This window comes from Exiguobacterium sp. KRL4 (genome assembly GCF_001870785.1).
In the GTDB taxonomy this organism is placed as follows: Bacteria; Bacillota; Bacilli; order Exiguobacteriales; family Exiguobacteriaceae; genus Exiguobacterium_A.
Genome location: NZ_MOLV01000001.1, coordinates 229911 through 270915, shown reverse-complemented (window position 1 = coordinate 270915; position 41005 = coordinate 229911). Strand labels below are relative to the sequence as shown.

The following is a 41005-nucleotide window of genomic DNA, read 5'->3' as shown; positions in this document are numbered from 1 at the left end:
AAGTTGACATCTATGGGCTTACCTTCCGCCCATGGAAAGTGAGGATGTCGAACCGTCCGTCACAAGGATTGATTTTGGCCTGACTTATGAGTCAGTCCCGTTTGCTGTTGGATCAGTTCGGTTTCGGACGATGAAAACGATGGGTCCACCATTTTTGAAGTATTTTCGGAATCGACGTATAGCGGTACACATACCGAAGCGTGACAGCTGCTGTCACCATGACCATATAACCGCTCGAGAGTACTAACAACCAGGCGACAATCGATAAAAAGAGGTCGGTTTCAAAAAACAGATGTCCAACCAGTCCTCCTTCGACCGATGTGATGAGCATCGCTGCCGGAAAGATCGCGGCTGCGATCAGGTAAAACCCCGCATAGCGACCCCGAATCGTTTGTTTCAGCAACAGAACACTTCCAAATAACAGACCGAAACCCGCAATAAGTAACAACAACACGAGATAAGTGATGGACAGCGCCGAACCGATCATCACGCTTCACTCCGATCTAATGGGATTACTTATTATGTACCCTGATTTCCGTCAAACGAGTGCAAAATCCGTAAAAAAATCGGATGTAACAGCCAAATGAAAACCAGATTCGAGATACCATGCATCAGATCAAACACCCCACCTGACAGCAGTAACGTCCAAAACGCTTCTCGTGAAAAATCCGTAAAAATTAAAAAACCTAAATTACTGATCCACCCATAAAAAAAACCGGCGACAAGACCATATAGCGACAAAATCCACCTGAGTTGCATGCCCGGCAAGAGACAGACAAGACAGATCGCTGCGTAGGCCATGATTTGAAACAGCACAAACGGACCGCTCCCTAAAAACAGACTCGTCAACACGACCAGAAGCAGTCCGACGATCGTTCCGACTACCGGACTGACACAAGCCGCTACTAAGAGGACCAGTGCCGTTGCCGGTTGCACGTTCGGGATACTGGAAAACACGAGCCGCCCTGCGATTGCAGCCGCCGTGACGAGCGCTACGAAACGAAGCATCGGTTCGGAAACCGGGCGGGACTCAAAACGAAGGACAAGCAAAATGATGACGACGACTGCTGATAGGATCAATTCCATTCGTATAACCTGCTCTGCTCGATGAACACCGACGTCGGACCGTCAAATGCAATCTCACCTTGTACAAGATAGACGATTCGAGTGGCATGGACGATCAGGTCGGGATCATGTGTCGCCAAGACGATTAATGTATGGGGATGCTCGAGCATTTTTTGAATAAAGGCCGTCCGTTGCTGATCCGTTAAACCAGCTGTCGGTTCATCAAAGTAGTAGGCTGCTTCCGTCCAAGTAATTTGTTCCAACAACCGGTGTTTCTGTTCGGAGAACGAACGTGTCTGTTCACTCACGGCAGGTGCAAGTGCCGGGTGTGCAGGTAGGTATCGTTTGTCCCCGGTCCGCTTCACTTTACCGTAAAGCGGACGATCGACCCCTAGCAGCAGACGCAGCAGCGTCGATTTCCCGCTTCCGTTGGCACCAATCAAGGCGACCCGCTCGCCTGAGCGGAAGGATAGCCGTTCGATTGATAACGCATATTTGCTCTGTAACGGATACCGGTGTTGAATCCGAAACATCTCGTCGATGACCGGACCGATGACCGGTTCCGGCACAGGATTCCGGATCAACGGTTGCTGACGTGTCACCGAGTAGGTGACGTGACACGAAAATCGTCGTTCGATGTCTTCGAATAACACCATCAATCGGGCTTTGCGGATCTGGTCTAAAAATAGAAAGGGTTCTGCTAAAAAGATTGTTTCCGGTAATGAAGACAAGCTATGTCCAAGGGACACCAGTTGCTGTTCCCCGGAAGACAGTTCACTTGTTTCCCGATCAAAAAAAGCTTCTAACCCAAGTAACGTCGCCAGTTCTCCCGCTACAAACAAACTATTCGTCGCCAGCACGTCCCGGACGCGACCATGTAACAAACGGTCAGGATAGAAGACCTCTGCCCCAGCAGCATCGGCTAATTGTTCAAGTAACTCAAGCGAACCGCTTTCGTTTGTAATGATAGTAGGCATCACGCATCCCTCCTTTTGAGAAAATCAGCAGTACGGGCAAGAAAGCAGCGGCTCCGGGTGCAAGGGGCGTCCTCATCAATAAAAACAGACTCCCGATGAGTAGCCCGATGAAAAAATCAGCCCGATTAAAGTGTCGTAATCGACTCGGGACCGCTTCAACCGGTAAAAGATGATAGAGTGCGACCCGTTCCATCTTGACTGCTAACGACTGATGCGGATGGCTCATCTTCACTTCCGGCCAAGTCCGTAGTAATGACGGTAAGATGGCTAAAACCATCCCGGTCAAACGGGTCAGACGCGGCAGAATCCGAAACAAAGGACCCATCTGTTCCAATCGAACCAACGTAAAGGTGAGCTGACTCGATGTCACGAACACGGCAACCGTCAAACCGGTCAGCCAGATTCCGTATGCGTCAACTGCACCCCCACCGAGAAGTGGGAAGTACATCATTCCGATATAAATCAGCGGCAACCACAAATAACGAAAGATTCCCCACTGACGAAGCCAGATGAAAAATAACACATGTCCTACTAGTAGCAATGACATACTGAGATGTGTGTGTAGAAAGAACGGGACCGATAACATCGCCACTACAAAAAGAGCGACATTCAGCGGATGAAGTCGCTCCCGTTCTGCCTTACTGAAAATAAGCCATTGCATCTTTTTCAAATCGCCATTCCAGCCGGTCGCCGTCTTTTAGCTCATACGCGCCTGCACCGACTTGCCCCGGTTTTTTGTTGACACCAAATACCCAGCCACTGCCCGCTCCGGCAGATTTTTCCCGAATGCCGTCGACTGCCGTCACATAAGCCATCTCACCCTTACCGGTTTTGACGACCGGAAGATCCGTTTCTTCTAACGCATCAAGCGCTGTCTCGGATGCATTGAGACACATGTCTTTTTCATATAATGTCTTATCATTCGCATGATCGACGACCGATACCTCTACCTCCCGTTCACACGTCTTTGGTTCAGCTGTTTGATCTGCTGATTGGTCCGCACACCCTGCAAGCAGGACGATACCGCTGATAAGGATCCACTTTTTCATCGTACAACTCCCTTTCGTCTGGATGTCTCAAAACTGTAATTGTATAAAAGAATTTTTTTATCTTGTAACGATTGCCCGTCAGAACGTAAATAGGTCAAACGAATGGCATTCGCAAGGACATCGTCTCCTGTATTGACATAAGGAGTCAATTCTCCTTTGTCATTAATCAATAACACCGTCGCATCCTGTAAGCTAAACGTTTCGTACAGACCATCGAGATCCATTTCGACGTAGGGCGTTTTTGATTCGTGTAGAATCTGTTTGATCGACAACGTCTGTAACGTTTGAAACGAGGTCGACGCATCGATTAATTTTTGATAATACGATTCCAAGGAGCGTGTCAGGACTTCTTCCCGTGGGCGATACGTTAAGGTCCCCGTGACTTCTTGATACGACACCTCGTACCGAATAAATCGTTTTGGACTTTTCGCGACCAATTCAAACGTTGCATTTCGCAGATTACCGCCTTGATCAAACAACAACTGACTTTGCTCCAGTCGTAACGAATCATCCCCGATCCGCCGATCGATGTGATCCATCAAAGTATCAAACGACTCGTCCGTGATCGTGACCTGACCCATTTGCTGGGTTTCTTCTCGAAGTGTAAATGTATCGAACGGTCCTAAAATTAATTGGAGCAGAAAAAAAAGAAATCCGAATAAGGCCATATACCGTTTATAGCGTGAATTTTTCTTCGGATGCAGGACAATCAAAAAGAGGATGATGCCAAGCGGAAGCTGGATGTCGTATACCGGAAACGAAACGGCTCCTAAACAGGCATAAAAAACAAATTTCAAATACAGGTATTGTTCTTTTTCCGTTCGTTTTTCTAAAAAGAAACCAAGAATGATGCTTGCCAACAAAAAGAGTGACCATTGGATGAGAAAGTCCATGTTGTTTACCCCTTAATCACGACAGACTGGTGATCCATCATGAGGTATGACTCTTGAAATACTTCCCGTGCCTCCGCTTCCAATCGTTGTTCCTGATCGACGTATCGAGCAGAAATATGCGTCAACAGTAATCTTTTTGCTTGTGCCTGTCTTGCAATTTCTGCTGCTTGCCGCGCCGTCGAATGGCCGAACCGTCCGGCGTGATCCTCTTCCGAATCGGCAAACGTCGCCTCATGCACGAGGACATCGACCTCTTGCGCCAAGCAGATACTTCCGGCACAAGGTACTGTATCTCCTAAAACGGCCAATTTAACACCCGGTTTGGGTGCGCCTAAAAAGTCCGCTGATTGATATTCGATCCCGTCAAAGACAAACGTCGCGTCTTGCTTGATCCGTCGATAGAGCGGACCGGACGGAATTCCTAACTCTTGTAACGCCTCGACAAGCAACGCTCCTTTTTCTTCCTCCCCTTCAATGCGATAGCCATACGCCAAAAAACGATGTTCCAGTGCTTCGACTGTCACTCGAAATCCTTCTTGTTGATACGTTTGCCCTGCTTCGACTTCAATGATGTCGAGCGGATAACGTAAGTACGTTCCTGTCACGCGTAAAGTCGCTTCCAACCACTCTCGCAACCCTTTTGGACCATAGATCGTCAATAGTGTCGTTCCCTCAAGTGCTGCTCGTGTACTGATAAAACCAGGCAGGCCAAAAATATGATCTCCATGCAGATGGGTGATAAAAATCGTACTGACCTTCCGCGGCTTGATCGGGCTATGCAGCATCTGATGTTGTGTCGCTTCCCCACAATCAAACAACCATGTCATTTTCGGATGCAGGAGTGCGATTGATGAGACATTCCGTTGTTTTGACGGCATCCCTGCACCCGTCCCTAAAAAATAAAATTCCATCTTTTTCCCCTTTTCACAAAATTAGCATTTTTTATACACAAAATACACCTTTCTCAGACGAAAGCATGCTAAAATGAACCCATACTGATTCGAAAGGTGGTTTTTCCATGACCAAAATCGAACGGACTTATGCACGTGTCGTACAGGCTGCTCGCGTATTGAACGAGAACTATCGGCAACAATATGGAAAATCGATTCAACTTCAAGAAATCGCAACGACCTTACTATGTACGGAAGAGCTAATTCTTGAGTCAATGGAATATTTCGAACGTCCTCAATTAACTTAATCGTAAACGAACAAAGAGTGTACCGCAATGTCGCGGTACACTCTTTTTAGTGTTCCATCATTTATTTGTGATGTAATCGACCAATGTCACACATAGTTCTGCCGTTTTGACGAGTTCTTCAATCGGCATTTTTTCGTTCGTCGTGTGGATGTCTTCATAACCAACTGCCAGGTTAACCGTCGGGATACCGAATCCTGCGATGACGTTCGCATCTGATCCGCCACCAGACTGTAAGAGACGTGGAGTTCGTCCAAGTTGTGTGATGGCCGCCTTCGCGACTTCGACGACTTGATCCCCTGCTTCGAATTTAAAGCCGGGATACATGACTTTCACTTCGACTTCCGCGCGTCCACCAAATTCAGCTGCCACGTCTTCAAACGCCGCTTTCATCTTCGCTGTCTGCGCTTCCATTTTCGGAGCGACAAGCGAACGCGCCTCCGCGAAGATTTCGACATAATCACAGACGATGTTTGTTGATGGTCCCCCACCGCTGAAACGTCCAATGTTGGCTGTCGTATCTTCATCGATTCGACCAAGCGGCATTTTAGCGATTGCCTTTGCTGCAATCGTAATCGCTGAAATCCCTTTCTCTGGAGCAACACCGGCATGCGCTGTTTTACCATAGATCTTGGCATTCACTTTAGCTTGTGTTGGGGCAGCCGTGATGATATCTCCCACTTTCCCATCTGAATCTAAGGCGAACCCATAATCAGCATCAATTTTAGACGGGTCCAAGACCATCGCACCGACTAACCCAGACTCTTCGCCGACCGTGATGACGAATTGAACCTTTCCGTGCGGTTGTTTCGTTTCGTTCAAGACATGAACCAATTCGATTAATGAAGCCAGTCCGGCTTTATCATCGGCTCCAAGAATCGTTGACCCGTCCGTCTTGACGTATCCGTCCTCGATGATTGGTTTGATTCCCTGACCTGGAAAAACCGTATCCATATGGGAAGTGAAATAAATTTTATCGACACCTTCTTTTGTTGCCGGAAGCGTGACGATCAAGTTATTTCCTTTATGTTCAGTTTTTGTTGAGGCATCATCCTCAAACACATCACATCCAAGTGCCGTGAATGTGTCTTTTAAGTGAGCACAGATGCGGGCCTCTTCTTTTGATTCCGAATCAATCTGGACCAATTCTAAAAATGTGTCGAGCACACGTTGCTCATTGACCATGTTGCATTCCTCCTCGATTTTTCAGTTCGTCTAGCGCTTTGTTAGTATACCATTTTAAGGTCGATTTGCACTTCAGAAGCGTTGTTTGTACAATAGCTATAATCACATTTCATTCGAAAGGAGTGGTTTTTGTATGTCAAAACCATCAAAACAACAACGGGTCATCAAATGGACGACGATTACGATTTTAGCGATTTTCCTGATTGGAACATTTGCATCGACGATGTTTTATCTCTTCTGATCGACAAATCGTTGTTTCAATTGTAAGTATTGTTCTGTTTCCTGCAACATGTGGAGCAGGGCGGATCGGACTTCGAACTCGTCCCGCGTCGTCGGTAAAGGCGATGCCCGGAATTCTTCGAGTAATCGTTCTAACTCTGTCAAAAATAACGTTGCGTCGGCATCGGGTCGGACATTGTCACCAATCGTCCGAAACAGGTCGGCGACTTTTTTTCCTTCTTCGACGACAAGGACAAGGTCATCGACGTTCCGGACAATCCCGTTCAACAGTTCAAACTGTTGTTCCCGCATCCGGAAGTAGGAATAGTCTTCGTCGTCATTTCGTCTGCCGATCGCATTGCCCATCCGTTTTAAGGATGCCTCTTTCCCTTCTTTCAATAACCGTTCCGTTTCGTGTAACGTCAACGAATGTTGATTGATCCGTCCCGTCTCGATTGCGGCCGCCACTTCGAAAAACAAGGCGGCAATCCGTTGGTCGATTTGGCGACGGCGGTCTGAGATCGTCCGGTCGAGACTCGGCATATACATGTTGACGAGCAATCCGACTCCGACTCCAATCAACAAAAGATAAATCTCGTTTAAAAAGATGTCGAGATTCAATTGCCGCGCTGTGTAGAGATGGGTCAGGATGACGACACTCGTAATAAAACCGTCCTGCAGACGGAGGCGTTGGGTGAGCGGAAGAAATAAAATGAAATAAAGTGCAAGCGCAATCGGTCGGTAGCCGATGACTTCAAAGATGATAAAACCAAGCCCAATCGCAAGCAGCGAGGCCATGATCCGTTCATAGGATGCCCGGAATGATTTTTTCCGCGTCGCTTGAATGCTCAGGATGGCGATGATGGCGGCAAAGACATGATAATCCAGCTGCATCCTCTCCGCAATCCACATGGCGAGTGCCGCTGCGACGGCGGTCTTTAATGTTCGATATCCAATAACCACAGATTCCCCTCCATTCTTTGTTAGATTACCTATTCTTTACCCAGATTGTCGATTGATTTTTTTGAAGGACGTGATTTTTTGACTAAACGCACCATCCGCCCGACTCGTCCTGTCCGTCGAACAGGCTCTCTGAAGGGACTGCTCTTTTTCTTTTTGCTCGGCATCTTGTTATTTGTGCTGCTGCGGGACAAACCCCAGACGATTCTTCCTCCGGCCTCCCCTTATATCGCTGAACTCTACCGTGACGGAAAGGTCGTCGAAGAAAAAGAATTTGATTCCTTTGACGAAGCGAAAACATTCCTCAACGAACGACGTGGTGCGGTCAAACGAACATCTGATGACCGTTACCTCTACTTGACCGGAAGCGGGATCGGAATCGTCGATGCACCGGAGACACTCAACATCTATGCCGATCGCACCCTCAACAAGCGACTGACGTATGTCGCACCGGGCAGTCGATTATCTCTCTTGACCTATGACGATCAGGCAAGCCGAATTGAAATCGCTGGTCTGACGGGATACGTCGACTCCGATCGACTGACACTGTATCCGCTCGAGCGATCGAGTAAGCGCTCCTACTACGAAACAAGGGGCAATCGTTTATTACATTACATCGTCGCGGATGCGGGACTCGGCGGACTGATCACAGCCGGTCAGGCACCTGCCTCGTTACCGGAACGAACGACGAAGTATGTGGAATCAAAAACACTAACAAAGGATTTACGTCAGGCTACTGAACTGACCGCTAAACAACTTGATGCGTACATTCGGAAAAATGCACCGGACAGCCCGCTGATTGGTACCGGCAAGACGTTTAAACAGGTAGAACGCGATCATCAAATCAATGCCGCCTATCTGCTGGCCCATGCGATTCATGAATCCAATTATGGACGTTCCGAAATTGCGCAGGATAAATTTAATCTGTTTGGCGTCAATGCGACAGATATTGCTCCAGGCAAAAATGCGACTGCCTATACGTCTTTTGAAGATTCGATCCGGAAAACCGGCAAGTTCATCGCCCGGGATTATTTGGCTGAAGACGGGAAGTATTACCGAGGTGCTTTTCTTGGGAACAAGGCACGTGGGATGAACGTCTTTTATGCGTCTGATCCCTATTGGAGCGAAAAAATCGCTGGGATCCTCGTCAAAATGGACGCCGTCTAAATCGGACTTATGGTACACTAATGGGCGAGACATCAATCATTTAGGAGTGAATACACATGGAAAAAGTTTTAGTATTTGGTCATAAAAATCCGGACACGGATACGATTGCATCGGCGATTGCCTATGCCGAATTGAAAAAAGAACTCGGTGTTCACGCGGAAGCGATTCGCCTTGGTGACATCAACGGTGAAACACAATTCGCGCTTGATTATTTTAAGGTGGCGATTCCCCGTCTCGTCACACAGGTGTCGACGGAAGCCCAACATGTCATTCTCGTCGATCACAACGAACGTCAACAAAGTGCCGACGACATCGATGCCGTCAAAGTGACAGAAGTCATCGACCATCACCGGATCGCCAATTTCGAGACGTCTGATCCGATCTATTACCGCGCTGAACCTGTCGGCTGTACGACAACGATCTTAAACAAGATGTATAAAGAACACGGTGTGGCGATCAAACCTGAAATTGCCGGTTTAATGTTGTCTGCCATCGTCTCGGACTCCTTATTATTTAAATCACCGACATGCACGGAACAAGACGTCATCGCAGCACGTGAACTCGCAATGATTGCAGGTGTCGATGCCAACGTCTATGGTCTCGATATGCTCAAGGCCGGTGCGGACTTGTCGAAAAAAACAATCGATGAATTGATTGCGCTTGATGCAAAAGAATTTACGATGGGACCTTTTAAAGTCGAGATCGCTCAGGCAAATACCGTTGATACGGCAGAAGTCTTATTGCGTCAAGAAGAACTCGAAGCACGGATCGAATCATTGATCGCTGAAAAAGACCTTGATTTGTACATGTTACTCGTGACGGACATCTTGACGAACAACTCCGTTGCTCTTGTCCTCGGACCGGAAGCTTCACTCGTCGAACGGGCCTTCGGAATCGATGCGACAAATCACCTTCTCTATCTAGAAGGTGTCGTTTCCCGTAAGAAACAAGTGGTTCCTGTCTTGACGAACACGGCATTAGCAGTAGAATAATTCACGAAAAAAGAAGGAGTTTGCTCCTTCTTTTTTGAATACATAAATTGAATGGCTATTCATTCAGTTTATAAGGGGGTTTTATGTATGACAAAAACAGTACTCGTAACAGGTGGCACGAGCGGAATGGGCAAAGCGATGGCCCTTACTTTAAAAAAAGCCGGTTGGAATGTCGTCGTGACCGGTCGGGATGCAGACCGATTACACCAAACGGACGTCGCGTTGCAGGAAATCCAAGGAGACCATGCCGTCATCCAAATGGATGTGCGTGATCCGGAAGCATGCATGGCAGCCGTCAATCAAACACGGCAACGATTTGGTCGACTCGAAGCCCTAATTAACAACGCTGCGGGCAATTTCATCTGCCCGACGGATGAATTATCGCCCAACGGCTGGAAAACGGTCATCGATATCGTCCTGAACGGGACGTTTAACTGTTCCCATGCCCTCGTCAAAGGCTGGCAAGAAGATGGGGTCTCGGGTGGACAGATTCTGAACATCGTCGCCTCGTACGCATGGCAGGCAGGTCCTGGGGTCGCCCCCAGCGCAGCAGCAAAAGCAGGCGTCTTGAATCTCACCCGGACCTTGGCTGTCGAGTGGGGATACAAGTATCAAGCGCGTATCAATGCGATCAGCCCGGGACCGATCGAACGGACTGGCGGTGCCGATAAACTCGCCATGTCCCCGGAACATGCGGAACGGATCCGCCGGAACGTCCCCCTCGGACGCTTCGGGACACCCGAAGAAATTGCCGACCTTGCGACGTGGATGCTGTCCGATCAAGCACGTTACTTAAACGGGGAATGTATCGCTCTCGATGGTGGACATTGGTTAAATAAACAACCGTTTTAAGGAGCCAGCCAGTCTCTCATCTCGTCGACGGGAGACTTTTTTGGTTTCTGGTTCGTTTATCCGTTATTTTCTCAACTAGCTATGTTTATCAATCATTTTTTCAGGAAAATAGTAATACAGGTAATCGATTGGACAAGGAGATGGATTGGATGGGAATAGCATTCATGTGGGGGGCGATTGCCGGTGGTGCCGTCGTCATTGGTGCCTTGATTGGTTTATTCGTCCCGCTGAAACAACGGATCATCGGTTATGTCATGTCGTTTGGAACGGGCATCCTGATCGGAGCCGCAACGTTTGAATTGCTCGATGAGGCTTTAAATAAGTCGACGACGATGGTCGTCGGGATCTCCTTCATCGTCGGCTCTCTTGTCTTTACGGCGTTTGATATGTTCGTTTCTTCGCGTGGAGCGAGTAAACGAAAACGGTCGTCCGGAGGGAATGAAGGCACCGGAACGGCAATCTTCTTCGGGACGATTCTTGACGCGATTCCGGAGTCGATCATGATCGGGGCAAGTCTACTGTCCGGAAACGTCAGTGCGGCTCTTGTCGCCGCAATTTTCGTCAGCAATATCCCGGAAGGACTATCGAGTACGACCGGCTTACAAAAAGATGGTTTTTCCAAGAAAAAAATACTGTTGATGTGGGGACTTGTCTGGTTGATTTCCGCTCTTGCTTCGCTTGCCGGTTACTCGATCCTAGCTGAGTTGCCTGACATGCAATTTGCGATGATCGGCGCTTTTGCGAGTGGGGGCATCATTGCGATGCTTGCCTCAACGATGATGCCGGAAGCTCACGAGGAAGGCGGCGCCATTGTCGGTCTGTTCGCTTCACTCGGTTTGATTACCGCCGTCATCTTAAGTTAAGTAACAGAGCTCCGTTCCAACAATGGAATGGAGCTCTGTTTTGTTGCTGTCAATCGCCGCTCCACTCCTCTTTAAAACGTTCCACAAACTCCACCATATATTGGTGGCGGTCTTCGGCCATCATTTTTGCCTTTTCCGTGTTCATCAAATCTTTTAGCCGTAACAACTTCTCCTCAAAATGATGTAAGGCACTTGTCGGACTCGTCCGGTCTCCCAGTTGTCGAGCGGTTAATTCAGGTCTATACATCGGTTCCTTGAATTGTCCGGCAAACTGAAACGTCCGGGCGATACCAATCGCCCCGATCGCATCCAAACGATCCGCATCCTGGACGATTTTCCCTTCGAGTGTCTGCATCGGCGGCCGGTCTCCGCCTTTAAAGGACATGCTGTTGATGATGTCAAGGATATGGTGACGGTCGTTCGTTGACACACGGGGTGTCAGGTACGAATCGACTCGTGAACTTGTTCCCCCGATTTTACTGTCTGCTACATCATGCAACAACGCCGCGAGTTCGATGATTCGGACGTCTCCCCCTTCATGCGTTGCAATCCGTAACGCCATCTTCCGGACACGCTCGATATGGGCATAATCATGCCCTGAAAAATCATTTGCATGAAATGTTTTGACAAACTGTTCTGTTTCCTTGATCAACATACTTCCTCCTCTTTTAAAAAACGCTAACTCATTCATATGAGTTAGCGTTTTGCATCATAATACTTTTTCTAAGAATTTTTTTGCCCGATCGGTCTTCGGATGATCAAACAATTCGATCGGACTGCCTTCTTCCATCAAAATCCCTTCATCGAGGAACAAAACACGATCGGCGACTTCTTTTGCAAAGCCCATTTCGTGCGTGACGATGACCATCGTCATCCCGCTTTCCGCCAACTTTTTCATGACGTCAAGCACTTCATTAACCATTTCCGGGTCAAGCGCTGACGTTGGTTCGTCAAACAGCATGACGTTTGGTTCCATCGCGAGGGCACGGGCAATCGCGACCCGTTGCTTTTGACCGCCGGACAGCTGATTCGGAAAATTATCCCGTTTTTCTGACAAACCGACGCGTTCGAGTAACACTTCTGCCCGTTTGACGGCATCTTCCTTCGATAACCCAAGCACGTTAATCGGTGCATAAATCAAGTTATCGAGAACCGATTTATGCGGGAAGAGATTAAACTGTTGAAACACCATCCCGATATTTTGACGGGCTTTCGCGATATTCGCCTTTGGTTTCGTCAGTTCAAAACCAGCGACGTTCACCGTACCTCCGGTTGGTTTCTCTAACAGATTGATGCATCGTAAAAAGGTTGATTTTCCGGATCCGGACGGTCCGATGACGGCAACGACTTCTCCCCGTCCGACCGTTGTCGTAATGCCTTTTAATACTTCTAATTTTCCGAACTGCTTATACAGATCAGTCACTTGAATCATAGGTTCCATCTGATTACCCACTCTTTCTCATAGCTTTTTCGACTTGTTGACCAATCAAGGACAATCCCATGACAAGTACGAAATAGACGAATCCTGCAAATAATAACGGTTCAAAATACAAGGCTTTTTCTCCCCCGACGACTTGCGCCCGGCGCATGACGTCAAGTACACCCACCGTCGAGATCAAAGCTGATTCTTTTGTTAATGTGATCAATTCATTCATGATAGCCGGTAAGATATTTTTAAAGGCTTGCGGCAGGATGATGGACCGTAACTGTTTCATGTAAGGAATACCAAGGGCGTCCGCTGCTTCCCATTGTCCCCGGTCGACGGCTTGAATCCCGGCCCGGATAATTTCCGAGATATAGGCACCCGAGTTTAAGGAAAAAGCGATGATGGCGGATTGATAGCCGGTCGTCACATATCCGGTCAACTGCGGTAATCCAAAATGAATGATCGCCAGTTGCAAAATTAATGGTGTTCCGCGGAAGACTGCTGTGTAGGCATGACCTAGGAATCGAAGGAACTTACTCTTTGTAATCTTCAGCGCTGCGACCACGATTCCGATCAGCATACCAGCAATCGCGGCGACGATGACGACTTTAAATAGAACTGGAATTCCTTGCAGAATATATGGGATTGAATCTTGAATCTTTGTAAAGTCTATCATAACCAATCTCCTAACGTCGCACAAAAGGGATGAGGTTACCCCCACCCCTATGCACTACTCTTATTTTGCTTCTTTTTGGAACCATTTTTCCGCGAGTTTATCGATGTCTCCATTGTCGATCATCTTTTTCAACTCTTTATTGAAATCGTCACGCATCTTGTCTCCTTTTTTGAAGGCGACGGCAGAACCGGTTGGTCCGTCTTCTTTGATTTCATACGTTTTTAACGCCTTATCTTGATTCATGTATTTAACAGCGACGGCATCTTCGATAATCAGGGCGTCAATCCGGCCCGTATTTAATTCTTGAATGATTTCCGGAATCTTGTTTAACGAGACCGCTTCACTGTCTTTGTAACGGTCTTTCGCTAATGCTTCCTGGATTGAACCGAGCTGGACACCAAGTTTCTTGCCTTTTAATTCGTCATCCGAAGCGATTGCTTTATCCTTTGTCATGACAAGATTTTTAGATTGGAAATAAATATCCGTAAAGTCCGCATTCTTTTTCCGTTCGTCGGTCGGCGTCATACCGGCCATGACGAAATCGACACGCCCTGCACTGAGTGCTCCGAGAAGACTACCGAACTCCATGTCCTCGATTTTTAGGTCATAGCCGAGATTTTTAGTGACTTCCTTTGCAATCGCAACATCAAAACCAACGATGTCATCACCTTTTGCTGTATCGATGTATTCAAACGGGAAGTAATCTGCCGACGTTCCCATCGTCAATACTTTGTCACTCGTCTTTGTCGTACCGCCTGTTGATTCCTCTGATGCGCCACATGCTGCCATCGTGACGGCGAGAATGCCTGCCATTGCCGTTGCTGCTAATTTTTTCATCAATAAATTCCCCTTCCAACGCTCAATTGTCAGAACTTTAACAATAGTATGACTTATGTTTTTTTCTAATTCAATACTAAAAAGTTCGACCTGATTTATTGCTTTTAGAATATACGAATATTTATTCATTGTAAAGCATAAATATATATAAATAATGCATAAAATATGTATTTTCTTTGTTATCTTCCGGTAAATGTTTTTTGATAACGCTTTCAATTATTTTTGTTTGATGTCTTTTTGAATGAGTGGGATAGCGACTTCATACAAAAAAGCGCTGTTTCCAGATGCAGAAACAGCGCTTTTAATGGATTACGCGTAAATTTCAATCAATGATTCTAACTTCTCGACAACTTCTTCTGCCGTAAAGGATTCAATATCAAACCGTTCGACCATTGAAAGAATATTTCCATCTTGCATCAAGGCAAACGATGGTGACGATGGTGGATATCCTTCGAAGTATTCACGTGCCCGGTCCGTTGCTTCCCGGTCTTGTCCTGCAAACACGGTCACGAAATGATCCGGTTTCACACCTTCCATCCGGTTGATGTAGGCTGCCGCAGGGCGAGCGATCCCACCTGCACATCCACAAACCGAATTGACGAGGACTAGTGTCAATCCTTCACGTTTCATTGCCTCATCGACGCTTTCAGCAGTCGTCAGTTCTTCAAAACCTGCAGCTGCTGCTTCTTTACGTGCCGTCTGAACGACATCTTCAAAATACATTTGAAAATCCATTGTATTATTTCCCCCTTATTTCGTTGTCTACTTTATTGTACGAGTTTCGATGAAATCTGTCCAAGTCTGTCGCTTAATTCACGTTCGAGGTAAGGTTGTGCTTGAAGCAGGTTCCGAAAAGCCAGATACCGATCGATTTTTTCTTCTGATGGCCGTTTCTGATTTTTATAGGCGCGGATTAAGATGTTTTTCGGCGTATGCTCAAGGTCGATGAACTCCAACAGTTGTGTCTCATAACCAACGAGCGTCAACAATTCCGCTCGAATTGAATCGGTCGCAAGCGATGCAAATTTTTCTTTAATTAATCCGTGTTGAAGCATCACATCAAGCGGTGAACACTCCAGTTGCCGATTCAGTTCCTTTTGACAACACGGTACGCTGAGAATGACGGAGGCGTTCCAATCGACGGCACGGGCCAAGGCAACGTCCGTCGCGACGTCACACGCGTGTAACGTCACCATCAGATCCACTTCCGTTTCTTGATCGTAGTCGTGGACGTCACCGACACGGAACGTCAAATCATCGTATCCAAGATCGCGTGCGATTTCTGTACATTCTTCGATGACTTCTTTTTTGAGATCCAGACCCGTGATGTTCAAATCAAATCCTTTGACGACTTTCAAATAATGATACAAAGCAAACGTCAGATACGACTTCCCACACCCAAAGTCTAAAATCCGAATTGTTCGGCCTGTCGGTAATGCCGTGATGCTGTCTTCGACGAATTCAAGGAACCGGTTGATCTGTTTGAACTTATCGTATTTTTGTCGTTTGACTTGTCCATTTTCCGTCATGACTCCTAAACGAATCAAAAAGGGTACCGGTATTCCGTCTTCTAACAAGTGGCTTTTCTTCCGATTATGCGATAGTTCGGCTTGCAGACGGTCTTTGACCGTCGTCTTAAGCGATACTTTCATTTTCTTCGACAGTTGGAATTGTAGTTCTTCTGTCTCGAATCGAAATAAAAATTGACGAAATTCATCAAAATATTCATCCATTCGTAAAATAAAGTCTTCTATACTTAAATTCTCATGCTTAATGATCCGTTCATGTTGAAACTCTAACTGGATCGCATACGTATCTCTTAATAGAATCGGTTTTAACTTGATTCGACGTAGATCATTTGATTTGAGACGCGGTCCGCTAATCGTCGCGTGTATGAGGGATGTGGCTTGCAGTTTTTCGGTAAGCAAATCTTTTAGTTGGTGTAATTCCACGTATCGTCCCGTCCTTTTTTGTTTGTTCTTTCGAAACTGTAGCAAATTCACTCCCGTTCGACAAGCAAGTCAGCTTTATTTCAAAAACGATTACTTCATTCCTGAAGGAGGAAAACAACATGTTCAAAAAAATTCTTTCCCAAATCGGTATTGGTGCCGCGACGGTCGATACACGACTTGAACAAGACCAGTGTGAACCCGGTGGAACGATTCAAGGTGTCGTTCACATCAAAGGTGGCAGCGTCGATCAGGAAATCGACCGGATTTACCTCGCCTTTAACACTCAATATAAAGAAGAAGTCGGTGACAACACGGCCTTTACGACGTTCACACTCGATCGGTTCGCTTTAAACGAAGCGGCCTTTACGATTGAAGCTGGCGTCGAACGGGAAATTCCGTTTACGCTTCAAGTCCCTTTTAATACCCCCTTATCTGTCAGCCAGTCCAAATCCTGGATCGAGACAGGTCTCGATATCGCACAAGCCGTCGATCCGTCCGACCATGATGCCGTCGTCGTCAAAGCCAACGATCACCAATCGGTCATCCTCGAAGCGATGGAAGATCTCGGATTCCGCTTAAAAAAAGCTGATACAGAAAAACTTCCGGGGCGCTTCCGGAAAGATCTGCCGATTGCCCAAGAACTCGAATATTCAGCGCGTGGAACACACTATGCGCATAAGCTCGATGAAATCGAAGTCATCATGCTGCAAGACCGGTCCGGTATTGATATTGTCTTACAAATCGATCGCCGTGCCCATAGCTTAGGCTCACTGTTCAGTGAGATGGCGGGAGCTGACGAAACGATGACGACGCTGTCGCTATCGAATCAGGAGTTACGTAACGCTGCTACCGTCAAACAGCGCCTTGCTGATTTGATCGAACGTCATAGCTAAAAATAATTTACCGACCGACCAGACAAAAAACTGAACGAATCCTCCCTTTCCAGGGTGGGATCGTTCAGTTTTTTAATGTTTTTCTTTAGTTTAGCTCCCTATTCCTTCCTGTCGACGAAGGGGTCTCGATCGCCTGACGATACGTCTGCTCAAACGTCTCTTCCGTCCAGCCCATCTGCCAAAACATCAATTCGTAATAACAACTTTTGACGAAATGTTGTTTCATCCGTTCCCGTTCTTCGGCACTCGCCCGCTCCGCCAAATCATTCAGACGATCGATTTGTTCAAAGACAACCCGCTCGAACCATTCCGAACTGTATGTCGCAATCCATTGTTGATAAATCGGTGAAGCCGGTGTCGCTGCTTGTAATTGTTGTCCGATCTCATAGTAGAGCCAGTAACACGGTAAAATAGCAGCGATGGTCTCCCCGAGCGTTCCTTCACTTGCATGGTGCATATGCGAAATATACGCATATGCTGTCGGTGCCGGTTCGAACTCAGCCAACGTATCGTTCGAGATCTCAAGCGGTTCAAAAAACGATTGGTGCAGACTCAGTTCTGCCGCGTAAGTCGATGTCGCATGCTCGGCCAGTTCAGCGATCGTCGCGAAGTCCTCTGCCTTCGACGCGGCCCGTGCCTGAATTTTCGCAAAATGTTTTAAGTAATAGGCGTCTTGCAGGACGTAATGGCGAAACTTCGCTACCGGCAAGGTGCCGTCTCCGATTCCTGTCACGAACGGATGGGTAAAGCTACTGTCCCAATACTGTTGTGCCGCTTGTCGGATTTCTTCACTGAATGTCATGTCGTTTCCCCCTTTATTCATCAAAAAACGCCACACCCGATGTCAGGCATGACGTGAAAAGACCATGAAAAGAGGATCATCCACGCCACTTCCCTCCGTAAGTCCAAACTTAATCAGGTTCAAAGGGTCCGAACGTCTTCGTCGTCTCAGTCAGCCTACTGACTCCCCTAGTGGTCGCTATTTGATTTGTTTTGATTTTAGCATGATTTAACGTTTAATTGACCCTTTCTCGTCATTTCCGTCCTTTTTTTTGTACAATGGACATGGCGGAAGGTGGACGTCCGCTCGTCCTTTAGACCGATTCTCTTCTGAAGACGGTCGATTAGACTGAACTTAGTACCTGATACTTAACTTACGGAGGAATTTATGATGATGAATAAAACAATGACATGGACGGCATCTGCATTGCTTGCTACGACTTTACTGCTTCCGACGGCTGCGTCGGCTGAGCAAATCGTCGACAAAACGATTATCACACTGGGTGAGTCGCTCGGAGCTAAGGATAAAGCATGGGTCCTGTCGCGCCTGAATGCACCGGAAGGCATCACGCCGATCATTGCAACATCGGCGGACGAAGAAAAATACCTTGGCAAAAACATTCCCCAGTCGCAACGTGGTGGCGGAATGTATTCCTCGGCCAAAATTGAACTGGCTGAAAAAGGTGATGGATTATCGGTCGCTACAGAGAATATCACCTGGGTGACAAAAGATATGTACTTGAACGCCCTCGTCACGGCCGGTGTGACGGATGCCGACATTACCATCACGTCTCCTTATAAAGTAACCGGAACGTCCGCTTTGACCGGGATCATGAAAGCGTACGATCAAACATCTGCCGAGACCGGCATCAAACTGACGGATGAACGAAAAGACCTTGCCCAGCAAGAACTTTCCGTGACTTCAGACGTCGGAAAGACGGTCGGGACGGATAAAGTCGCCGACTTGATGAACGAAATCAAAGCCGAAATCGCAAAACAAAAACCGGAAACAAAAGTCGAGATTGAAAACGTCATCGTTCAAGTCATCCAAAACAATAACATCAATCTGTCAGATGCGCAGATGGATCGCCTGACCGGGTTATTCAATCAAATGGAGCAAGCCGACCTGAACTGGGGTCAAATCGAGAGTGGTCTGAAAGATGCGGGGCAGGACATTCAGGCATTCGCCACTTCGGAAGAAACAAAAGGTTTTTTTGCTAAATTATTCGATGCACTCAGCAGTTTTTTTAACTCGATTTCAGGTTGGTTCAAATAAAAATATCTCTTTCTTCTGCTCGCTCACACATGGTAAAATGAACGTATCGAAAACGAAAAGGTGGTGTGGAGGAATGGGTTTTGCTGCGTGTACGCATTGGTTGATGGAACAACTGTATCTGTTACGCGCGATTTTTCATGAAATGGCGTTCTAAGGGACACGTCTGCCCTTTTTAAAGGAACTCCATAGTTGAAAAATAAAGCAAAGCGTATCTTCCACCGTTTGTAGGAGAGTGCTGTTTGCGCTCTCCTTTTTTGATGCGCTAGAGAGGAATTTTCTAGATGATGATTTGCGACCTACAACACCTTACTAAACAATTCGGAGGTGACGACATCTTAACGGATGTGTCTCTCTTTATCGAACAACACGACCGTATCGGATTGATCGGTCGAAACGGAAGTGGAAAAACGACACTTTTACGTTTGATCGCCCGACTTGATTCAGAAGATGGTGGAACGATTTACAGAAAAAGTGGTCTATCCATCGGATATTTGGAACAAATCCCTGTCTTTGACAGGTCGATGACAGGACTTGACGTCCTTTGGACTGCATTTGCTCCGCTTGTTGATTTACGTCGTTCCCTGCAACGTATTGAACAGGATATGGCGTCGGAAACGAATCAAATCGAACGGTTGCTTGAACGCTATACGCAGGAGACGGAAGCTTTCGAGCGCCAAGGCGGATATTTACTGGATTCTAAAATTGAACGGATGATTAACGGTTTGCAGCTTCACGCTCTCTTGGACCGTCCGTTCGAGCAACTCAGTGGCGGTGAACAGACAAAAATCTGTCTCGGAAGGATGTTGTTGACCGAGCCGGAATTGTTGATTCTCGATGAACCAACTAATCATTTGGATTTAGAAGCCGTTGAATGGCTTGAATCCTTTTTATCAAGTTATCCCGGCGCCGTCCTCCTCGTCTCGCACGACCGGGTGTTCCTTGATCGTGTCGTGACGCGAATCGTTGAACTGGAGGACGGACAACTTCATTTGTACCGAGGAAACTATACCCACTATGTAGCAGAAAAAGAACGACTTCTTTTAGAACAATTTCATGCTTATCAGGAACAACAAAAAAAGATCAAGCAAATGAAGGATGCGATCCGCCGCCTGCGGCAATGGGCGAACGAAGCGTCTCCGCCAAGTGAAAAACTGTTTCGAAAAGCAAAGTCTATGGAACGGGCACTTGAACGGATTGAACGGATCAAACGTCCACAGCTCGAAGCCGAAACTCCGGATCTCGTTTTTTCGGCACACGGCAAGACAAGTCAAACCGTCTATCGGTTAGAGGACGTCGGGGTTTCCTTTTCCGAACGTACATTGTTCCAGTCCGTCACGTTTGAAGTGATGGCAAAAGATCGATTGGCCATCGTCGGTGCAAACGGAAGTGGTAAATCGACTCTCCTGCACCTGCTACTCGGAAAGATCGAGCCGACGACAGGTCTGATCTTACGTGGCCCTTCTGTCAAAATCGGTTATTTGTCCCAGCATATTACGTTTCCTGATGCGGATCGTTTGATTGATGTGTTCCGCTCACAGATTCACGTTGATGAAGGAACGGCTCGCCAACGACTCGCCCAGTTTCTCTTTTTTGGTCCTCGTGTCTTCTTGCCTGTCACGGCATTAAGCGGTGGTGAACGCATGCGTCTGATGCTGGCCATTTTAGTCCATTCCGATCTGAATGTACTCATCTTGGATGAACCGACGAATCATTTGGACATCGATTCGCGGGACGCCTTAGAAGAAGCTCTGGAATCCTTTGACGGAACGTTGATCGCCGTTTCCCACGATCGTTATTTTTTAAATCGCCTGTTTTCAAAAACCTTGTGGCTCGATCAGACGATCGACGTGTTCCATGGTGCTTATGAATACGCTGCTTCTAAACGGCAGGAACGTTCTGCTGTCACGGTGACGGCTAACATGCATAAACCACTGTCCACGAATCGTCAGCAGAAAAATCCGATCCAGTCTCCGTCGACGACTTCACAACTCGAAGAGACTATTCAACGGTCAGAAGCAGAAGTCGCCCTACTCGATCAACAATTAGAAGCGACACAAGACTATAGTAAAGTTTCAGAACTATATACGTTACGCGAGTAACTGACTCGACAAATCAATCACCTATACGAACAACTGCTTACGTTGGAATAACCTAAACACGTTTTAGAAAGCCATTTTCGACCTGTCGCAAACAATGCGGCAGGTTTTTTATTCGCCCCAGTAAAAACCACGTCTTCCACATTCTAAATAATTAATCAAATTAAGTTACGAAAAAAAGTTTTAAAATTTCACTTGCTAATTATCTGAAAATTTGTATAATTCAACGTATAGCTATTTTATCTTCACAAAAAAACCTTAGGAGGAATTTTTCAAATGGATGCCTTTCAACAAGCAATACAATCAGGAGTCGATTTTGCGAACAACTTGTTATGGTCTTATATCTTAATCGCGGCACTGATCGGAGTCGGCATCTACTTTACGATTCGGACAAAATTCATTCAGTTCCGGTACTTAAAAGAAATGTTCCGTGTGACACTCGATAAAAATGAAAAAACGACAGATGACGAAGGAGAAAGCATCACATCACTCCAATCGTTCTTCATTGGGGCCGCAACACGAATCGGTACGGGTAACCTGGCCGGTGTCACGATTGCCATCACGCTTGGTGGACCGGGTGCCGTGTTCTGGATGTGGATGGTCGCTTTACTCGGTGGAGCAACCGCACTGATTGAAAGTACTCTTGCGCAAGTCTATAAAGTCCGCGATACAAAAACAAATGCTTACCGCGGCGGACCGGCTTACTACATCGAAAAAGGTCTGAAAAACCGGGCGCTTGGAATCGTCTTTGCGATTTTGATTGCCGTCACATTTGGTCTGATCTTCAACTCGGTTCAATCGAATACAATTGCAGCAGCATTTGATAATGCATTTGGCATCAACAAAGCAGTTGTCGGCGGCGTACTCGTTGTCTTGACAGGACTCGTCATCTTCGGAGGCGTCCACCGTGTCGCGAAGTTCTCTGCCATCGTTGTTCCGGTCATGGCAGGACTTTACCTCATTGCCGCTATCTTCGTCGTCGTCACAAACCTGACAGAAATTCCAGGCGTCTTCGCGATGATCTTCAAGAGTGCCTTCGGGATCGAACAGGCTTTCGGCGGATCGGTCGGAGCTGCGATCTCACTTGGTGTCAAACGTGGTCTCTTCTCAAACGAAGCCGGTATGGGATCAGCACCGAACGCAGCTGCTGCTGCTGAAGTTTCACACCCTGCGAAACAAGGATTCCTCCAGACACTTGGTGTTTTCCTCGATACGTTGATCGTCTGTACAGCAACTGCTGCCATCGTCTTACTCAGCGATAGTTATGCGTCTGGTAACGGCGAAGGCATCGAGATGCTACAAAATGCGTTAGGCGAACAGCTTGGTGCGGTCGCTCCAGCCTTTATTGCCATTTGTGTCTTCTTGTTTGCTTTCAGTTCAATCGTCGGCAGCTACTACTACGGCGAAACGAACATCGAATTCATCAAAAATAGTCCGGCTGCTGTTTTCGGCTTCCGGATTGCTACGATGGCATTCGTCTTCATCGGTTCAGTCCTCAGCCTCGGGATGGTTTGGAGCTTTGCCGATCTCTTCATGGCGGGTATGACATTGATCAACTTGACAGCTATCTCGCTTCTAGGTGGAGTCGCTCTTAAAGTCATCAATGATTACCAAGAACAACGGAAAAAAGGACTTGATCCTGTCTTCTCTGCGAAAGCACTGGGCATTGAAAATACAGAGTGTTGGGACGATGAAGAAGTCATCCGTCCTGCAGCAGGTGAAGCTTCACCACCGCCAATCGCACGTCGCTAATTTGAACTTCCCCTTGCATATCACGATTCCAGTGGTGTGCAAGGTTTTTTTCTGTCTAGGATTATGTTTATGTCATGTTGGGAAAATAGAAAGAGTTAGATTCAAAGGAGGAACTGAACTTGTCAAAAGTCATGCTCATCATCAATCCATCATCTGGTAAAGAACTCGGAAAGAAACATGCGGAACTCGCGGAAGGAACATTAGCGCAACGATTTACGGAAGTCGATGTCCGCTTTACAGAAAAAGAATTAGATGCAACAGAATTTGCAAAACAAGCCGCAACCGGACACTATGACGCTGTTGTCGCCATGGGCGGAGACGGAACGGTCAATGAAGTCGTCACGGGCATCGCGGAACAAGACTACCGCCCGACGCTCGGTATCGTCCCACTCGGAACGGTCAATGACTTAGCGCGTGCCTTGAATATCCCAACCGATCCACAAGAGGCAATCCGTGTTTTAGAAGATGCCCCTTCTCGCCTGCTCGATATCGGAAAATATGATGATCATTATTTCATGAATGTCATCGCTGTCGGATTGATTGCTGAAGCCGTCGAAGAAGTCAGCGTCGAGCAAAAAACGTCACTCGGTTCGGTCGCTTACTTCATTGAAGGATTAAAAGCGTTTAAAGATCATAGTCCCTATCCGATTCAATTGACAGCAGCCGAAAAATCATTTGATGGTGAAACACCGCTTTTAATCATTTCCCTGACAAATTCAGTTGGCGGTTTCGAATCGTTTGCTAAGGAAGCGCGTGTCGATGATGGTCTGTTACATGTCTTCATCGTCAAGCAGCTTGGCTTCTTTGATGCCCTTCAAGCGTTACCGAAATTATTGACCGGAAAAATCTCAGATGCCGATCAAGTCGATTATTTTACGACAAAAGAAGTCCGTATCGATTCGAAAGAACGTCTCCCGATCAACGCGGATGGCGATACGGCAGGGCACCTTCCTGTAACAGTCCAAGTCTTAAGTCAACATTTGACCGTTTTTGCACCTGTTTCCAACTAAGTCTTTTTTCCTATATACGTGAGGATGTGTACTTCGCATCGTCACGTTTTTTGACGTTTATTCAAAAAACAGCTTATTTATTCTATTTTATTAAAATTAAATTCACCTACTAAATGAAATATTATCCATTACAATATATGTTATACAACTATAATCTTGCAATGAAACTGAAATATTTTTGTGTTATTTGCGATGCTATAATCATTCTATCAAGAAAATATTTATACATATTAAATACATAATGCTCTGTATCTTACAACTTTGAAAGGGCTTGTTCCCTTACATAATCGTCCGTCGCCTTTCACACTTCTAGGAGGAACTTCTACATGAAACGCATGATTACAACTATGACAATGACAGCACTGATGGTTTCTGGTTTCGCTACAACGACTACCCAAAAAGTTGACGCAGCGACAACGTACAAAGTAAAAGTAACAGCAGATGGTTTACGCGTCCGGACGGGCCCTTCGACCGCTTACAAGGTCGTCGGTAGTGTCAATTCAGGACAAACTTTCAATTATCTAGGTGTTTCCGGCTCATGGACAAAAATTTCTTACGGTGGTACATCACGTTACATCTCTTCTACATACGCTAAAAAATACAGTGTCACAACTGCGTCAAAAGCATCAAGCGGCTTTTCCCGCCCCGCTAGCGGACGAATCGCACAAGGATACGGTGCCGCTAGCGGTACGTACGGTTACACGTTCCATAATGGAATCGATATCGCTGCTCCGACGGGTACCCCTGTTTATGCGTCCGCTGCCGGTACGGTCATCACATCACGGTATTATGGTGCTTACGGCAACCACATCATGATGAAACATACAGTCAACGGATTATCTTATACGACTGTTTATGCTCACTTGAGTAGCCGAGCTGTTTCCGTTGGACAAAAGATCGCCAAGGGTTCGAGAATCGGGAATATCGGCAATACCGGAAATTCTTTTGGATCACACCTTCACTTTGAAATGCACCGGGGAAACTATGTTTACAGCGCTTCTTCTGCTGCAAACAGTGTCAATCCACTCAACTACTTTAACTGATCGTTTTGTTGCTCTCACGCGAATGTCCTCATTCGCGTGAGTTTTTTGTGTTTCGTTCGAGATGAAATCCCGGGAAAAGAATGGTACGGTGGTAACAAATACTATGTTGTTCAAAGGAGGAATCATCTTGAAGCAGACAATCCCGCTCCTACTTTCGACTACGCTCGGTCTCGTTGTTCTGACCGGTTGCCAGGATGCACCGACAGCGGAGGAACGATTAGATGCCTACATCAAGTTATGGGAAAAACAAGATTACGACAAGATGTATGCGGAGTATGCCAGTGAACAGACTAAAAGCACCTATGGTAAAAAAGAATTCATTGAACGGACCAAAAAGTTAGCCGCTTCATTAGACATCGAGGAGCTTTCTGTAAAACGGTTGAAATCGACGGAAAATGAAGATTCCAAAAGAGCAAGCTTACCCGTCAAGATTTCGTTTGAGACGTTAGCAGGAGCTGTTTCCTATGACAAACAAGTTCCATTGACGTTCGAAAAACAGGGTGAATCGGAAAACTGGTATATCGATTGGGATTCATCCTTTGTCCTGAAGGATTTTAAGAAAGACGATCGTGTGCAGTTAACGACTCTTGAGGCGAAACGAGGTGACCTCCTCGACTCCGAAAAAAGACCACTCGCGACGACGGATACAGGGGCTCAAGTCGGGGCGATCGCAGGACAACTCAAAGATGTTTCGACACTTGCGAAATTACTCGATCGACCCGTTTCCTCGATCGAAGATGCACTCGGTGCAAGCTGGGTCAAAGACGGACAATTCGTTCCGCTGAAGACCTATGTTGCTGATGCCAAATCACAACTGACACGACTCGAGCAAGTCGATGGTGTCAGTATCAAGGAAACTGAAGTCCGGACGTATCCATTCGGCACGGCGACTTCACATCTGATCGGATATACCGGTTCCGCGACAGCAGATGAGATCAAACAATCAAAACAAACGATTCAGGTCGGGGAACAAGTTGGAAAACGGGGACTCGAACAAGTGCTTGATGAGACATTACGCGGCACGGCCGGTGCCCGGATCGAGATCATTAAACCAGATGACACAACCATTGATGTAGCAGAAACTGAAGCAAAGGATGGACAGGACATCCAGCTGACGATTGACGGCACATTACAACAGCAGACGTACAAAACGATGAAAGACGATCCAGGAACGGCCGCTGCAATCGATCCACGGACCGGTGAGACCCGTGTGCTCCTCAGCTCACCCGGGTTTGATCCGTCCGAGTTCACGACCGGGATTTCGCAATCACGCCTTGATGCGTTGACAAAAAATCCGGATCAACCCTTGCTTAACCGATTTACGAGTGCGTTCGCACCCGGATCGACCCAAAAACCATTGACGGCAGCAGTCGGTCTCAAGAGTAAAACGCTTGATCCCGAAAAAGCCTACACGATTGACGGGTTGAAAACAAAGATTGATGGTTTTAACGTCACTCGGATCCACGAGACACCGGACCCTGTCAATCTGCATAATGCACTGGTCTACTCGGACAATATCTATTTTGCGAAATCAACGTTGGAACAGATTGGAACAAAAGCCTTTACGTCCGGTCTTGAAGCGTTAGGATACGGAGAAAAGATTCCCTTCACGTATCCGATGCGTGCTTCACAAATCTCAAACGATGGTTCGATTGCGTCTGATGGTCAATTGATGGATACGTCTTACGGACAGGGGCAGATGTTGACGAACATCCTCCATCTGGCTTCGATGTACGAAATTTTCCTGACAGACGGTATCATTTACCGACCGACATTATTGACGGAAGAAAAAACCAAGCAGGTTTGGAAAAAAGACCTTCTCGACGCAAAAGATGCCGCGATGATCCGGGACGATCTTTATGACGTCGTCCATGCCGGATATCCGCTTCCGGCAGACATTCCAGAAGTCAAGGTCGTCGGAAAGACCGGGACGGCCGAATTGAAAAAGGCAGGCGAAGAAAACGGACAAGAGAACGGCTTTTTCGTCGGTTATGATGATGACAAAAAAAACTTACTTGTCGCCATCATGATTGAGTCCGTCGAACAAGAAGACCGTGGGAGTCCATACGTGTCTGGTCTTGTCGCAGATGTCTTGAAAAGCCATGCCAAAAAATAAAAAAGGTGCCCGGATTTGAAATCCCGGCACCTTTTTTGTTCCGACGACTGACTTGTCAGTCCGTCATTTTCAAATCAACTTACACCGTCACATCGGGTAACCGGGCGGCCATCAATTGTTCGATGGCGGCTTCATCACCTTGGTGCAGTAACTCGACGATTTTGCTCCCGACGATGACGCCGGCAACACTTGTGCTGAGTTGACGGACATGTTCCGGTGTACTAATCCCAAAACCAGCTAAGACAGGAACCGGACTCAGTTGAGCGACTTTCGCCAAGTGCTCTTCTAATGCATCACCGAAGTGCGTTTGCCCTCCTGTCGTCCCGTTGACGGTGACAGCGTAAAGGAACCCTTCACTGTGGGTTGCCAGTTTCTCAATCCGTTCAATCGGACTCGTCAAGGACACGAGTTGAACAAGGGCGATATCTTGTTTGTTGCGTCCTGCAAAAAACTGGTCGCTCTGCTCAAGTGGCAAATCCGGAATGATTAAACCATCGACTCCGACTTCACGACACGTTGCAAGGAAGCTGTCGATCCCATACCGGAAAATCGGATTTAAATACGTCATGACGACAATCGGAACGGTCGTCGACTGACGCGCAATCCGGATCGCTTCCAGCACATCTTTTAGACTGACCTGTTTTGCCAAAGCACGTAATCCTGCTTCTTGAATGACAGGACCATCCGCGACGGGATCAGAAAACGGGACACCCACTTCAATCGCCGTCGCTCCTGATTTTTCAAGAAATGCCAGGATACCGGGCAACCGCTCGATTCCTCCATCTCCTCCCATCACATAGGGAATAAACGCTTTTTCACCACGTTGATTAACGGTTCGGATTGCTTGTTCTAAACGCATCAGGCTTCCCCCTTCAAAGCATTTCTGACTGTCATGACATCTTTATCGCCGCGTCCTGACAGACAGATGACGACGACTTCTTCCGGTTGCATCCCTTTGGCAAGTTCTGTTGCATGGGCAATGGCATGAGCCGTTTCAAGCGCTGGGATGATACCTTCTTTTTGACACAGTAATTGCAGGGCATCCAGTGCCTGTTGATCCGTGACGGCCTCATACTGGACACGGCCAATATCCTTTAACAGACTATGTTCGGGGCCGACACCGGGATAATCCAGTCCGGCTGAAATCGAATGGGCTTCCGTCACTTGACCATGGTCATCTTGCAACAGATACATCATCGAACCATGTAAAACCCCGACTTCCCCTTTTGACATCGTCGCCGCGTGTTTATCAGTATCCAGTCCACTTCCGGCTGCTTCAATTCCGTACAATGCGACGTCTTCATCCTCGATGAACGGATGGAACATCCCGATTGCATTACTTCCTCCGCCGACACAAGCGACGATCGCTTCCGGTAATTTCCCCTCTTTTTCAAGGATTTGTGCCCGCGTCTCTTGACCGATGATGGCTTGGAAATCACGGACGATTTCCGGGAACGGGTGTGGTCCGAGGACGGAGCCCATCAAGTAATGCGTATCATCGACATGTTTGACCCAGTAACGTAACGCTTCATTGACGGCGTCTTTTAACGTCCGGCTTCCTTGTGTCACGGAAACGACTTTCGCGCCGAGTAACTCCATCCGGAAGACGTTGAGTTCCTGACGGCGAATATCTTCTTCTCCCATGAAAATGACACATTCTAAATCAAGCAGAGCACAGACGGTCGCTGTCGCAACACCATGTTGTCCGGCACCGGTCTCCGCGACGATTTTTCGTTTCCCCATTCGTTCAGCAAGCAAGGCTTGACCAATCGTATTGTTGATTTTATGGGCGCCTGTATGGTTCAAGTCTTCGCGTTTCAAATAGATTTTGGCGCCGCCGATGGCCCGTGTCAAATGTTCGGCATAATAGAGCGGTGTTTTTCGACCGACGTAGTTTTCGAGTAAATCATTCATCCGTTCGTGAAACGCCGGATCTTCTTTCACTTCGGCGTAGGCTTGTTCCAGTTCAAGGACGGCTTGCATCAACGTTTCCGGAATATAACGTCCTCCGTAGATTCCGTATTGCCCCAGTGCATCAGGTTGTGAATAACGTGTCATTTAAAAGTCTCCTTTACGGCATCATGAAATGCCTGCATTTTTTTCAGATCTTTTTGACCACTCGTTTCAATTCCGCTTGAGACATCGACGGCAAACGGTTCATATCGTTCGATCACTTGTCCGACGTTATCTGCCCGCAGACCACCCGCGACGAACATCGGTTGATCCGTCTGTAAATCGGTCGTCCAATCAAACGTTTGCCCGCTGCCCGCTTCCGGTGCATCAAACAAGACAAAATCCGCTTTCGGATGAATCGCATCGATTGCATCCGCCGAGAGCGCCTGAATGATCGGCACCCGTTTCTCGTAGTACAGCTCGTCTGCGACCGGTCCATGGAGCTGGATCAGATCAAGCCCAACCTGCTCAATCGCTTCCTCGACCTCTTGTTTCGTCGGTGAGACGAACACACCAACGACTTGAACCGTTTCGGGAATCTGTGCCCGGAGTGTCTCTGCTTGCGCCAGCGTGACTTGGCGTTTGCTCGGCGCAAAGACAAAGCCGATATAGTCGGCCCGGTCAACCGCGTAGCGCACGTCTTCCATTCGTTTCAGACCACAAAATTTAATGCGTGTCATGTTTGACTCCACTGACAGCTTGAATGAAATCAGCCGGATCTTCCGCTCGCATCAGGGTTTCACCGATTAAAATCCCATCCGCTCCGGCTGCATGCAACATTTTGGCTTCCTCGACTGTCTTGATCCCACTTTCGCTGATATACCGGACATCCGGTGACTTCGTCTTGAGCAACGCAAGCGACGTGTCGAGACTCACTTCGAATTTCTTCAGGTTGCGGTTGTTGATGCCGATGATCTTCGCCTGCAACTGTTCCGCTCGCTCGAGTTCCGTCGCATCATGAACTTCGACCAAGACTTCGAGCCCGCTTGCATACGCATAGTCATACAGGTCGTGTAACGTGTCATCATCGAGGGCCGCGACGATCAACAGAATCAAACTCGCTCCGTGCGCTTTCGCCAGATCAATTTGAATTCGGTCAATCATAAAATCCTTGCACAGGATGGGCACGTCGACAGCTGTGGCGACGGCTGCCAGATCTTCCATGCTCCCTTTAAAATACGTCTGATCCGTCAAGACCGAGATGACGGTCGCGCCACTGGCGGCATACCGTTTGGCTTGTGCCACAGGATCGACGTTCAACGAGATATCGCCTTTTGAAGGTGAAGCCCGTTTGATTTCCGCGATGACTGATAAATCGGTTCCACCGAGTGATTGATGGATGGATGGATTTAACGGGCGGTGCTCCGCTGAAGGGACCCCATTCATTTTCAATTGTGCGACTTCAAGTCGTTTCGTGTCGATGATACGGTCTAAGATATTCATCCGATTGCCTCCTCTTGTTTCATTCGTTGCAAGTATTGTAATTTTTCAAGTGCCCGACCGGAGTCGATGCTCTCTGCCGACCGTTCGATTCCTTCACGAATCGTTTGAACGCGACCTTCGGCGAACAAGGCGATTCCGGCATTGAGTAAAACCGTATCGCGGTACGGACCGGTTTCTCCCTGCAAGACCCGTAAGAGAATGTTCGCGTTTTCTGCTGCTGTTCCGCCGCGGATGGCTTCAATCGGCGCGACCTGCAGACCGACTTCCTCCGGATGTAAACTGAACCGGATCAATTCACCTTGGTCGAGCAGGACCAGTTGGTTCGTCCCGGCTAGTGACGCTTCATCCATCCCACAGGCGCCATGGAGAACGATAGCTCGTTTTCGTCCTAACCGATGTAACGTCAAGGCCATCGTCTCAAGCAAGTCTTCCCGATAAATGCCGAGTAACTGTGTCTTTAGCGGCACCGGATTCGTCAACGGTCCAATCAGATTAAAAATCGTTGGAATTCGTAAGTCGCGCCGCACCTTCATGATTTGTTTGACACGAGGATGCATCCGTTGTGCGAATAAGAAGGCGATTCCGTTCGTCTCAAGCAATGCCGCCAGTTCTTCCGGTGTCTCATCTAACTTCACACCGAGCGCTTCGAGCACATCGGCACTGCCGGTTTTACTGGAAACACTTCGGTTTCCGTGTTTCGCGACCTTCGCCCCGGCGCCGGCCAACACAAACGCAGCCGTCGTGCTGATGTTAAACGACTGGGAGCCGTCGCCCCCCGTGCCACAGTTATCGATGAAGTCCGTTCCCGTCACCGGAATGTCGAGTGCGACTTCACGCATGATCGAGGCAAGACCTGCTAATTCTTCTGCGGTTTCCCCTTTTGCTTTTAAGGCGACGAGAAAGGCGGCGATTTCGCTGTCCGTGACATCCGTCGCAAACAATTGGCGCGCAGCCTGTTGCATTTCTTCATAACGGAGATGGTTGGCATTCGTTAACTTCGTCAATACGTCCTTCATTCCTGTCACTCCTTCGTCAGTTCAATAAATCGTTGAATCATCCGTTGCCCGAGTGGTGTTCCGATTGATTCCGGGTGAAATTGAATCCCGTAAGTCGGGTGATCGCGGTGTTCAAGTGCCATGATCGTTCCGTCTTCTGTCGTGGCGGTGATGTTCAAGACGTCCGGTAATGTGGTCCGCTCGACGATCAAGGAATGATACCGCATGACGTCCAGTTGTTCCGGCAGACCTTCAAACAACCGTCCCGTTTGTCGAATGCTCGATGTTTTACCGTGGCGGATTTCTGATGCTTCAACGACGTTTCCGCCAAATGCTTGCCCAATGGCTTGATGTCCGAGACAGACACCGAGAATCGGAATTTTTCCGGAATACGTCTGGATGACGTCAAGACATATCCCGGCGTCGTTCGGGTTTCCCGGTCCCGGTGATAAGATGATGCCTGCCGGATGTAATTCGGCAATTGCACTCACCTCGATCGCATCATTGCGGATGACTTGTATTTCATCATACGCCGCAGCGTATTGATACAGGTTATAGGTAAAGGAATCGTAATTATCGATCAGTACAATCATTTCCAAACCTCCAGTAAGGATTTCGCTTTATGCAAGGTCTCCTCAAATTCAAGGACAGGATCGGAATCATAGACTATACCCGCTCCAGCCTGAACATACGCTTTTCCGTCTTGGATGACCATCGTCCGGATCGCCAGAGCAAAGTCTAAATTCCCGCTGACATCAAAATAGCCAACCGCCCCAGCATAAACTTCCCGTTTTTTCGTTTCGTATTGATTGATCAACTGCATCGCGCGAATCTTCGGGGCACCCGAGACCGTCCCAGCCGGTAAGCAGGCGACGAGAGCATCGGCTCCCGTCTTCCCTTCCGCGAGTGTCCCTTCGACGACAGAAACGAGATGCATGACATTTTTGAAGCGTTCAATCTCCATTTCCCGTGACACATGGATGCTTCCGATCTGACACACTTGACCTAGATCATTTCGTCCTAAGTCGACGAGCATCCGGTGCTCGGCTTGTTCTTTTTCATCGTGTAACAACTCGTTGGCGAGTGCTTGATCCGCCTGTTTCGTTTTTCCACGCGGTCGTGTTCCGGCAATCGGATTTGTCGTCACGTGCCGTCCTTTGACTTGAATCAAACTTTCTGGAGACGCACCCAGCACGATCACTTCTCCTAGATCGATGTAAAAGAGGTACGGACTCGGGTTGTCCTGCCGGAGTTTCCGGTAAAAGTGGAACGGATCGCCGACGAAGGTCGCATCGAGTCGTTGCGATAACACGAGTTGGAACACATCCCCTTGCCGTATATGTTGTTTCGCCTGTTCGACCAAAGAGAGAAACGTCTCTTTTTCGATTTGTGGTTGGTAGACGATGTTTTCAAGGGGACGCTCAATCCGTGTCTGTTCCCCCGTCCGTTCCAACTGATTTTTACGTGCTTGGAGCCGACGTGTCATCTCTGCCTGGTCCGTCAGTCCCCCGATTGACGTATGGATCAAGTGGACCCGGTGTTCCAAATGATCATACAAGATGATTTCGTCATAAACGGCAAGCAAGGCATCCGGTAAGTTCCGGTCACTGTCCGGCACGGCGCCGATGTTCTCATAGGCACGAATCGCATCATAACCGACATAGCCGATCGCACCGCTCAAGAACGGAAAATCGGTATTTTCGATAGGTCGTGCGACGGCTTGTTGCAGCAGTTGTACCGGGTTGCCTGTTTGCCTGCTTATTTCCTCGGTCCGAAGATTTTGCCGGGTCACTTGGTTCCCTTCCGCCCGAAGCAATTCAACCGGATTGACCCCGATGATCGAATATCTTGCGTGCCCAACGTTCGTCGAACTTTCGAGCAAACATTTTCGTTCCCCTTCGATGTTTAAAAAGATTGAAATCGGAGTCAACTCATCTCCGTTCATCTCTAGTTGCTCCATGATCAGTTCGTCTGTCTCAATCATCCTGTTCGCCTCCTGGTATAAAAAAATCCTCCATACAGCAAATAGCCGTATGGAGGACGATTGACTCGCGGTGCCACCTCACAATTGGAACAACAAACGTTCCCACTCTTCCGATGCGTTTTGACGAGACATCGTAGCCTATGATAACGGGGGCTTCCGTCATGACCTACTTACCGTTCAGTCATGCTCTCATGAGACCATTCATCAAACATCGCTGTACGGAAGTTCCACCTCTCTTCCGCTCTCTGGAACAACGATTTGTTTGACTACTTAACTCATTCATCGATTTACTTATTCAGTTGAATACGAAAAGGGTCTTCGCGCCCATTCATGATAAACATGAAGGACGGGAAGACCCGCGGTACCACCTTCGTTGACTATTACTAGTCCCCTCGAACGAACCGGTTCCCCTGATTCGTCGTCCTCGATAACGGGAGGTAGCCGTCAGAGCCTACTGTAAGTTCGGTCTGATGCTCAGAAGTCCATTCACCTGTTTCCCGATACTGATTCGCACCACCCATCAGCTCTCTTCAATCGTTTCGTAGGTTACTTCTCTTCGTCTTTGCGTCTGTTGTTGTGTAATTGTTTTTTATGTTACGTGGGAAACGGTTTCCTGTCAATACATTTGTCCCAATTAATATAAAGACAATTGATTTGGATCAATCGATTCCAGTGACTGTTTGACCGTCTGGAGGAATTGACCAGCAACGAGTCCGTCAAGTACCCGGTGATCAATCGACATGCACAGATTGACCATATCACGTGCCGCAAACATCCCGTTGACCCAGACCGGACGTTTGACGATCGATTCGACCGACAGAATCGCCGCTTGTGGGAAATTAAGGATTGGTGCTGATTGAATCGAACCAAATGAACCAGTGTTATTGACCGTAAACGTACCACCTTGCATCTCGCTTGATGACAATTTACCAGCCTGTGCCCGTTTACCAAAATCATCGATTGCCCGAGCGAGACCTTTGATGCTGAGTTCATCGGCATGTTTGACGACCGGTACGAACAACGCTTCTTGCGTCGCGACGGCAAGCGACAGATTGATCGCTTTTTTCTGGATGATTTTATCCCCCGCCCATTGCGAATTCATGATCGGATGTTTTTTCAGACCTTCGACCGTTGCCTTCATGAAGAACGGTAAGAACGTCAGTTTGACACCTTCTTGTTTGAAGAATGCATCTTTATGTCGATTACGGGCTTCGACTAAATTTGTCACATCGACTTCAATCATCAACCAAGCATGTGGCGCTTCTTGTTTCGAACGGACCATGTTCGTCGCAATGGCCTGACGGACACCAGCCGTCGGAATTTCGATATCACCGGCTTCCGTCGTGCTCATCGTCGGTTTTGCCGCTTGAGGTCGTACGACTTGCGCCTGTTCCTGTGGTTCTGCTTTCGCTGCCGGAACAGACTCAATCGTCGGTGCTTCGACTGTATCCGGTTGACGAATTTGACCCGTTTCGATGACTTTTAAGAGATCCTTTCGGGTAATCCGTCCGCCTGTTCCTGTTCCTGTCACCTGCTCGAGATTGATCGCATGCTCGGAAGACAATTTCAGAACAGCCGGTGAATACCGTTTTTTCATCGACTGATCACTGGAAACGGGTGTTTCTTCGACAGCTGGAACGGCTTCTTCCGTCGCCGCGACTTCCGTTGAACCGCCGCTGACCTGCAAGGTGACGATGGCTTCTCCGACTTGCAGCGTGTCGCCCTCTTCCGCCAGCAGTTTTTCAATCACACCGTCAAACGACGACGGGACTTCTGCTGTCACTTTATCCGTGATGACTTCGGCAATCGGATCATATTTTTTGACAGTGTCACCTGGTTTGACAAGCCAAAGCGAAATCGTCCCTTCCGTTACGCTCTCACCAAGTTGTGGCATCGTTAAGGTTTCAGTTTTCATGGATGCTTCCCCCTTAGTACGCGTGTAGCGTCCGGATTTTGTCTTCGATCTTTTCACTGGAGACGTTAAAGAATTTTTCCATCGTCGGTGCGTATGGCATCGCCGGTACATCCGGACCACAGAGTCGTTCGATTGGCGCGTCGAGATCAAACAGTGCTTCTTCCGCAATGATCGCCGACACTTCACTCATGACACTGCCTTCTTTATTGTCTTCCGTTACGAGCAGGACTTTCCCCGTTTTCCGGGCTGCTGCGACGACCGCTTCCCGGTCGATCGGATAGACGGTCCGTAAATCCAGAATGTGGACATCGATGCCGTCTTTTTCAAGACGCGTTGCCGCTTCGAGTGCGAATTGGACACAAAGACCATAGGTGATGACCGTTAAATCTTCACCTTCCCGTTTGACATCGGCTTTGCCGATTTCGACGATGTAATCCTCTTCCGGGACTTCGCCTTTCAGGAGACGGTATCCGCGTTTATGTTCAAAGAACAAGACCGGATCGTTTGATCGAATCGCCGCCTTCAGCAATCCTTTGGCATCGTACGGATTAGACGGGATGACGATCTTTAAGCCGGGTGTTGAGTTGAACATCGCTTCGACGGATTGGGAGTGATACAGGGCCCCATGGATTCCGCCACCAAACGGCGCCCGGATGACGATCGGACACGACCAGTCGTTGTTCGAACGATAGCGGATTTTAGCCGCTTCACTGACGATCTGATTGACGGCAGGCATGATGAAATCAGCAAACTGCATCTCAGCAATCGGTCGCATGCCATACATCGCGGCACCGATTCCGACTCCGGCAATCGCACTCTCAGCAAGCGGGGCGTCGATGACGCGTGCCTCCCCAAATTGTTCGAGTAAGCCTTGTGTCGCGCGGAAAACGCCTCCCCGGACACCAACATCTTCACCTAAGATAAATACAGAATCATCTCGTTCCATTTCTTCTTTGATCGCACTATTGATTGCTTCGATTAGACTCAGCGTCGTCATTTCGTTTCCCCCTCATCGTACACGTAACGGAGTGTGTTTTCTGGTGTATCGTAGGCAGCAGCTTCCGCATAAGCGGTTGCTTCATCCACTTCCTGTTCGAGCTGTGCTTCGATGGCTTGCGCCGTCTCTTCCGTCAGGACACCCATTTGAATCAACTTTTCACGGAACAGTTTGACCCCGTCACGTGTTTTCAGTTCAGCCAGTTCTTCTGCTGAGCGATACGATTTGTCGTCATCATCTGATGAATGGGGAACGAGTCGCTCAACTTCGACTTCAATCAAGGTCGGACCGTCACCGCGAAGACCACGCTCACGCGCTTCTTTGACCGCTTTATAGACAGCAAGCGGGTCAATTCCGTCAATCGTCACACCCGGCATACCGTATCCGATCGCCCGGTCGGCGACGTGCTTCGCCGATAATTGTTTCGAAAGTGGTGTTGAAATCGCATATTTATTGTTTTCACAGAACAGAATGACCGGTAATTTATGAATACCGGCAAAGTTTGCTCCTTCATGGAAGTCCCCTTGGTTCGAAGAGCCTTCTCCAAACGAGACGTAAGCGACCAGTGGTTCTTGACGCATCTTCGCAGCGAGGGCAATCCCGACAGCATGCGGAACTTGTGTCGTGACCGGACTCGATCCTGTCACGATGTTTAACGCACGCGAACCGTAATGACCCGGCATCTGACGTCCGCCGGAGTTCGGATCTTCTGCTTTCGCAAAAGCCGATAACATGATGTCACGTGACGTCTGTCCAAAATGCAACACGACGCCAAGATCGCGGTAGTACGGTAAAATATAGTCCGTTCCTTTTTCGAGAGCATACGCTGCACCGACTTGTGCCGCTTCCTGCCCTTGACACGATACAAGAAACGGAATCTTACCCGCCCGGTTCAATTTCCACATCCGCTCATCAATTTTTCGTGCTCGGACCATCGTCTCGAACATTTGAATCGCGTCTTGTTCCGTCAAACCAAGTTCGACGAGTTCTTTAAATTCTATTTTCTCCATCTGTTTTTCCTCCTTAGGCGTGAACCGCTAATCCGTCAACTGCGAGTGCTGCCTCACCGAATGCTTCTGAAAGCGCCGGGTGTGGGTGAACGAGCTGTCCGACTTCCCATGCTGTTGCATTTAAGACGAGCGCCAGACCACCTTCGCTGATCAATTCCGTCGCTTTCGGTCCGACGATATGAACCCCAACCAAATCATCTGTTTTTGCATCCGATACAAGCTTGATGAATCCTGCTGCTTCCCCTTCGATTCGAGCTTTTCCGAGACCGTTAAACGAAAACATCCCCGTTTTGACGTCCAGTCCTGCCGCTTTTGCTTCCGCTTCTGTCAAACCGACGGAAGCCGCTTCCGGCACACTGTAAATACAACGCGGAACAAATGCGTAATTCAGCGGGGTCGTCGAACCATTTACAATCGTCTCGACTGCTTTTGCGCCTTCTGCTGAAGCGACGTGGGCCAGTTGCAGACGTCCGATGACATCACCAATCGCAAAGATGTGATTGTCTTTCGTCCGGAACTCATCATCGACTTGGATGAATCCGTTTTCGACGACGATATTCGTATTTTCAAGCCCGATTCCTTCGACGTTCGCCATCCGACCGATTGCGACCAAAAGCTTATCGGCTGCAAGTGTCGTCTTCTCCCCATTACGGTCGACATCAATCGTCACACCGGACTCGGTTAACTGGAAGCTGTCGCTTTGTGCGGCGGCACTCGTCATGATCTTGACGCCGCGTTTTTTGAGCTGACGGGCGACTTCCCGGCTGACCGCTTGATCTTCCGTCGGTAAAATTCGATCACTGAATTCGACGACCGTGACGGCAACATCAAAATCGGTCAGCATCGATGCCCACTCAATCCCTATGACCCCACCACCAATGATGACGATCGACTCGGGTAAAGCGTTCATGTCGAGTGCTTCGTCTGAACTGAGGACGTATTCTGAATCAAATGCCAGACCAGTTAGCGGACGTGGACGTGAACCCGTCGCAACAATCAGCTGGCGTGGTAAAATCAATTCTCCGTCGCCTTCTTCGGGCTCTACGCTGATCGTTCCCGGCATCGGTGAAAAGATACTTGGTCCAAGAATCGAACCGCGACCGTGAAAGACTTCAATTTTTCCTTTTTTCATCAGATGCTGGATCCCGGATTCAAGACCATCGATGATGTCTTGTTTCCGTTGTTTGACCTGTTCGAACCGTAAAAACGATTCCGGTACGTCGACGCCATATGTAGCGGCGTGTTTGACTGTCTGGTAAACCGCTGCCGACTTTAAAAATGCTTTGGACGGGATACATCCACGATGCAGACAGGTTCCCCCGAGTTTCCCTTGTTCTACGATTGCTACCGTCTTCCCGGCTTGCGCAGCTCGAATCGCTGCAACATATCCACCGGGACCACCACCTAGGACAACGACGTCGAATTCTCTAGCCATGTTGGTTCGCCTCCATATTCCTTCACTTGTTCCTCTTGACGCAGTACACGTAACACACCTTCTGCGAGCGCACGTAACTCATCTTCCCCCGGTATCCGAACGACCGGTCCCAGATGGGCAACCCGTTCCTCGATTGCCGTTGTTAGTCGGTCACTGTATGCTAAACCACCCGTTAAGAGAATGGCATCGACCTGACCATATAAAACAGCACTTTGGGCTGCGATTTCTTTTGCAACTCGATAAGCCATTGCGTCATATAATAAAGCAGCCTTTTCGTCTCCTGCATCAATCCGGCGTTCGATTTCAATTGCATCGTATGTGCCTAAGTGCGCGACAAGTCCGCCTGACCCAACGACCAGACGCTTCATTTCTTCGAGTTTATACTTGGTACTATAACATAGTTCTACTAGTTGACCAACAGGTAAGGAACCGCTTCGTTCCGGCGAAAATGACCCTTCTCCGTCCAACCCATTGTTGACATCAACCACACGTCCATTGAGATGGGCACCGACCGTAATTCCACCACCCATATGCGCAACGATCAGACGCAATTGTTCATACGGTGTTTCGATATCCTTGGCATATCGTTTTGCGACGGCCTTTTGATTCAAGGCATGAAAAATACTTTTCCGTTCAAGTTCAGGCAAGCCTGTAATCCGGGCAATCGGTTCGAGTTCGTCCACGACGACCGGATCGACGATAAATGCCGGAATCGAGAGTGATTGACCAATCTCATCGGCGAGCAGACCACCGAGATTTGAAGCATGGACGCCAAACGTCCCGTTTAACAGATCGTCCCGCATGTCTTGATTGACTTTGTAGGTCCCACTGACGAGTGGACGAAGCAGACCACCACGCCCAACGATTGCCGTAAGCGCTTTCAATTCAATCTGTTCGTGTTCCAACACATCGAGGACGACTTGGCGTCTGATGTTCAGCTGATCTGAAAGCGGTCCTCCGACCGCTTCAGCTGAATGGCGCAACGTTTTCGTAAACACTTGTTCTGTTCCATCAAAAATCCCGATTTTCGTTGACGTCGAACCCGGATTGATGGTTAAAATACGTTCGCTCATTAAAATCCTCCTCTTATCCGCGTGATCCTAAGATGTTTTTATCGCGACGTAAAAATTGGCTCCGGGCACTGCCCATCGTCGCAATCCGTTCTTCTGCCATCTTTTCTGCTGCCCGGTATGTCGGCAGATGATCGCGTTTCGCGATTTCGATGACTTTTGAGACTGCATCGTAGACGAGTTCGACTTTCTTCATCGCCCGCTCACGGTTGTATCCGTCGAGTTCGTCAGCTACGTTGATGACACCACCCGCGTTGATGACGAAATCTGGTGCATAGAGAATACCGCGTTCTTGTAACATATCACCGTGACGATCTTCTTTCAGTTGGTTGTTTGCTGCACCAGCGATGATTTTGACTTTCAGTTGCGGAATCGTCTCATCGTTGAGTGTCGCACCGAGTGCACAAGGTGCAAAAATATCAGCATCGACACCGTAGATTTCATCGGGTCCAACGACCAAGGCACCAAACGCTTCTTCCGCGCGGCGTAACGCATCTTGATTGATGTCCGTGACAATCAATTTTGCGCCTTCTTCGTGCAGGTGACGGCATAAGTTGAAGGCAACATTACCGACTCCTTGAATCGCAATCGTTTTACCGCCAAGCGAATCCGTTCCGTACACTTCTTTCGCTGCTGCTTTCATCCCGCGATAAACACCGTATGCCGTGACTGGTGATGGGTTACCACTTGATCCAAAGGCCGGACTGACACCTGTTACGAAGTCTGTTTCCATGTGAATGTAATCCATATCAGCAACTGTCGTATTGACGTCTTCCGCTGTGATGTAACGCCCGTTCAACGACTGGACATACCGTCCAAACGCCCGGAACAATGCTTCTGATTTTTGTGTTTTTGCATCGCCGATAATGACGGCTTTTCCGCCGCCGAGGTTTAATCCAGCTGCTGCGTTTTTATACGTCATCCCTTTT

41 protein-coding genes, 1 riboswitch and 2 other annotated features (1 of these 44 running past the window's edge) are annotated in these 41005 nt (G+C 48.1%); of the genes, 12 read left to right on the top strand and 29 right to left on the bottom strand.

Translation table 11 applies throughout. The features are described from left to right. Positions 1-112 precede the first annotated feature (112 nt). The 7 genes from BLD48_RS01305 to rnz are packed head-to-tail and all read right to left on the bottom strand — an operon-like array spanning position 113 to position 4895. Positions 113-487 (bottom strand): hypothetical protein, encoded by a 375-nt coding sequence (locus BLD48_RS01305; protein WP_071498611.1) that lies wholly within the window; start codon positions 485-487, stop codon positions 113-115. Positions 488-519: 32 nt separating this feature from the next. After that, the gene (locus tag BLD48_RS01300) at positions 520-1086 is read right to left on the bottom strand and encodes an ECF transporter S component (RefSeq protein ID WP_071498610.1); all 567 of its coding nucleotides are present in this window, start codon (positions 1084-1086) and stop codon (positions 520-522) included. Beyond that, positions 1077-2042 (bottom strand): ATP-binding cassette domain-containing protein, encoded by a 966-nt coding sequence (locus BLD48_RS01295; RefSeq protein ID WP_236629898.1) that lies wholly within the window; start codon positions 2040-2042, stop codon positions 1077-1079. The genes BLD48_RS01300 and BLD48_RS01295 overlap by 10 nt, the downstream gene beginning before the upstream one ends. Next, positions 2005-2703, bottom strand: a complete 699-nt coding sequence (locus BLD48_RS01290) for a hypothetical protein (RefSeq protein ID WP_071498609.1) — start codon at positions 2701-2703, stop codon at positions 2005-2007. Before BLD48_RS01290 ends, BLD48_RS01295 begins: the two co-directional genes overlap by 38 nt. Beyond that, positions 2681-3091, bottom strand: a complete 411-nt coding sequence (locus tag BLD48_RS01285; RefSeq protein WP_071498608.1) for a DUF4430 domain-containing protein — start codon at positions 3089-3091, stop codon at positions 2681-2683. Before BLD48_RS01285 ends, BLD48_RS01290 begins: the two co-directional genes overlap by 23 nt. Further along, positions 3088-3984 carry a hypothetical protein gene (locus BLD48_RS01280; RefSeq protein ID WP_071498607.1) on the bottom strand — a complete coding sequence of 299 codons (897 nt, stop codon included), beginning with the start codon at positions 3982-3984 and terminating at the stop codon, positions 3088-3090. The genes BLD48_RS01285 and BLD48_RS01280 overlap by 4 nt, the downstream gene beginning before the upstream one ends. A gap of 5 nt (positions 3985-3989) precedes the next feature. After that, positions 3990-4895, bottom strand: a complete 906-nt coding sequence (gene rnz, locus BLD48_RS01275) for a ribonuclease Z (protein ID WP_071498606.1) — start codon at positions 4893-4895, stop codon at positions 3990-3992. A 107-nt stretch (positions 4896-5002) separates the two neighbouring features. On the opposite strand from rnz, the gene BLD48_RS01270 reads away from it, so the two are divergent. Further along, a complete protein-coding gene (locus tag BLD48_RS01270; RefSeq protein WP_071498605.1) occupies positions 5003-5182 on the top strand; it encodes a hypothetical protein in 180 nt (59 codons plus the stop codon). 57 nt (positions 5183-5239) lie between these two features. On the opposite strand, the gene BLD48_RS01265 is transcribed toward BLD48_RS01270, so the two are convergent. After that, positions 5240-6364: a M20/M25/M40 family metallo-hydrolase gene (locus BLD48_RS01265; protein WP_071498604.1), complete on the bottom strand. Its 1125-nt coding sequence runs from the start codon at positions 6362-6364 to the stop codon at positions 5240-5242. Between the two features lie 228 nt (positions 6365-6592). Continuing rightward, positions 6593-7546 (bottom strand): aromatic acid exporter family protein, encoded by a 954-nt coding sequence (locus BLD48_RS01260; protein WP_071498603.1) that lies wholly within the window; start codon positions 7544-7546, stop codon positions 6593-6595. A gap of 78 nt (positions 7547-7624) precedes the next feature. On the opposite strand from BLD48_RS01260, the gene BLD48_RS01255 reads away from it, so the two are divergent. The 4 genes from BLD48_RS01255 (at position 7625) to BLD48_RS01240 (ending at position 11417) form a co-directional block, all read left to right on the top strand. Continuing rightward, positions 7625-8710 carry an N-acetylglucosaminidase gene (locus BLD48_RS01255; RefSeq protein WP_071498602.1) on the top strand — a complete coding sequence of 362 codons (1086 nt, stop codon included), beginning with the start codon at positions 7625-7627 and terminating at the stop codon, positions 8708-8710. A gap of 56 nt (positions 8711-8766) precedes the next feature. Further along, complete coding sequence (locus tag BLD48_RS01250) at positions 8767-9702, top strand: manganese-dependent inorganic pyrophosphatase (RefSeq protein ID WP_071498601.1); 936 nt, start codon at positions 8767-8769, stop codon at positions 9700-9702. 87 nt (positions 9703-9789) lie between these two features. Then, entirely contained in the window at positions 9790-10554 is a 765-nt protein-coding gene (gene fadH / locus BLD48_RS01245) for a 2,4-dienoyl-CoA reductase (protein ID WP_071498600.1), read from the top strand. Between the two features lie 149 nt (positions 10555-10703). Beyond that, the gene (locus BLD48_RS01240; RefSeq protein ID WP_071498599.1) at positions 10704-11417 is read left to right on the top strand and encodes a ZIP family metal transporter; all 714 of its coding nucleotides are present in this window, start codon (positions 10704-10706) and stop codon (positions 11415-11417) included. Between the two features lie 49 nt (positions 11418-11466). Here the strand turns inward: BLD48_RS01240 and BLD48_RS01235 are convergent, their stop codons facing one another. The 6 genes from BLD48_RS01235 to BLD48_RS01210 all read right to left on the bottom strand — a co-directional run bounded on the left by BLD48_RS01235 (position 11467) and on the right by BLD48_RS01210 (position 16308). After that, positions 11467-12072, bottom strand: coding sequence for an HD domain-containing protein (locus tag BLD48_RS01235; protein WP_071498598.1), 606 nt, complete (start codon positions 12070-12072; stop codon positions 11467-11469). Positions 12073-12126: 54 nt separating this feature from the next. Then, on the bottom strand, positions 12127-12849 hold the full coding sequence (locus tag BLD48_RS01230; RefSeq protein ID WP_071498632.1) for an amino acid ABC transporter ATP-binding protein: 723 nt from the start codon (positions 12847-12849) through the stop codon (positions 12127-12129). A 13-nt stretch (positions 12850-12862) separates the two neighbouring features. Next, complete coding sequence (locus tag BLD48_RS01225; RefSeq protein WP_071498597.1) at positions 12863-13519, bottom strand: amino acid ABC transporter permease; 657 nt, start codon at positions 13517-13519, stop codon at positions 12863-12865. A gap of 60 nt (positions 13520-13579) precedes the next feature. After that, on the bottom strand, positions 13580-14356 hold the full coding sequence (locus BLD48_RS01220) for a transporter substrate-binding domain-containing protein (RefSeq protein ID WP_071498596.1): 777 nt from the start codon (positions 14354-14356) through the stop codon (positions 13580-13582). A gap of 309 nt (positions 14357-14665) precedes the next feature. Then, positions 14666-15091 carry a BrxA/BrxB family bacilliredoxin gene (locus tag BLD48_RS01215; RefSeq protein WP_071498595.1) on the bottom strand — a complete coding sequence of 142 codons (426 nt, stop codon included), beginning with the start codon at positions 15089-15091 and terminating at the stop codon, positions 14666-14668. 32 nt (positions 15092-15123) lie between these two features. Next, complete coding sequence (locus BLD48_RS01210) at positions 15124-16308, bottom strand: class I SAM-dependent methyltransferase (protein ID WP_071498594.1); 1185 nt, start codon at positions 16306-16308, stop codon at positions 15124-15126. Between the two features lie 119 nt (positions 16309-16427). Here BLD48_RS01210 and BLD48_RS01205 point away from each other — a divergent pair, with 119 nt between their 5' ends. Continuing rightward, positions 16428-17201 (top strand): sporulation protein, encoded by a 774-nt coding sequence (locus BLD48_RS01205; RefSeq protein WP_071498593.1) that lies wholly within the window; start codon positions 16428-16430, stop codon positions 17199-17201. An 85-nt stretch (positions 17202-17286) separates the two neighbouring features. Here BLD48_RS01205 and tenA read toward each other — a convergent pair whose 3' ends face one another. Beyond that, positions 17287-18003 (bottom strand): thiaminase II, encoded by a 717-nt coding sequence (gene tenA / locus BLD48_RS01200; protein ID WP_071498592.1) that lies wholly within the window; start codon positions 18001-18003, stop codon positions 17287-17289. Positions 18004-18076: 73 nt separating this feature from the next. Then, a riboswitch (TPP riboswitch) is annotated at positions 18077-18182 on the bottom strand. Between the two features lie 190 nt (positions 18183-18372). On the opposite strand from tenA, the gene BLD48_RS01195 reads away from it, so the two are divergent. The 6 genes from BLD48_RS01195 to BLD48_RS01170 all read left to right on the top strand — a co-directional run bounded on the left by BLD48_RS01195 (position 18373) and on the right by BLD48_RS01170 (position 27274). Further along, complete coding sequence (locus BLD48_RS01195) at positions 18373-19257, top strand: DUF1002 domain-containing protein (RefSeq protein ID WP_071498591.1); 885 nt, start codon at positions 18373-18375, stop codon at positions 19255-19257. A gap of 281 nt (positions 19258-19538) precedes the next feature. After that, a complete protein-coding gene (gene abc-f, locus BLD48_RS01190) occupies positions 19539-21356 on the top strand; it encodes a ribosomal protection-like ABC-F family protein (RefSeq protein WP_083412214.1) in 1818 nt (605 codons plus the stop codon). Positions 21357-21629: 273 nt separating this feature from the next. After that, complete coding sequence (locus tag BLD48_RS01185; protein WP_071498590.1) at positions 21630-23105, top strand: alanine/glycine:cation symporter family protein; 1476 nt, start codon at positions 21630-21632, stop codon at positions 23103-23105. A gap of 119 nt (positions 23106-23224) precedes the next feature. Further along, complete coding sequence (locus BLD48_RS01180; RefSeq protein WP_071498589.1) at positions 23225-24115, top strand: diacylglycerol/lipid kinase family protein; 891 nt, start codon at positions 23225-23227, stop codon at positions 24113-24115. Positions 24116-24441: 326 nt separating this feature from the next. Next, entirely contained in the window at positions 24442-25158 is a 717-nt protein-coding gene (locus BLD48_RS01175; RefSeq protein WP_026831074.1) for a peptidoglycan DD-metalloendopeptidase family protein, read from the top strand. A 127-nt stretch (positions 25159-25285) separates the two neighbouring features. Next, positions 25286-27274 carry a penicillin-binding transpeptidase domain-containing protein gene (locus BLD48_RS01170; RefSeq protein WP_071498588.1) on the top strand — a complete coding sequence of 663 codons (1989 nt, stop codon included), beginning with the start codon at positions 25286-25288 and terminating at the stop codon, positions 27272-27274. Positions 27275-27353: 79 nt separating this feature from the next. Here the strand turns inward: BLD48_RS01170 and trpA are convergent, their stop codons facing one another. From trpA to BLD48_RS01105, 13 genes are all read right to left on the bottom strand, one after another. Beyond that, positions 27354-28133 carry a tryptophan synthase subunit alpha gene (gene trpA / locus BLD48_RS01165; RefSeq protein ID WP_071498587.1) on the bottom strand — a complete coding sequence of 260 codons (780 nt, stop codon included), beginning with the start codon at positions 28131-28133 and terminating at the stop codon, positions 27354-27356. Beyond that, positions 28133-29332: a tryptophan synthase subunit beta gene (trpB, locus tag BLD48_RS01160; protein ID WP_071498586.1), complete on the bottom strand. Its 1200-nt coding sequence runs from the start codon at positions 29330-29332 to the stop codon at positions 28133-28135. The genes trpA and trpB overlap by 1 nt, the downstream gene beginning before the upstream one ends. Further along, a complete protein-coding gene (locus BLD48_RS01155) occupies positions 29329-29907 on the bottom strand; it encodes a phosphoribosylanthranilate isomerase (RefSeq protein WP_071498585.1) in 579 nt (192 codons plus the stop codon). Before BLD48_RS01155 ends, trpB begins: the two co-directional genes overlap by 4 nt. After that, positions 29894-30670 (bottom strand): indole-3-glycerol phosphate synthase TrpC, encoded by a 777-nt coding sequence (trpC, locus tag BLD48_RS01150; RefSeq protein WP_071498584.1) that lies wholly within the window; start codon positions 30668-30670, stop codon positions 29894-29896. Before trpC ends, BLD48_RS01155 begins: the two co-directional genes overlap by 14 nt. Next, entirely contained in the window at positions 30667-31686 is a 1020-nt protein-coding gene (trpD, locus tag BLD48_RS01145) for an anthranilate phosphoribosyltransferase (RefSeq protein WP_071498583.1), read from the bottom strand. Before trpD ends, trpC begins: the two co-directional genes overlap by 4 nt. Positions 31687-31691: 5 nt before the next feature. Further along, a complete protein-coding gene (locus tag BLD48_RS01140) occupies positions 31692-32258 on the bottom strand; it encodes an anthranilate synthase component II (RefSeq protein ID WP_071498582.1) in 567 nt (188 codons plus the stop codon). Next, the gene (gene trpE / locus BLD48_RS01135; protein ID WP_071498581.1) at positions 32255-33649 is read right to left on the bottom strand and encodes an anthranilate synthase component I; all 1395 of its coding nucleotides are present in this window, start codon (positions 33647-33649) and stop codon (positions 32255-32257) included. Before trpE ends, BLD48_RS01140 begins: the two co-directional genes overlap by 4 nt. 49 nt (positions 33650-33698) lie before the next feature. After that, positions 33699-33941: a binding site (T-box leader), on the bottom strand. A 47-nt stretch (positions 33942-33988) separates the two neighbouring features. Beyond that, positions 33989-34221: a binding site (T-box leader), on the bottom strand. A 62-nt stretch (positions 34222-34283) separates the two neighbouring features. After that, the gene (locus tag BLD48_RS01130) at positions 34284-35564 is read right to left on the bottom strand and encodes a dihydrolipoamide acetyltransferase family protein (protein ID WP_071498580.1); all 1281 of its coding nucleotides are present in this window, start codon (positions 35562-35564) and stop codon (positions 34284-34286) included. A gap of 13 nt (positions 35565-35577) precedes the next feature. Then, positions 35578-36561: an alpha-ketoacid dehydrogenase subunit beta gene (locus BLD48_RS01125; protein WP_071498579.1), complete on the bottom strand. Its 984-nt coding sequence runs from the start codon at positions 36559-36561 to the stop codon at positions 35578-35580. Next, positions 36558-37571: a thiamine pyrophosphate-dependent dehydrogenase E1 component subunit alpha gene (locus tag BLD48_RS01120; RefSeq protein WP_071498578.1), complete on the bottom strand. Its 1014-nt coding sequence runs from the start codon at positions 37569-37571 to the stop codon at positions 36558-36560. Before BLD48_RS01120 ends, BLD48_RS01125 begins: the two co-directional genes overlap by 4 nt. Before the next feature lie 13 nt (positions 37572-37584). Continuing rightward, on the bottom strand, positions 37585-39006 hold the full coding sequence (gene lpdA / locus BLD48_RS01115; RefSeq protein ID WP_071498577.1) for a dihydrolipoyl dehydrogenase: 1422 nt from the start codon (positions 39004-39006) through the stop codon (positions 37585-37587). Beyond that, positions 38976-40079, bottom strand: a complete 1104-nt coding sequence (gene buk / locus BLD48_RS01110; protein ID WP_071498576.1) for a butyrate kinase — start codon at positions 40077-40079, stop codon at positions 38976-38978. The genes lpdA and buk overlap by 31 nt, the downstream gene beginning before the upstream one ends. 13 nt (positions 40080-40092) lie before the next feature. Continuing rightward, positions 40093-41005, bottom strand: partial view of a Glu/Leu/Phe/Val family dehydrogenase gene (locus BLD48_RS01105; RefSeq protein ID WP_071498575.1) — the 3' portion only. Its footprint extends 212 nt past the window's final position; the window shows 913 of its 1125 coding nt (coding positions 213-1125); its start codon lies off the right edge, out of view — the gene reads right to left on this strand; the stop codon is at positions 40093-40095.

Bases quoted from the DNA above. Each gene is read 5' to 3' on its own strand.
- trpE (WP_071498581.1), bottom strand. From the start codon at position 33,649: ATGATTGAGACAGACGAACTGATCATGGAGCAACTAGAGATGAACGGA.
- buk (WP_071498576.1), bottom strand. From the start codon at position 40,079: ATGAGCGAACGTATTTTAACCATCAATCCGGGTTCGACGTCAACGAAA.
- BLD48_RS01285 (WP_071498608.1), bottom strand. From the start codon at position 3,091: ATGAAAAAGTGGATCCTTATCAGCGGTATCGTCCTGCTTGCAGGGTGT.
- BLD48_RS01270 (WP_071498605.1), top strand. From the start codon at position 5,003: ATGACCAAAATCGAACGGACTTATGCACGTGTCGTACAGGCTGCTCGC.
- BLD48_RS01240 (WP_071498599.1), top strand. From the start codon at position 10,704: ATGGGAATAGCATTCATGTGGGGGGCGATTGCCGGTGGTGCCGTCGTC.
- fadH (WP_071498600.1), top strand. From the start codon at position 9,790: ATGACAAAAACAGTACTCGTAACAGGTGGCACGAGCGGAATGGGCAAA.
- tenA (WP_071498592.1), bottom strand. From the start codon at position 18,003: ATGACATTCAGTGAAGAAATCCGACAAGCGGCACAACAGTATTGGGAC.
- BLD48_RS01305 (WP_071498611.1), bottom strand. From the start codon at position 487: ATGATCGGTTCGGCGCTGTCCATCACTTATCTCGTGTTGTTGTTACTT.
- BLD48_RS01225 (WP_071498597.1), bottom strand. From the start codon at position 13,519: ATGATAGACTTTACAAAGATTCAAGATTCAATCCCATATATTCTGCAA.
- trpD (WP_071498583.1), bottom strand. From the start codon at position 31,686: ATGAAGGACGTATTGACGAAGTTAACGAATGCCAACCATCTCCGTTAT.
- BLD48_RS01215 (WP_071498595.1), bottom strand. From the start codon at position 15,091: ATGGATTTTCAAATGTATTTTGAAGATGTCGTTCAGACGGCACGTAAA.
- rnz (WP_071498606.1), bottom strand. From the start codon at position 4,895: ATGGAATTTTATTTTTTAGGGACGGGTGCAGGGATGCCGTCAAAACAA.
- BLD48_RS01120 (WP_071498578.1), bottom strand. From the start codon at position 37,571: ATGGAGAAAATAGAATTTAAAGAACTCGTCGAACTTGGTTTGACGGAA.
- BLD48_RS01250 (WP_071498601.1), top strand. From the start codon at position 8,767: ATGGAAAAAGTTTTAGTATTTGGTCATAAAAATCCGGACACGGATACG.
- BLD48_RS01130 (WP_071498580.1), bottom strand. From the start codon at position 35,564: ATGAAAACTGAAACCTTAACGATGCCACAACTTGGTGAGAGCGTAACG.
- abc-f (WP_083412214.1), top strand. From the start codon at position 19,539: ATGATGATTTGCGACCTACAACACCTTACTAAACAATTCGGAGGTGAC.
- BLD48_RS01205 (WP_071498593.1), top strand. From the start codon at position 16,428: ATGTTCAAAAAAATTCTTTCCCAAATCGGTATTGGTGCCGCGACGGTC.
- lpdA (WP_071498577.1), bottom strand. From the start codon at position 39,006: ATGGCTAGAGAATTCGACGTCGTTGTCCTAGGTGGTGGTCCCGGTGGA.
- trpB (WP_071498586.1), bottom strand. From the start codon at position 29,332: ATGACACGTTATTCACAACCTGATGCACTGGGGCAATACGGAATCTAC.
- BLD48_RS01125 (WP_071498579.1), bottom strand. From the start codon at position 36,561: ATGACGACGCTGAGTCTAATCGAAGCAATCAATAGTGCGATCAAAGAA.
- BLD48_RS01175 (WP_026831074.1), top strand. From the start codon at position 24,442: ATGAAACGCATGATTACAACTATGACAATGACAGCACTGATGGTTTCT.
- BLD48_RS01235 (WP_071498598.1), bottom strand. From the start codon at position 12,072: ATGTTGATCAAGGAAACAGAACAGTTTGTCAAAACATTTCATGCAAAT.
- BLD48_RS01155 (WP_071498585.1), bottom strand. From the start codon at position 29,907: ATGACACGCATTAAATTTTGTGGTCTGAAACGAATGGAAGACGTGCGC.
- BLD48_RS01185 (WP_071498590.1), top strand. From the start codon at position 21,630: ATGGATGCCTTTCAACAAGCAATACAATCAGGAGTCGATTTTGCGAAC.
- BLD48_RS01295 (WP_236629898.1), bottom strand. From the start codon at position 2,042: ATGCCTACTATCATTACAAACGAAAGCGGTTCGCTTGAGTTACTTGAA.
- BLD48_RS01140 (WP_071498582.1), bottom strand. From the start codon at position 32,258: ATGATTGTACTGATCGATAATTACGATTCCTTTACCTATAACCTGTAT.
- BLD48_RS01195 (WP_071498591.1), top strand. From the start codon at position 18,373: ATGATGAATAAAACAATGACATGGACGGCATCTGCATTGCTTGCTACG.
- BLD48_RS01290 (WP_071498609.1), bottom strand. From the start codon at position 2,703: ATGCAATGGCTTATTTTCAGTAAGGCAGAACGGGAGCGACTTCATCCG.
- BLD48_RS01300 (WP_071498610.1), bottom strand. From the start codon at position 1,086: ATGGAATTGATCCTATCAGCAGTCGTCGTCATCATTTTGCTTGTCCTT.
- BLD48_RS01280 (WP_071498607.1), bottom strand. From the start codon at position 3,984: ATGGACTTTCTCATCCAATGGTCACTCTTTTTGTTGGCAAGCATCATT.
- BLD48_RS01230 (WP_071498632.1), bottom strand. From the start codon at position 12,849: ATGATTCAAGTGACTGATCTGTATAAGCAGTTCGGAAAATTAGAAGTA.
- trpC (WP_071498584.1), bottom strand. From the start codon at position 30,670: ATGAATATCTTAGACCGTATCATCGACACGAAACGACTTGAAGTCGCA.
- trpA (WP_071498587.1), bottom strand. From the start codon at position 28,133: ATGCGTTTAGAACAAGCAATCCGAACCGTTAATCAACGTGGTGAAAAA.
- BLD48_RS01220 (WP_071498596.1), bottom strand. From the start codon at position 14,356: ATGAAAAAATTAGCAGCAACGGCAATGGCAGGCATTCTCGCCGTCACG.
- BLD48_RS01265 (WP_071498604.1), bottom strand. From the start codon at position 6,364: ATGGTCAATGAGCAACGTGTGCTCGACACATTTTTAGAATTGGTCCAG.